A 56,328-nucleotide genomic window follows, 5' to 3' on the forward strand; every position below is an offset into this window, starting at 1 on the left:
CCGTCGCCGATCAGCTCGACCAGCGTGGTTTGCGTCCTGCGGCGGCGGGGGCCAAGGGTGATTTGAGTGTGCAGACCTATCTGATTGTCGAAGATCGTCAGCAACAAGTGACGACCAATTACGGCGGTGGTTGGGGTGGCCCGTGGAATGGTTACTGGGGCGCACCGATGTACAACGAAACGCGCAACATCACCTACAAGGTCGCGACCATCCAGATCGACCTGCTCGACGGCAAGGACGGCAAACTGGTGTGGCGCGGCAGCGATGAGCAGATGCTCGCCAGCCGGCCGAATCCGCAGGATCGCAGCAATGCCATCCGCGAGACGGTCGGGCGGATTCTGGCCAACTATCCACCGCGCTGAATCTGTTCAGGAAAAACGGGAGCCCTTGAGTTCCCATTTTTTTGGCCCTGCGACGACCCCCTGTAGGCGCTGCCGAAGGCTGCGATCATTTGATTTTGCTTTTTAGAGGCCAAGATCAAAAGATCGCAGCCTTCGGCAGCTCCTACGGGGGATTGCGCGTCTACACTCAGTTGCACCAATGGAGCTTGCGGCAAAGGAGTGCGCCATGTCGCCTCGTTCGCGATTCACCAGCCCGGCCCGGCAGCGCGGGGCGATTGGCTTGATGGCGGCAGCCACCCTCAGTCTGGCGGTGGTGATGCTGCTGTTGGTGGTCGACACCGGCCGCTTGTACATGGAACAACGCAAATTGCAGCGGGTGGTGGACAACGCCGCCCTCGAGGCCGTCAGTCGTGGCGGCGATTGCCTGCCGGGCCTGAGCGCCGCCAGTTACGCCGGGCAAAGCGCCGTGCGCAACGGCTACGTTGTCGACGCCAGCAACACCCTCGCCACCACGTGCGGCACCCTGGTGACTGCCGCCAGCGGTTTGCGCACGTTCGCCGTGGATGCTACGCAAATGGCTGCGGTCAAAGTCGTCGCCAGTCGCACAGTGACCACCAGTTTTGCCGGTGGTGTACAGGCCTTGTTCAGCGGCACACCGGTCAGTCTCAATACCACGCTGAACGCCTCGGCGGTTGCCGCCAAACCGCAGCCAACGGTCGCCCAACTGAATATTCGCAGCACGCTGACGAGCATCGATACAGCCCAGTCGAACATCCTCAATCCGCTGTTTTCCGGGCTGCTCGGTGGTAACGTCAATCTCACGGCACTGGGCTGGGACGGCCTGCTGAACACTGATATCAACTTACTGAAATACCTTGATCAGTTGGCGATCAATCTCAACGTCGCGGCCGGCAACTACACGCAGTTGCTCAATACCCAGGCCACGGTGACGCAACTGATTCAGGCCGCCGCGACGGTGGTGCAACTCAATGGTGCGACCGCCCAGGTGATCACTGCGCTGGGCCAATTGCAGGTGGCCGCGATCAACGCGGCGCCGGTCAAACTGGGTGACATCCTGCAATTGCAGACCGGGACCACGGCAGCAGGGCTGGACGCCAATCTGCAACTGCTGCAACTGATTCAGGGCGTGGTGCAACTGGCCAACAGCAAGAGTGCGGTGGCGGCGACGTTGCCGATCAGCGTGCTCGGGCTGGCGAATGTCACGGTGCGGGTGAAAGTGATCGAGCCGCCGCAGTTTTCCGCCATTGGCGATCCGGCGCGGGCCAAGGTCAATCCGACCGGGCCGGACCGGATTTATGTGCGTACGGCGCAGGTGCGCACGATGTTGTCGGTGAGCCTGCCGGTGCTGTCCGGGGTCACGGGGCTGACCAATGCGGTGTTGGGATTGGTCGCGGGACTGACGCCGACGCTCAATGCGGTCCTGAGTCTGAATCTGGTAGCAGTCCTGAGTTCGGTCGCCTGCGCCGGTTGCCAGCAACTCGACCCACTCCTATTGCCATCCCCCGAAATTGACATCAGCCTGGATGCTGGTGGCGCGAAAAGCTATGTCACCGATTACAGCTGCCCAACCGGGACAACAGGCACGAAAAGCCTGACTGCCCACACCATCACATCCATTGCCGACCTCAAACTCGGCAAGATCGACCCTGCCAACGCCTTTTCCTCGGCCGCCGAACCGACTGTCACGCCATTACCGTTGGTTGACCTGGGAATCGTCACGTGCCACAAGATTCTGGGCATCGGAACTTGCGACCCCTCCACCCATATTCAATACGGCGCTGGCGGCATTGCGATCATGCTCGACACCAGCGTCGCGCAAAACACCCAGGATCTGGTGTTCTCCAGCGGCACACCGTTCGCCACCCCGGCCAACCTCAAATTGCTACCGAGCGTGCTGCCCGCCGTACCGACCAACAACATCGTCGGCAGCCTGTCGAACACCCTCGCGGGGATCAACCTGATCGTCTACAAACCCCAGGGCAGCAATCCATTGGGGGCCGTTGTTACCGGCGTTGCCTCGTTGATCAGTGATGTCACCAGCAAACTGCTGCCGGTGGTGACCAACCTGGTCAGCCCGTTGCTCGACCCGCTGCTGAACAACCTGCTCAAAGGCCTGGGCATTAACCTGATGGATGTCGACGTCGGTGCCAACATGACCTGCGGCCAGACCGGCAAGGCCTATCTGGTGATCTAGGCGTCCACGGCAACCGGCAACTCGATGCAGAACCGCGCGCCCTCGACCGAGTTGCGCACGCTCAACTCGCCGCCCATGTTGTCGATGATGCCGTAGCTCACCGACAGCCCCAGCCCGGTGCCGACGCCGATGGGTTTGGTGGTGAAAAACGGCTCGAAAATCCGCTCCAGCAAACGCGGATCGATGCCGCCCCCGTTGTCCTCGACCCACAGGCGCACGCACTGTTCATCGCGTTCGGCATAGATCGAAATCCACGGTTTGAAAGATGAATCCTTCTCGCGTTTGCTCAGCAACGCGTCGCGCGCATTGACCATCAGGTTGATCAACACTTGTTCAAGCTGATCGACGTAGCCACGCACCTGAACCTCGAACGCGGTCTCGCTGATGCGCAAGTCCACGCCTTTGCCGCGCATGCCTTCGGCCAGCAGCGACAGCGTGCCTTCGATGGCCGAGGCCGGGTTGAACAGTTGCTGCTCGATCTCCGAACGTCGGCCGAATACGCGCATGTGATCGACGACTTTCGCTGCACGCTGTACCTGCGCATCGATGCGGTTGAGTTTGTCGGTCAGGTAATCGACCTGCACATCGCCGTTGCCCAGGCGCTTGAGCACGTTGACGATGGCCATGCGCATCACGTTCAGCGGCTGATTGATTTCATGGGCGAGGCCGGTGGCCATTTCGCCAAGGGTGGCCATTTTCGCGCTTTGTGTGAGTTGCTGTTGCGAGCGGCGCACCTCGGTGTTGTCTCGGCCCACCGCTTGCACTTCGATCAACTGGCCGTGCTCATCGAACACGCCGCGATCGGACCACACCCACCAGGCATGTTCTCTGCCGGGCAGTTGCAGGCTGATTTCCGCGGTGCTCACCGGTTGCTCCACGGTCAGTGCAGCGAGACGCTGGACGAACGCAGTACGTTGTTCCTCGGACATCCAGCTGCCCAGATCGACCCCTGGCAGTTCCTCCGGCGTGCATTCCAGATACTTCGCCAACGGCCGGTTGCCAAAGGTCAGAATCAGATCCGGGCGATAGCGACAGATCATTGCCGGCGAGTCTTCGACCAGAATCCGATAGCGCTCTTCACTCTTTTTCACCTGTTCGGCTGCCAGGGTCGCCTCGGTGACGTCTAGCCACAAACCGACCGCTTCGACCGGCAGGCCGAGGTCATTGCGTAGCAGACGGGCTTCATCGAGCAACCAGTGATACTCGCCGCGACGGTCGCGCAGTCGATAACGGCTGCGCACCGAACCTTCGCGCAGCAACTGGCGGCTGCGGGTGAAATACACATCGCGATCCTCGGGATGGATCATCTCGACCAGAGCGCCGTCGCTGCAGTCCTCAAGGTTCCACCCCAGCAAGGGTTGCAGGCTGGCACTGAAGAACGCCGGGATCAGTGCACCTTCGTGGTAGTGCTGGACGTAAATCACCGCGGGCGAACTGGCGATCAGGTTGTCCAGCCGTGCATGCGCGGCGGCAGCCCGTTGTTGCTGGTTCTGGATGTCGCTGATGTCGAGCATGAAACCGACCAACCGCCGTTGCGTGCCGTTGCCAATCACTTGGCCCTGCACGCGATACCACGTGGGCGCCTGCTCGTTATTACCACCGCGCAGGCGTACCGATAACGTCAGGGCTTCGCCGTGTTGTTGCAAGGCTTGCAGACGGCTGCGCAACTCGTCGCGGTCGGCGGGATGGATTTGCGTCAGCCAGTCTTCCAGCGGTAATCCGCCAGGGTTCACGTCCAAGACCGCCGCCAGCGCGGGTGCCAGTTGAATGTGCTTGTCGCCTGCCAAAATCTCCCACCAGCCTGCACCCAACAGGGTTTGCAACGCTTCGATGCGCTCCAGTTGCAAGTGATGCTGCTGTTCGCGCAGGCGGCCGAGCAACGGCCCGGCCAGCGCGCCGGCCAGCGTCATCCAGTCGCGCTCGCTCAGGTATGGCGCAACGCTGTCCACGGGATAAAAACCGCAGAGCAGCCAGGCCACCACACCGCGCTCATCGCTGTACGGCACCGCGAAACCTTCGGCACTGCCGAACAGGGCCTGCACCCGCGAATGTTCATCGAGGCCATGCTGCGCGCCGACGCGTTGCGGCGCGGCACCGTTAAGGCTGTCCAATGGCGTGCCCAGGCGCTGCCCGTCATGCCACAGATCCGGCGCATCGTGGGCGCGATACTGGCGATGGATTTGCCAGCCCTGTTGCTCATCATCGAGCAAGGCCAGCGCCAGACAGGGGATATGCCAGCGCTGGGCGATCATTTGCAATTGTTCGCTGACGATCACCGGCAAACGCACTTGGCTGCAGGCGCGTAACTGTTCGCTGACCTGCCCGGCGATCAATTGGCAGGCATCACGCTGACGCGATTGTTGGCGTTCAAGCAGCAAGTCAGCGATGTCGATCAACTGCATCAGCCAGCCGTCGCCCAGCGGCTGTACCCAGCCACGCAGGTGCACGGTTTGCTCGGCGAGACCGAAAAAATCGAGATCCAGCAAGAGCCCCAGCCACTCCCTCGGCCGACCTTCGATGGTCAGCGTGCTGTGGGGCAGCAGATAAGTGCTGAGTGGCAGGGGTTGATCTTGAGGTTTGAACTGCGCCAGCAGATGCCGCAGCGGCCCGGCCATTTGCAGCACGTCACCGTCGTCATTCAGGTACAGGTGCAAGCCTGTCGCGGGTGAGCCGAGTGGGTCGGGTAACTCGTGGGCGGCGGGTGGTGTGCGTTTGAGCAAGCGCCCGAAGAGCTTGTCCCCCGACGTCAAAATTGCAGACTCGATTTGGCGGTCAGATAGGTGGGCAGATTGGGCACTGTACCAACCACCGGAAGCACCAGAAACGGCATGACCTGATTCAACTTGCTGACCGGATAATCCACGCGCACCGTCAGCAGGCCTGACGCGCTGTATTGGGTGTTGGTATCAACGCCGATCACCAGGTTGAAGACCGGCGGAATCCAGGACAATTGCTGGGTCAGCGTGGCATTCGCGGTGTTGATCACCACGGTTGAATAGTTGGGTGTGTTGGGATCGACCGCGACACTGCGGCGCACGGCTTCGGACGTGGCCTGATTGAACGATTGCATCATCACCAAGGGCAGGCTGTAACTGACCAGGCCGTAAAACACGGCGAAAAAGATGATGAACACCAAGGCGAACTCAATCGCCACCGCACCTTTTTGCGACTTGCGAAAGCCGGTTTTCATGAGTGCGTCTACCCTGACTGTCACTGCGTAGTCTCAGCATAGAATCATTCCGCAAAAATGGACGGTTTTTACCGGATGTACAGTTTTCTCCTCCTGATCTGGCTGGGCCTGTGCGCGGCGCAAGATGCCCGCCAGCGACGCATTGCCAATGGGCTGACGCTCGGTGCGGCGGCGCTGGCGCTGATCTATCTGTTGTGGACCGGCAGCACTTGGTTGGGCGCTGAGGCGGAGCAGGGCGGTTGGGCCTGCCTGATCGCGCTGGCGCTGACCCTGCCGGGTTTTTTCATGGGCCGTATGGGCGCCGGCGATGTGAAATTAATGACAGCCCTCGGTCTTGCGACGGACGGTCTGTTTATTCTTGGCGTATTTATGGGTGCGGGCGTCGCCAGCCTGATCTGGATGCTGCTGGCGCCAAGAGTCTGGCTCCATATGAGTCAAGGGCTTAGAGAACGTCTGCGATATCTGGCCCCGGGCGTGTCAAAAAAGCTGCCATTTGCACCGTTCGTGCTGGTCGGTGCAGTGCTCGTTATGCTTTGGATCCACTAGTCGCCAAGCGCCACTAGTTCTATGTACATAGTCGGAAAGTACGTCTACTTTCAAATGAACTGGTTATACAGCCAAAGGCTGACAGTACAGGAATGGTCAGCTTTGGCCTGGGACATGGAGTAGCACGTGAACAAGCTTACGTCTGCGGTAAAAGTCCTCGTGGTCGACGATCAGCCGTTGATCGTGGAGGAGCTGTGCGAGTTTCTTGAAAGCAATGGTTATCGCTGTGTGCCGTGCGAATCCAGTCTGCAGGCGATCGAGCGTTTCAGTGAGGACGCGGAAATCGGTCTGGTGCTGAGTGATCTGCACATGCCGGACATGGATGGCATTCAACTGATTCAGGCGTTGCAGCGTTTGGCGGACAAGCGTCGGGTGTTTGAGGCGATCATGCTCACTGGGCGTGCCGACAAGCAGGATGTGATCAAGGCATTGCGTGCCGGGATTGCCGATTATTATCAGAAGCCGATTGATCTGGATGAGTTGCTCGACGGGGTGCGGCGTCAGGAGGCGGCGCTGCAGGAGCGGCAGAAGAATCTGCAATTGGGGCATTTGAATCAGAAGTTGCAGTATCTGTCTGAGTCGATTGATGACCTTTATCAGGATCTGGACAAGGTGCGGCGTAGTCCTTCGGCGGTGGTTCGTGATGTGTTGGGCGGTGAGCCTGTCGAGGCTGAGGCTCAGGAGATGCCGGAGATTTTCAATCAGTTGTCGCCGCGGCAATTGGATGTGGCGCGGTTGGTGGGCAAGGGGCAGACCAATTATCAGATTGCCTGTGAGTTGGGGATTACCGAGAACACGGTGAAGCTTTATGTTTCGCAGGTGTTGCGGTTGACGCATATGCATAATCGGACGCAGTTGGCTTTGGCTTTGTCGCCTAGTGCTTCTGCTTTGCGGCAGCGGGTTACGGCGCATTGACTTGGCGGCCTGTGGGCCGACCAGGTTCTTGGGTTTTTGGGTGAATATCCGTTGCTGCGGGGGTTGCCGCTGACGGTTCCGCTCTTACAGCGGGTCACTTTTGGCAAACGCCCCAAAAGTAACCAAAAGGTCTGCGCCCTGACGTTCGGCCCGCTCGCTGGGGCTCGGGGTTCCTTCGCTCCGGGATCGATCCGGGGGCATCGCTTCCGGTTTGCTTCGCTGCACCTCCTTTCGATGTGTTCGACTTCGTCGAACGGCGCTGCGCGCCTACCCCCGGATCAATCCCTCTACTCAGCCTGCCGACGGGCTCCAAGATCAAAAGCAGGCGAGCTGACACTCGGCCTATTGAGTGGTGAAGAGCGGGTGTTCGGCTTTAGTTTTGTGGTGGATTTGCCCCTCATCGGAACACCGCCCGCCCAGCCCTCTCCCGAGGGTGAGGGAGCTGATCTGGTGATTTTCAGTATCTGAATTCGACTCGGTCTTTCACGTCGACGTAGCTCTCCCAAACACCTCGGTCAGTCCCCTCTCCCTCTGGGAGAGGGTTAGGGTGAGGGTTGGCTTTTGGCTGTTTAAATTTGTGCCAGATAACCGGAACCTTCCCACACGGTTTTCAGGTTGTCCGTCGGACGTGCGCTCTCTAGTCTCTGGCTGTCGCTGAACACTCAGCGATCGGGTGTGAGAACCCGGCAATTTATGGTCATCCAGTTTCTGTGCACGCATAATCGCCGCCAGCTTGTCTGCTGTCTGCAATGTGTCATGGCGGCTGTGTGCGGGCAGACTTCGGTCTGGCCGGGTGTCCATAACCGGTATTCTCACCCCGCATACAGCTGCCACCTTTTGCCCCGTGAGAATGGCAGTGGGTGGCGGCAAAGACTTTGGAGTTGTTTCAATGGACAAACTGATCCCCGACCCACCCACCGAACCCACGACCCCACTCGAAGAAGCTATCCGCGCCGACGACCTCGTCAAGAACCGCGAGGCCATCAAACGCGCCCTCGATTTCTACCTCTGCCCCGAACCCGCGAAACCCCACCAACCCACCACGATGTTCCTCATCCATCCGAAAATCGATACCGAAAGCCTGCTCGCCCATGCCTGCGAATCCCTGGCTTCGGCCAACACACTGGCCGGTAACTTTGCCGATCAGTTGGGCCGCCCGGAACGCAATACCGCGCTGGCGATTCAGCAGATCATCATGCTGGCCGAGCTGGCGGTAAACCGGGCACTGGATCGGGTGGATCCGCAGACCTGACCCGCTAGGCACACCGCGTCATCGTTCTTCGCGAGCAGGCTCGCTCCTACATTTTGAAATGCATTTCAGCTGTGGTAGAGCACAGGGGAGGCGGCTTCTGATTTGCGTTGGATTCGCCCCTCACCCCAGCCCTCTCCCGAGGGAGAGGGGGCCGATTTGTGTGTTTTTCAAAGCCTGAGTTCGACTCGATATTTCACGTCGGCGTAGCTCTCCCAGACAACTCGGTCGGTCCCCTCTCCCTCTGGGAGAGGGTTAGGGTTAGGGTTAGGGTGAGGGTTGGCTTTTGGCTGTTTAAATTTGTGCCAGATAACCGGAACCTTCCCACACGGTTTTCAGGTTGTCCGTCGGACGTGCGCTCTCTAGTCTTTGGCTGTCGCTGCCAATTCAGCGACCGGGTGTGGAAACCTGAATTTCAAGTAGATGCGTTGCATCGCTACCGCAATCATTGTCGGCGTCTTCTTTCGTCTGCAAACTGTGTCGCGGCGGCTGTGCGCGGGCAGGCTTCGGTCTGGCCGGTTGCCTACTTATCGGTTTTCCACCCTGCGTACAGCTGCCACCTTTTGTCGTGTGGAAACGACAAAGGTTGGCTCCTCAGCCAAGTAGGAGTTGTTATGGACAAACTGATCCCCGACCCACCCAACGAACCCACGACCCCACTCGAAGAAGCTATCCGCGCCGACGACCTCGTCAAGAACCGCGAGGCCATCAAACGCGCCCTCGATTTCTACCTCTGCCCCGAACCCGCGAAACCCCACCAACCCACCACGATGTTCCTCATCCATCCGAAAATCGATACCGAAAGCCTGCTCGCCCATGCCTGCGAATCCCTGGCTTCGGCCAATACGCTGGCGGGTAACTTTGCCGATCAGTTGGGTCGGCCGGAGCGCAATACCGCGCTGGCGATTCAGCAGATCATCATGCTGGCCGAGCTGGCGGTAAACCGGGCACTGGATCGGGTGGATCCGCAGACCTGATCCGGCAGGCACACTGCGTCATCGTTCATCGCCAGCAGGCTGGCTCCCACATTTGGAAATGCAATCCACCTGTGGAAGCGAGCCTGCTCGCGAAAGCGCTCGCAAGGTCACCGCCTCACTAATTCTTGCTCTCGATCTTCCCACCCGCATCCGGATCATAAAAATCCGGAATCTCGTATTTGTACTTCTTCAACCAGCGCTGCATCGCCAGATCACGTTCGGTCGCGGTCGCCGTTTGGGGTTTTGGCGAGGCGGCTTTGTTACGGCTTTGCAGGACCAGCCAGCCTTCGGTTTCCTGTTGTTGCGCCGAGGCGGGGCCGGCGTCGATGGCGGTGGCGCTGAGGGGCAGGCTGAGCAGGGTCAGGTAGCACAGGCCTTTGAAGGGATGCATGGCTGTCTCCTTATTTGAGCGATGGCGGCAACGGGTCAGCGACGGCGGCCACTTGATTGCTGGTGGCGGGTTTGGCCTTGACCGGGGCTTTGAGTTTTTCTGCGCGTTGCTGGGCTTCGGTGAATTGTTGCGGGGTCAGTTTCGCGCGGCTGACGATTTCGGCGGCTTGTGGCCAGTCGTTCTGGTACAGCAGCAGGGTGACCATGTTCAGTGTCGCCAATTGATTGTTCTGCTTGAGTTCGATGGCGGTGAGGAACTCGAAGCGCGCATCGTTGAGGCGCAGTTGATTGAGATAGACCACGCCCAGGTCGTTGCGGATTTTTTCGTCGGTGGGGGCCAGGCGGGCGGCGCGTTGCAGGTGGGCCTGGGCCTGGCCGTTGTCGCCGCGAGCAGCGTAGAGCTGACCGAGGCCGTGTTCGGCTTCGGCGGTCAGGCAGCCGCCGAGCAGGCCGCGGTACAGCGGCTCGGCTTCGCTACGGCCGAGCAGACGATAGACCTTGGCTTTGCGCAGGCGCACTTCGCTGATGTTGTCCGGCAGGCTTTGCAGGTTGGCCAGGCTGGCGTGCAACTTGCCGTCGTTGGCCAGGTTGTCGGCGAGGTTCAGGGCCAGTTCCTGCTCCTGAGTCATTTTGCTGCAACTGCTCGGTGACAGCAGTGCTGTCCAGGGTGCCTGGCCGTCGGTGGCGCAACCGCCGAGCAGCAACAGACTTGCCATGACTATCAGTACTTTCATCAAACGCTCTCCATGAGCAAGGTCAGTTTGCGAACGCCCGGGCAATCGCAGTGAAGCCGGGGCCGGCGAGGACGATCAGCAGTGCCGGAAACAGAAACAGCATCATCACTACAGACATCTTCGCCGACATTTTCGAGATGTATTCCTGCAGGCGGGTCAGGCGTCGGTCATCGAGCAGTTGCTTGAGCGCCAGCAGCGATTTCATCGCGCCGCCGCCCTGTTGAATCAGTTGCTGCAGGATCACGCAGGTGTCGCTGAATTCGTCCACGGCGAGCATCACCGCGGCTTTGTTCAACTCCTGGCCAAGTTCCAGGCCGCTGTCGACACGGGCCAGAATCAGGCGCAGTTCGCTGGTCAGTTCCGGCAGCAGTTTTTGCGCTTCAATGCTGAGTACCCGCAGGGCTTGTTCGACGGCCATGCCGGATTCGAAAAGGATGCGCAGCAGCGGAATGAACGTCGACACCTCCACGGCGATGGTTTGCTGCCGGCGTGCCGCCGCGAAGGCCAGCAAGCGTTTGGGCAGCAGATAGCCGCCGCCGGTGGCGAGCATCGGCACGATCCAGCGGTTGTCAGCCTGGGGGAAAAACACCTCTTGCAGAAAAATTGCCAAACCCAACGTTAGCAGCGGCGTGCCGATCTGGCAGGCCGCAAAAAGCGCGCGTTCATTGGCCCGGCGCCAGCCGATGCGGTTGAGCAGGGTCTGGGTTTCGCTGTCGATGCTCACCGAGCGTTGCCCGAACTTACTGCTGCCCAATGCGCGCAACCAGTTGCCGAAGCGATTCTCGCGCACCAGTTGTCCTTGCAGGCGCTGATTGATCTGACGCACCCGGCGCCGCTCCATCAGCAGGTGATTGATCACCAGCATCAAGGCGCCGAGCAGCAACATCAGTGCCGCGAGCCAGACCATGTCAGACGCTCCTCAACATGCGCCACAGCGCCAGGCTGCCGAACACTTGCAACACGGCAGCGCTGATCAGCATTTGCTGCCCGCTCGCGTCGTTCCACATCCCGAGCATGTAGCCGGGATTGGTCAGCATGAAGTAACTCACCAGCAGCAACGGCAACGAGCCGAGCACCCACGCGGTCATGCGCGTTTCGCCGGTGAGGGCGCGCAGTTGCCGCGCACCCTGGTCGCGTTCGCGGATCAGTTTGATCAGGTTCTCCAGCAGTTCACTGGCATTGCCGCCGTAGCGATGATTGACCTTCAGGCCGAGGGCGAACATGCGCAGTTCATCCTGTTCATACAGTTCGGCAAAGTCGCTGACGGCATCCGGCAAATTCACGCCCAATTGCACGTTGCGCTGGACCCGACCCATGGCTGTTTTCAACGGATCTTCGCTGGCCTCAATGCCGCCCATGACCGCGTCACTCAGGGTGCGCCCGGACTTCAGGCTACGCACGGTGTGATCAAGCAACTGCGGCAGTTGCTCGATCATGCGTTTGATCCGGCGCTGGTAGAGCACGGCGATGTACAGCCGCAGCGCGAGCGGCGGTACGAAGATCATTAGCAGCAGGCCGACCCAGTCGGCGAGAAAATAACCCAGGGCCATCGCCAGCGCCCACAGACTCAGCCACAGGCCGAAACGCTCGGTCGGGCGGCCCAGTCCGGCACGCAGAAACATCCGTTCCAGTCCGACCCACACAGGTTTTTCGGCAGCCAGTTGCGGTTGCCCGGCGGCCAGTCGATTGAGGACTTTTTCCGTTGCAGTCTTGCGCAGACCTTGCAGGAACAGGCGGATCGACAGCCCCAGCAGCGTCAGGCAGATAACGATGAGAATGATCGGTCCCAGCATGCTCGATGCTCCTTGCCGTCAGCCCAGATGTGTCTCGTGGCGCAGCTTGTCGCCGGCCGGATTGACGGCTTCGCGCAAGAAACCGAAACCGCTGCGGCGGTCGAGGCGGAACAGCGTGTTGGTGACGTAGACGTCTTCGCGAATGCCGACCACTTCCACGACCTCGCTGACGCAACGGCGCCCGTCAGGCATGCGCGTCAACTGGATGATCACGTCGAGGGCCGCGCAGATCATCTGGCGCAGGGTGCGTTCGGCGATGGAACGGCCCGTCAGACCGACCAGCGTTTCCAGGCGCAGCAGCGCATCCTGGGCGTTGTTGGCGTGCACGGTGCTCATCGAGCCGTCGTGACCGGTGTTCATCGCCGTGAGTACATCGACCACTTCGACGCCACGAATCTCGCCGAGGATGATCCGGTCGGGGCGCATCCGCAGGGCATTGCGGATCAGGTCGCTGGCCTTCACTTCACCGTGGCCTTCGGCATTCGGCGGACGGGTTTCCAGGCGCACCACGTGGGGGTGGCCGAGCTGCAATTCGGCGACGTCTTCGATGGTCACCAGACGTTCGTGCGGGTTGATCAACTGGCTGAGAATGTTCAGCAGCGTGGTCTTGCCGGTGCCGGTGCCGCCGCTGATCAGGATGTTGCAGCGCTTGCCGACGGCATCCTGGAAAAACTCGAAGATCGACAGGTCGACGGTTTGCATGGCGATCAGGTCGCTGCTTTTAAGCATGTCCTTGCGGAATTTGCGAATCGACAGGCAGGGGCCGTCGAGGGCAATCGGCGGAATGATCGCATTGACCCGACTGCCATCGGGCAGGCGTGCGTCGACCATCGGTGAGGACTCGTCGAGGCGTCGTCCGAGTGGTGCAAGGATGCGTTGCATCACGCGTTCGACGTGATGGGCATCGATAAACCGCAGGTCACTCTGGTGCAGCACACCGTCGCGTTCGATGAATACCCGGTGCGGGCCGTTGACCAGAATCTCCGTCACCGAGTGATCGCGCAGCAACACCTCCAGCGGACCGAAACCGGTGAGTTCGTCGACGATCTCTTCGGCTAGCCGCTCCATCTCGTAGCGGGAAATCGCCAGGTGCAAACGGGCGATGTACTCGGCGACTTTGTCGGTGACGAACTGTGCGAGTTGTTGGCGTGAACCTTCCAGCAAGTTTTTGCCCGACTCTTCGAGGGCGTCGATGATGTAGCGATGCAGGACCAGTTTCAGGCCTTCGTGATCGCTGTTGCCGCCGCTGCTGCGGGGCGCAGCGCCGAAGAGTTTTTCTGCGCTCATGAGGTGCCTCGCAAGCGGTCGAACCATGTGACTTTGGGCTTGGCCAGACCCTCGGAACGTTTGGCCAGACGTTCACCGAGCGCACGCAGGCTCTGGGTGAGTTTTTCGCGCGGGGCCAGTTCGAACAGGCTGACGCCCTGGTTTTTTGCGTTCAGGCGCACTTCTGGAGTGAGGGCCAGCGTGGCGATCACTTCCAGATTGAAGGTCTTGCCGAGGGTTTCCGAATTGGGCGCAACGTTGCTCAAGTAACGGTCGATCAGCAGCCGCCCGTGGTCGAGCTTCATGCCTTTTTCTCGCCACAGATTGAGCACGGCGAGGTTGCGCCGGCAGTTGAGCACGTTCTGGTCGGTGTACCAGAGCAACTTGTCGCAATGGCTGACAAAGGTGCGCAACGCCTCGCTGTCGGTCTGCCCGGTGAGGTTCACGACGATGTGCTGGAAGTGCTGGCGCAGGGCGCTGAGCAACATGTACAGCTCGGCGGCGCTGGTGTTTTCCAACGGCTCATCGTTGCTGGCGTAGGCGAGAATGCGCAGGCCGGCTTCGGCGCTGGTGAAGGCGCTGTCGATCAGTGTGGCGTCGAGCCGGCGCAAGTGACGCAGGGCATCGCCAAAGTGAAACGAACTTTCCAGCCCGAGCAGGGCGAGGCTGTCACCGCGCGGCAGACCGAGATCGAGCAGCAAGGTTTGCTGACCGCTCTTTTGCACCACCAGGGCCATATGGTTGGCCAACAGTGCTCCATCGGAACTGCTCTGCACGCCATACATGACCGTAAGGCCGCCGAGTTGCGTATTCGGCGCTACGGGCGGCAGGCGTTTGCTCAAGCGCCGCACCAGCCCGGCGACTTCACTGGAGCGCGAACCGTAGGCGACAAAATCCCGGGCCCCGGCACGCATGGCATTGAGCACCAGCTGATTGTCCATGCCGTCGCCGAGGGCCACGATCGCCAGCATCGGTTTGGCCTCCAGCGCGCCTTCGATCAACGCGCTCTGGGCGACCACGTGCTCGCGATCCAGGCCGACGAACACCAGGCTGGCAAAGGTGACATCCACCAGCGCCAGCAGTTCGTCGAGGCTGCCGCCGCCGGCGCTGACTACCTGACCGAGCGGCGCGAGTGCGCCCTGCAGCCACTCCAGATCGGTGCTGTTGCGGGTGATGGCGAGAAAGGTCTGGCTCAGGTTCTGGCTCATTGCGATAACCCGCTGCGCTTGTCGAAATTGCCGTTCTCAAGAAAAAACATGCGGTAGAAATTCGGGTCGTAATTGCGCAGTTTTTCCCCGGGTAACGACGGCAACTGGGCATCGGCGGCCAATGGCTGCACCAGATGCGGCGTCACGATCATCAACAGTTCGCGCTCTTCGCGCTTGATCTGCGAGCCTTTGAAAAAAGCGCCGAGCACCGGGATGTCACCGAGGCCGGGAAACTTGTTCACTTGCGAGCTGTTGGTGGTGCTGATCAAGCCACTGATGACGAAACTCTCGCCGTCGCCAAGCGACACGCTGGTGTCGGTGCGGCGGATAGTCAGCGCCGGCACAGTGGTGCCGGCGATCTGTACGGCGTTACTGAAGTCCAGTTCGCTGACTTCCGGGGCGACCTTCAACGCGATGCGGTCGCGACCGATGATGGTGGGCGTGAGGGTCAGGCGGATGCCGAATTCCTTGTACTCGATCGACACGCTGTCGCTGCCGGAGCTGGGCACCGGAATCGGAATTTCACCGCCGGCCAGAAAGCTTGCGCTCTGCCCGTTCAACGCCACCAGACTTGGCCGCGCGAGGGTATAGGCGAAGCCGCTGGTTTCCAACGCATTGATGATCGCCATGGTCTTGCCGCCGACCCACGAGAAGTTGAACAGTGAGTTGTCCACTGGCAGGCGGGGCTGCGGCACCCCGTCAATCGGCGGCAAGGTGCCGGGCGAACCGAACAGAAAGTTGCCGCGCGTGCCGATCAGCGAGGCGGTTGCTTCCTTGAGTTTGGTGCGGCTGACTTCGACGAAACGAATGTCGGTCTGCACTTGCGACGGCAGGCTCGGGTCATCCGAGGGTAGGGAGCCGGTCATGGCGGCAGTGGCGGCGCCCTGAACAAAGACCATGCTTTGGCGCGGTTCGCTTGAACACGACGTCCAGACCATCAGGCTGGTGGCACCGGGCGCAACGCCGGTGAGCAGAAAGGACGAACTGCCATTGGCATGTACGTCGGCGATTTTCGGGTCGCCGATGGCCAGACGCGTGATCGCCACGGGGGACTGCACGTCCTGCTGAAACCCTTCGCCGATTTCGATCACTGGCGGCATGCGCCCCAGTGCCGAACAATTGCCGACTGCCGCGAACGCAGCGTCCATCGACAGTCCCATCAATAACAAGGCGCGCAGCATAGGTTTGAATGTCGGCCTGAAACGACTCTGCATGCCCTTGGATCCTTGCGCAGTCATGGGTTTTGTTGGGTGATCTGGTTGCCGCGAATAATTTCCACGGCAGGCCGTGCGGCACCACCGGCACCACCGCTGGACGGTGCTTTCGGTGCGGTGCCCATGGCCAGTTGGGTGAACTGGAAGAGTTGTCGGTTGGCGGTGTCGAGATGGGCCGTGGACTGTTTTTCGCCGGCCCAGTATTTGGCCAGGCGTTGTTCTTCACTGCTGCGTACGGCCAGGCGCAAGGTGCCGGCCTGGGTGGCGAGCATCAGGCGACTGAGCAGTTGTTCCGGCACCGCCAGCACCACGGTGCGCGCGGCAACGCGGCGTTGATCCTGTTTGAGTTTTTCGTCTGCACTCAGGGCCGGCGAGGCCGGTTGACCGTCGTTGGTCAGGCCGTACTGGTCACCCACGCCAAGCACGCGCATGGCCGGCAAAACGATCTGCGCCGACTGTTCGAGGTTGCTGGAATCCTGGCGCAAGTAGAGCAAGACATCGACGTAATCGCCGGGAATCAGTTGCCCGGCGGCACCGATCACTTCGTCAACAGCCACGGTGAGCGCGCGTTCGTCACTGTGAATCATGCGTGCCAGTGAACCGCCGGCGGTGAAGCTTTCATCGTTCAGCCAGGTGCCGGCGCTGAGGTGCCGCCAGGGTGTGCGACCGACGGCCTGATCGATACTGCTCAAGCTGCCTGCCGGTGCACTGCGCAGTTTTTCCACCGCTACATCGGCGGCGGTCAGCGCAGTGAAGGGTGGCACGTCGTGCAGCAGCACCACCACGGGTTGGCGGGTCTGGTCTTCGGCGATCGCGACAGTTTTTTCAACAGTGACAGTTGGGGCGACGGGGGCGACGGCGACGGGCGCTGGTTGACGACTGAGTACCAGTCCCCAGTAACCGACAAAAATGGCTCCCAATAACAGGATGGCTGCAAGGCCCATGGTGACGCGACTGTTCATGACGGCTCTCCCTTTCCTGCTGCACTACCCACTGCTATTGCTAACGAGAGAAGTTCCCAATCCGGCAGCTATGAACATGCAACTATTTCGCTATTTCCACGCTAGCTGATCCAAGCCAAAACGCCATTACTGACAGGAAAATAACTCACGAAAGTATGAGTCTTGGCCAATTAACAGCAGCCGATGGCAAAAACACGATTGGATTAATACTTTCCGGTTAATCCGTTCTTACAGTTGTTGGGTGGGGGTTTCTTGACAATGCTCAAATGGCACGGTGGGTCTTTGCCGTTGTAGTGACATCAGCGCCAGAGGCGCAAAGGAGCAGTCCTATGTTTCGCATGACTTTCGACTATCTAATGTCCAGAGCCCGGGTGTTCATCAAGAATGAAGAAGGGGCTTCGGCGATCGAGTACGCCATTGTGGTGGCGATGGTCGCTGTCGTGGTTGTGGCATTCGTAACCCCTCTTGGCGATAGGGTGCTGGCGATCTTCAATAATATTTTGACGTCTCTTGATGGTACGGCTGTGACACGGCCGACGCCTTGAGTCATGGGAACGCTGCACCTGGCTGATATCGCACTACAATGGATTTTCCATTCAGCTTTCAGGTATTGCCTATGAACGCGTCTTCGCCGCACCGCCAACAGTTGCTTTTGGTTGACGATGAAGAGGACGCGTTGCTGGAACTGGCGGAGTTGCTGGAGGGTGAGGGGTTTGTCTGTCATGCGGCGACGTCGGTGAAGCTGGCGTTGCATCATCTGACTCGCCATCCCGATATCGCGCTGGTGATTACTGATTTGCGTATGCCGGAGGAGTCCGGGATGTCGTTGATCAAGCGGTTGCGTGAGCATACTTCTCGGCAGCATTTGCCGGTGATTGTGATGTCGGGGCATGCGGATATGGAAGACGTCAGTGATTTGTTGCGGTTGCAGGTGGTGGATCTGTTTCGCAAGCCGATTTATTACGTCAGGTTGTTGGAGACTTTGGATAATTTGTTTCCCAAGCCTAAGGTTCAGGTTGGCTGAGGTTGAGCTCGGCGGCCTCTGGGCCGACCGTGCTTTGGGTGTTTTGGGTGAATATCCGTTTTTTTGGGTGTTGCAGCTGGCGGTTTCGCCCTTACGGCGAGGCACTTTTTCCAGACGCCGAAAAAGTACCCAAAAAGGCTTGCCGCAACGTTCGGCCCACTCGCTGAGGCTCGGGGTTCCTTCGCTCCGGGATCGATCCGGGGGCAGCGCCTACGGTTTGCTTCGCTGCACCTCCTCTCGCTGTGTTTGGCTTCGCCAAACGGTCGCTGCGCTCCCACCCCCCGGATCAATCCCTCCACTCAGCCTGCCGACGCGGCCGGTGAATCAAGATCAAGAGCTGCAGCCGAGCTAACGCTCATCCTGTTGAGTGGTGAGGAGCGGTAGCGATGCGCGGTGCGCGGTGCGCGGTGTGCGGTGTGCGGTGTGCGCGGTGTGCGCTGTTTTGCTTTGGCTTTTCTGTGGGGGCGAGTTTGCTGCGGACGGCGTTCCTGCGAAAGCGGCCTGACAGCCGGCCAATTTCTAACTGAATGCACTCAATCCAACTGTAGGAATGAGCCTGCTCGCGATGGCGGCCTGCAATCCGACCCAGTTCTGCCGTTTGTACACTCCACCCGCCGCTGCAGAAGCCTCTTGGGTGTTTCGGCTTACAACTGATAACTGAAACTGATGCTGTACCGCGTCCGGCGATTGAACGTGTCCAGCGCTTCATCCGACATCGCCTTCGCCGCTTCCAGCGCAATGTTGTAGTACTTGGCATCGCCAAACCGTAGCCCGATCGCCGCCGATGACAGGTTGTTGGCCTTTACCGGCAATTCGTTGAACCAGCTGCGTGAGCGATCAAGGACGAAGTACGGTTGCAGGATGCGCACCCAGTTGCCGTCGCGGTTGAAGCTGTAGTTGACCTCGTACGCCACGCCCCAGCCCTTGTCGCCGGAGGCTTGATCGTCGGGATAACCACGACCGAAGTTCTGCCCGCCGAACACCGCGCGCTCGCTGTCGGGCAGGGTGTCGTCGCTCCAGTACAGTGCGGCAGACAGCACGCCTTGCCAGTTGTCGAGGAACTTGTCGCTCTGCACGCCAGACAGGCGCAGGCGAAAGAAGTCGAGGTCGATGGCGTTGTTGTTGGTTTTCGCGCCCATGCTGTCGACGCCTTGGTACACACCGCCACTGAGGATTCGCAGTTGGCGGGCATCGGCCTTGCGCCAGTCGCTCTCGAAGGCGAGGGCGCGGATGTCGGTGCGTTCTTCGACACTCAGCGGGAAGCCGATCACCTTGTAGCGGGTCTTGTCGTTGACCGCGTAAAGCCTTGAACCGGCCGTTAGCAGTTCGTTGGAGGCGGCAATCAGTGGCAAGGTGAAACCGATCGAGTAGCGGTCGTTTTCGCGGTGCGGTTTGAGTTGCAGGCCATTGTCGAGCAGGACATTGGTGCCGGGGTCAGCACGGTAGCGTGAAGCCGACAGCGCCAGTTGTGCGCCCTCGTCATTGATGAACTGGTTGTAGTCGAGCCGGTAGTAATGTTCGTGATCGTCACCCGGTGGGAACAGGCCGCTGAGGGTCAGTTGCTCGCCCATCGCGGTCTGCGAATTGCTGCTGACACCGAGCAGGGCCTGGGTGCCGTTGCGGTTGTCTTCGGTGGTGCTCAGCGTACTGGTGAAGGGTTTGCGACTGGCCTGGGCCACCAGTGTTGTGGCGCCGTCGGTGGTGCCGGGCGGTGGCACCTGGGCCTGGATCGTCACCCCGGGAATGCGCGTCATCAGCGTGGTGTAGCGCTCGAACGTCTTGCGGGTCAGCGGCCGCTCGGTCTGAATCTTCGCCGCCAGTTTGTCGAGCAGGACTTTGACCCGGCCGACATCGCCCTGGATCTGGATATCGCGGACGTAGCCTTCCACCAGCACCACGCGCGCTACGCCGTCATTGAAATTTTGCTGCGGCAAGAACGCGTAGGACAGCAGGTAGCCGTCCTGCTGATAGCGTCGAGTGATGTTGCGCGTGGCCTCGATCAGCTCGGCGAGCGTGGCTTGCCGGCCGATCAGGGGCTTATAGATTTCGGCGAGCTCGTTGAGCGGGTAGAGGGTGCCGCCTTCGATCTGCACGGTTTGCAGTTTGATCTTGGTGTCCATCAACAGCGGTTGCGCAGCGGCGGCACCGGCGTCCGGCACCTGCACGGGCGTGGCGCTTGGGCGATAGGCATCGGCCGGCAGGTTCGGCACCGGCAGATTGCGGATGGTTTCGTTGCTGTTGAGAAAGCTGGGCAGGGTGTCGGCGAGGGCGGCGGAACTGAGACTGAGGAATAGCAGGGATGCCATTACGCGCATAGGACACTCCATGGTCAGATCACGGCACTGGGCTGAATTTTCCTAAGAAAAAAGGCGGAAGACTCGTGGGAATCTTCCGCCCTCAACCAAGCGTAGGCGCTGTAGGTGAGGCCGTCGAATCGGCCAGGTGCAATTTAGCGTGTGTTGCCTCCCAGGGTGCCAGTCAGACCACCGAGTACACCGCCCAGACCGCCACTGGTGGTACCCCCGCTGGTACCGCCGTTGACCAGGCCACCGACGGCGGCGACGGTGCCGCCAACGTTGCTGACCAGACCACCGACTGCGGTGGTGACCGGGTTGTTGGTCGCGGCAATGCTGCCGCCGATACTGCTGACCGCGCCGCCCACCTGGCCGGTGAGACCTGCAACAGGTGAGCCGATACCGGTAGCGGCGCCGACTTGTTGGGTCACGTTGGTAACCGCACTGGTAACCGGGTTCAGGCCTGCCCCCAAGGTTCCGCCAACCGTGGCCAGAGGTGAGGTGGTTGCGGTGATCGGGGTGCCCGAACCGCCGAGTACGGTGTTGAGCGAAGCCACTGTGTTGCCGGCCGCAGCGAGGACGTTGCCAGGCGCTGCGAGAGTGCCGTTGCCTGCCGCCAGACCTGAGCCGACATTGACCACCGCGCCGCCAACGGTTTGCAGCAGGCCAGTACCACCGAGGCCACCGCCCACTCCACCAGTACCCGAACCAGTGCCGTTGGACACCAGACCACCGGCCTTGGCGACTGCGGTGCCGGTATCGCTCAACGCGCCGCCGAGTGTGTTGGTCAAGGCGTTGCCGTTACCCGCATCGGTAACATTGCCGCCCAGTGTGTTCACCGCGCCACCGACTTGCGCAACCACGCCTTTGAGCGGATCGCCCAGACCGGTCGCATCGCCGACTTTGTCAGTGGTGCTTTCAACCATCGCGATCACTGGCACCAGGCTACTGCCGAGTTTGTTTGTCAGTTGACTGGTCGGGCCGCTGGTCAGCGTGGTGTCGAGGGTATTACCGAGCATGGTGACTTTCTCGCCGACCCCATCAACCAACGGCGCGACTCTGGTGACTACACCGCCCACCACTGGCACGCTGGTGGTGGCAGTGGACAGCTTGGCGCTGAGGTCGGAGACGCCGTTGCCAACATCCGTCACTACACCGCCAACCGAAGCAACGGTGGTGGTCAGGCCATTAGGGTCGGTGGCCAGTTTGCCTACGCCATCGGCGACGCCATCACCCAAGGTGCTGACAACATTGCCTGCGGTGTTGGCCGCACTCTGCACCACACCACCGACCACCGGTACGGTGCTCAGCGAGTCGCCGATCTGGCCAACGCCATCGCCGACGCCAGCGACGGTATTACCGACATCCTGCACCAACGTGGTGGTCACCAACGGTGTGGTGGTTGGGTTGGTCGGGTTAGTGGGGTCAGTCGGGTCTGTCGGGTCTGTCGGGTTGGTTGGATTAGTCGGATCAGTGCCACCAGTGCCGCCTGTACCACCCGTGCCACCGGTTCCGCCAGTGCCTGCGGTATCACCGCTGCCACCCGTGCCACCTGTGCTGCCAGTACCCGATGTGCCACCAGTACCCGCCGTACCATCCGCCGAAGAACTGCCGGAACTGCTTTTATGACCGCCACCACCGCTGCTGCACCCGGTGACGCCAAGGGAGAGAATCAATGCCAGAGCGATTGCCGATTTGCACCACACGTTTTGAGTTTTCATGATTGAGATTCCTTGCACCTGTCACAACGTTCGTTGTCTTCGATGGCTCGCCGATCTGTTGTCGGTGATGCCTTCGCCCGTTGTGCTCAATCTCAGTCCAGGGGCAGGTTTCAGGCCATTCTCAAGTTGGTATTAACGCCTTTATATATAAGGTGAAGTTCAGCGCCTAAGGACTAATACCCAGGATATAGCCGGACAAAAAAAGGCCTTGATAATCAAGGCCCTGGTTTTTTCAGTGGAAGGGGGAAGGACGGCGAAAACTTAAGTTATATACACACAATTAATGGTGTGCCGCGAGCTCAGGCAATGGGTTGCCACTGCCCGACCATGTGTTCGAGGTCTTGTGCACCGATCAGCCGCAACTCACCACTGGACCCCGCCGCACTCGCCAGCAAGGTCACCTCACTGGGCAGGCGCACCGGTTTACGAAAGTGCACGGCGATCTCAAGGTTGGCCTTGGGCAAATGATCGCCCAGCGCCGCGAGCGTTCGCGCCTTGTTCCACAAACCATGGGCGATCGCTGTTGGAAAGCCAAACAGCCTGGCACTGGCCGCACTCAGGTGAATCGGGTTGTAGTCGCCGGACACTTTGGCGTATTGCCGACCGATATCGACCGGGGCTTTCCAGCGCGCCACCTCCACCAGCGATTGCGACGGCTCCCAGGTCTGCTCGGCCGGCTCGCCCTCAAGTTTCACACCGCGACAGAGCATCTGGCTTTCGGCTTCCCACAACGGCCCGAGCTGATCATCCAGGGTGGTCAGCAGATCGAACGTCGCACCTTTGGGATGCGCTTGCAGATTCGTCACGCGCACGCTGACCTGCGCCCGACCGATCCCACCCATCGGGCGCAACACGCGAATGCGGTTGCTCAGATGAATCAGCCCCAACAGCGGGAACGGAAATGCTTTGGCGGTGAGCAATTGCATCTGCAATGCAAAGGCGAGGATGTGCGGATACGTCGGCGGCAATAGACCGTCATCGACGAATCCGCAGACCTTGCGATAGCCTGCCAGGCGTTGGCCATCGACATCGACCCAACAGCGCAAGCCGCTGTCGGGTAATTGGGTGCCGGTGATTTTGCGTCGCGTCGCCGCCCGTGCGTAGAGCCCGGGCAGACTCGGTTCGCGATCCAGCGTATGCCATTCCATGCTCATGCCTAAGCCCCCAGAACGCTTTGTCCACAGACGCGCAGTGCCTGCCCGGTGAATGCGCCGGTGCCCGGTTGCGCCAGCCACGCGACGGCTTCGGCGACGTCTTGCGGTAAACCGCCCTGACCGAGCGAACTCATGCGCCGGCCCGCCTCACGCAGGCCAAACGGAATGTGTGCAGTCATTTGCGTTTCGATAAAACCGGGCGCAACGGCGTTGATGCTGATGCCGCGTTCCAGCAGTGTCGGTGCCCAGGCCTGCGCAAGACCAATCAGCCCGGCCTTGCTCGCGGCGTAGTTGGTTTGCCCGCGATTGCCGGCAATGCCGCTGATCGAGGCCAGCAGAATCACCCGCGCGTTGTCGTGCAGCGTGCCGCTGTCGAGCAGTGCCTGGGTCAGCACTTGCGGCGCGTTGAGGTTGACCGCCAGCACTGCATCCCAAAATTCCGGGGTCATATTGGCCAAGGTTTTGTCGCGGGTGATGCCGGCGTTGTGCACCAGAATATCGAGGCCGTCAGGCAGTTGTCCGATCAGTTGCGTGGCGGCGTCGGTGGCGCAGATATCCAGGGTAATCGCGCGGCCGCCGAGGCGGGCGGCGAGGGCTTCCAGATCGGTCTTCGCCGGCGGCACGTCGAGCAGGATCACCTCGGCGCCGTCGCGCGCCAGGGTCTCGGCAATCGATGCGCCGATACCGCGAGCCGCACCAGTGACCAGCGCCTTGCGTCCGGCCAGCGGCCGTGTCCAGTCAGTCACTGGCGTCGCACAAGCCGTCAGGCGGATCACCTGGCCGGACACGAACGCACTTTTCGGCGAGAGGAAAAACCGCAGCGGGCCTTCCAGTTGATCTTCGGCGCCCTCACCGACGTAGATCAATTGCAGCGTGCCGCCGCTGCGCAGTTCCTTGGCCAGCGAACGGAAAAACCCTTCCAGCGCTCGTTGCGCACTGGCAGCAAACGGATCACTGAGGGTTTCCGGCGCACGGCCAAGAATCACCAGATGGGCGCTATGCTCTAGATTCTTCATCAACGGCTGGAAGAATTCGCGCAGTTGCTTGAGCTGGTTGGTGTGCAGCAGTTCGCTGGCGTCGAACACCACGGCTTTGAGTTTCGGGCCGTGGCCGGGAATCCATTCGGTGGCGGTTGCCGGTTGTTCGCCGTAACGGTAGATGCCGTCGGTCAAACGGTTGGCGAAGGCACTGACGCGCTCCGCCAGCGGCCCGCCGCCGATCAGCAGCGCCCCTTCCACCGGCCGCAGGCGCCCGGCCTGCCAGCGTTCCAGCCGCACCGGCGACGGCAGGCCCAGCGCCCCGACCAGGCGATGGCCGATGGACGAGTTGGCGAAGTCGATATAGCGGTCAGACATGGAACGCTCTCCAGAAGTTGGGGTTCAAAGTGTGGACTACCGATGGCAATCAATCGTTCGATCCACGCAATAAGGCCTACGCTAGAACAGCAGAGTAGTTTGCCCCCGGCGTTTGTGTTGCCGAACCCACATTCAGAAACACAGCTGACCCCTGTAGGAGTGAGCCTGCTCGCGATAGCGGTGTATCAGTCAAGAAATGTTTATCTGACCCACCGCTATCGCGAGCAGGCTCACTCCTACAGGGGATTGGCGTGAATTCAAACCTTCGGAAAAGGAGTTATTCATGAGTCAGCTGCGCCGCGTCGCGATCATTGGCGGTAACCGTATCCCTTTCGCCCGTTCCAACGGGCCGTACGCTACGGCCAGCAATCAGGCGATGCTCACCGCCGCCCTTGAGGGCCTGATCGAACGCTACAACCTGCATGGCCAGCGCATCGGTGAAGTGGTGGCGGGCGCGGTGCTGAAATTGTCACGAGATATGAGTCTGACCCGTGAATGCGTGCTCGGCTCACGTCTGTCACCCGCCACGCCCGCCTATGACATTCAGCAAGCCTGCGGCACCGGTCTGGAAGCGGCGATTCTGGTGGCGAACAAGATCGCCCTCGGCCAGATCGAGAGCGGCATCGCCGGCGGCGTCGACACCACCTCGGACGCGCCGATCGGTGTCAGCGAAGGCCTGCGCAGAATCCTCCTGCAAGCCAACCGCGCCAAGACCACCGGCGACAAACTGAAAACCTTTCTGCAACTGCGCCCCAAACATCTGATTCCCGACTTTCCACGCATCGGCGAACCACGCACTGGGCTGTCGATGGGCGAGCACTGTGAATTGATGGCGCAGACCTGGCAGATCCCGCGTGAAGAGCAGGATCAACTGACCCTCGGAAGTCATCACAAACTCGCCGCGTCCTACAGCGAAGGCTGGCACAACGACCTGATGACGCCGTTCCTTGGTCTAACCCGCGACAACAACCTGCGCCCGGACCTGACCCTGGAAAAACTCGCGACGCTGAAACCGGCCTTTGAAAAAAGCGCCAAAGGCACGTTGACGGCAGGCAACTCCACGCCGCTGACCGATGGCGCGTCGGTGGTATTGCTCGGCAGTGAGGAATGGGCGAAGGAACGGGGTTTGCCAATTCTCGCGTATCTGCGCGATGGCGAAGCGGCGGCAGTGGATTTCGTCAACGGCGCCGAAGGGCTGCTGATGGCGCCGGTGTATGCCGTGCCACGGGTGCTGGCACGCAACGGGCTGACCTTGCAGGATTTTGACTACTACGAAATTCATGAAGCGTTCGCGGCGCAAGTGCTGTGCACGCTGAAGGCCTGGGAAGATCCCGAATACTGCAAAACCCGTTTGGGACTCGACGCGCCGTTGGGTTCGATTGATCGTAGCCGGCTGAACGTGAAGGGCAGTTCGCTGGCGGCCGGGCATCCGTTTGCGGCGACCGGTGGGCGCATCGTGGCGAACCTGGCGAAGTTGCTGGACGCAGCGGGGAAGGGCCGGGGCCTGATCTCGATTTGCGCGGCGGGCGGGCAGGGTGTCACCGCCATCATCGAACGCTGACGCTGAAAGAGCCCCTAACCCTCCCGAAACGTCGGACCGCCCAAAGGGAGAGGGGACTGATTGGGGGATGCTTCGGAGTTACACCGACCTGAGAGAGTCGTGCTGAATCCGGAATCGAACTGATTTGGAGAATTCTGCCAAGCCATATTCGACGCGGTATTTCAGGTCGATGCATAACGCCAGACACCTCGGTCAGCCCCCTCTCCCTCAGGGAGAGGGCTGGGCGGGCGGCGTTCCGATGAGGGTGGCTTTTGAGGTTCAGGTACGAAACCGTCTGACCAACCCATCCAACTCATTCGACAACCCCGCCAGACTCTGCGAATCCAGGCGCGCCGAGTTGGCCAGTTCCGCCACCAACTGCGCATCCCCGTGAATCTGGCTGATGTGCCTGTTGATGTCCTCAGCTACCTGATGTTGTTCTTCGGCGGCGGTGGCGATCTGCGTGTTCATGTCACGGATCACGTCCACCGACTCGCGGATCTGCCCGAAACTCTCGCGCGCCTCGCCGATACGCGTCACCGATTGCTGCGAAACCTGCAGGCTGGCGTGCATCTGCTGCGTGACCTGGCTGGTGCGCTTGGCCAGATTGCCGAGCAAAGCGTCGATTTCTGCCGTCGAATCCGCCGTGCGTTTGGCCAGTGCGCGCACCTCATCGGCGACCACGGCAAAACCACGGCCCTGCTCACCGGCGCGCGCTGCTTCGATGGCGGCGTTGAGCGCCAGCAGGTTGGTCTGCTCGGCGATGGAGCGGATGGTGCCGAGGATCGACTGGATATCGTTGCTGTCACGCTCCAGTTGCTGCATAGACTGCGCCGATTGCTCCAGCTCCTGGCTTAGTTGGTCGACGCTGTTTACCGCCGCATCAATCTGCTGCTGACCTTGGCGGGCCTGCCGCTGGCCGCTGTCGGCCGAATCCGCTGCCTGACTGCACGAGCGTGCGACTTCGTTGGCGGTGGCGACCATTTCGTGGAACGCGGTCGAGACCATGTCCACGGCTTCACGCTGACGCCCGGCGGCTTCGGCCATGTCGCTTGAGACGCGGGTCGAACTCTGCGAGGTCGCGAGGATTTTCCCGGCGGCGCCGCCGATATGCTGAATCAGGCTGCGGATCGCGGTGAGGAACTGATTGAACCAGTTGGCCAGTTGCGCGGTTTCGTCGTTGCCTCGGATATCGAGGTTTTTGGTCAGGTCGCCTTCGCCCTGCGCGATGCCTTCCAGGCCACTGGCGACGCTGCGGATCGGCCGCACGATCAGGCTGGCAAAACTGGCGCCGACCACGGCGAATAGCACGGCCAGCACGGCGGCGATGATCGCGATCAGCCAGGTCAGTTGCGTGGCGGAGCTCATCACATCGCTCTGCTTGATCAGGCCGACGAAGGTCCAGCCCAATTGCTCCGATGGCCAGACGTTGGCCATGTAGCGCTCGCCGTTAAGCTCGACTTCGACCAGGCCTTTGCCCGCCTTGGCCAGTTGCGCATAGCCTTCGCCTAGGCTGTCCAGCGGCTTGAAATTGTGTTCCGGCTGTTTCGGATCGACCAGCACCGTGCCGCTGTTTTCCAGAAGCATCAGGTAGCCGGTTTCGCCCAGCTTGATCTGTTTGACGATCTCGGTGAGCTGCTTGAGCGTCACGTCGATGCTGACCACGCCGCCGTTGCTGCCGAGTTTGTTGTCGATGGTGCGCACGGTGCTGACGTAGGTCGCATCGTCCTGCGCCCAGTAGTAAGCGGCGGTCCGCAACGGTTTGCCCGGTTTGGCCTGGGCAGCCTTGTACCACGGCCGCTGACGCGGGTCGTAGTTGTTGAGCTTCGGATCGTCCGGCCACGACACATAACCGCCGGCGGCGGTGCCAACGATGGCGTAGGCGTAAGCCGGGTGGGCGTTGCCCAGGTCCTGGAGGAACGCGAAGACCTTTTTGTCCATCTCGCCTTGCGGGATGGATTCGGCGTTGGCGCTCATGTAGGTCTTGAGGCTGTCGTCGGTGTTTTTGATCAGCGGCTGCGACGCCAGGTAATCGACGTTCTGGCTGATGCCATCAAAAAACAGCTGCATGGCATTGCTGACCTGACGAATTTCGCGACCGCTGCTGTCGACAAAACTGTCCCGGGCATCGCTGCGCAGGTTCATCACCACCAGCGTTGCGACTAGCACCACCGGCAAGCAGGCGATGATTGCAAACGCCCACGTCAATTTCTGTTTGATGTTCATCCGCGCTCCAGATTTTCTTGTAGGCCCACGCAGTGCAGATGACTTGTGGTTTATTGGCAGCCGAAAACGTTGTGGATCACCCGTATCCCCGAGCACGGCATCGTTGATTGTTGTGGAACGATTGTCGGACAAATCCCTCTGTCATTGAGGGCTTCGGCTGCAAAACAGGGAAATTGAGGCGACTTTGCAAAAAACTGCCGAGGGGACAACAGCCGGATGTCAGATTCTGTCGCAAATGCCCTTGAAGACATGTACCAACAAGTACAACAGCCTCGGCTATGATTCCCCACGGTCGATGCGCGAGCGCAGAGTTGGCCCTGTTTAATCCGGCACAGTGTGTGCATTCTCAACGTTCACAGGTCGGCAACCCCTCCCCGTGATGCGAGGATTGCCGTATAACGAGTGACATTCGCGTGTTTGGTAATAAAGGACCCACAATAAAAGCTGATGAAGACTCCAAAACGCATTGAACCCCTGATCGAGGACGGTCTGGTCGACGAAGTGCTGCGCCCACTGATGAGTGGTAAAGAAGCAGCTGTTTATGTGGTGCGCTGCGGCAATCAGTTACGTTGCGCAAAGGTCTACAAGGAGGCGAACAAACGCAGTTTCCGCCAGGCGGCCGAGTATCAGGAAGGCCGCAAGGTGCGCAACAGCCGACAGGCTCGCGCAATGGCGAAAGGCTCCAAGTTCGGTCGCAAAGAGACCGAAGATGCCTGGCAGAACGCCGAAGTGGCGGCGCTGTTCCGTCTGGCCGGCGCCGGCGTGCGGGTGCCCAAACCGTACGATTTCCTCGACGGCGTGCTGTTGATGGAACTGGTGGCCGACGAGTTCGGCGACGCCGCGCCGCGTCTCAATGACGTGGTGCTGGAGCCGGATCAGGCGCGCGAGTATCACGCGTTCCTGATTTCGCAGATCGTGCTGATGTTGTGTACCGGTCTGGTGCACGGCGACCTGTCGGAGTTCAACGTGCTGTTGACGCCGACCGGCCCGGTCATCATCGACCTGCCGCAAGCTGTCGACGCTGCCGGCAACAACCACGCGTTCAGCATGTTGGAACGCGACGTTGGCAACATGGCTTCCTACTTCGGACGCTTTGCCCCGGAGTTGAAGCTGACCAAATACGCCAAGGAAATGTGGGCGTTGTACGAAGCTGGCACCTTGCACCCGAACAGTGTGCTGACCGGTGAGTTCGATGATCCGGAAGACCTGGCCGATGTTGGCGGAGTTCTGCGCGAGATCGAAGCGGCGCGCCTCGACGAGGAACGCAAGCAGGCCATCCGTGCATCGGACGACGAGCCGAAAGGCAAGTCTGACGAGCCACCGCCACCACCGTGGATGCAGTGATTGCTTGATGAGAAACCCGGCTTCGGCCGGGTTTTTTGTTTGATTCAGAAGCCTTACAAGCCCAGAAGCCCCTCATCGGAACGCCGCCCGCCCAGCCCTCTCCCAGAGGGAGAGGGAGCCGGCCGAGGTGTCTTGCGTCATATATCGACCTGAAAAAACGAGTCGATTATGGATTCAACGAAAAACGTTCAGGTCGGTGTACCTCCCAAATATCCCCCAATCGGTCCCCTCTCCCCCTGGGAGAGGGTTAGGGTGAGGGGCCTCTTTCGGATCCCCGCAAATTCAAGTCTACTGTCCACCGCCCCAACCACACTCAAGGACTGAATGTGACCACCCCGCGCAACACCCACCTGATCGTCACTGCCCGACTGATCTCCGATTTCGGCGCCTTCCTCAACATGGTCGCGCTGGCCACCTACGTCTACCTGCTGAGCAACAGCGCCATGAGCGTCGGGGTTTTCCTCGCCAGCCGCGTGGGCGGGGGGATTTTTGCCAGTCTGATCGGCACCGCGTTTTACCGTCGTTGCAGCGGACGCGCACCGCTGATCGCCTTCGACCTGCTGCGCGCCAGCGTGCTCGGTCTGTTGTTGATCGTGCCCGTCAGCCAACAGGCCTTGCTGTTGCCGGTGATCGCCTTCGGTCTGGGCCTGGGAAACTCGATGTTCGCCATCGGCCTCAACAGCCAGTTGCCGCGTTTGATCCACGCCGATCAGTTGCTCAAGGCCAATGCCTGGATCACCTCGGCTTCATCCGCCGCGATGGTTGGTGGCAGCCTGGTTTCAGGTTTGCTGGTAGCGGGGTTTGGTTTTGAAACGGTGTTCGCCCTGAATGCGCTGACCTATTTGCTGGCCGCGTTCTTGATTGTGCCGCTGCGGTTCGCACCCGCAACCGTCAACGACGCACCGGAACGCGGCGAATGGACAGCGCTCAAGCAAGGCCTGCATTCTGCGCCGGTGATTGCCGCGATGCTCGCGGTCACCATGGCCGACACCTTGGGCAGCGCCGCGCACAACGTCGGCTTTCCGATCATCTCCAAACTGCTCACCCCGGAGTCGGCGAGTACCACGCTGGGCCTGATGCTCGCAGTGTGGGCCAGCGGCAAGCTCCTCGGTGCGCGCATCGCCAGCCGTCTCAAAGGCTCGGACAACATCCACCTCGAACGACGGTTTTTCTTCGGTGTGGCGCTGATGTCCTGTGGCTTTATCCTGATGTTCCAGCAACACAACCTCTATGCGCTGTTGCTGTTTTCCTTGCCGGCAGGGCTGGGTGACGGCTTTTCCGAGGTCGGGCTGATGTCGCGTCTGCAGCGTGAACCCGAGCAATTGCGCCTGCCGATTTTCAGCGTGCTGACTTTGCTGCAAATGACCGGGTTCGGTATCGGCATGCTGATCGCCGCGCCGTTCTACGCGTGGTGGACGCCGGGTGCCGTGGTCATGCTGTTCCACGGCATTCCGCTCAGTACGTTGCTGCTGGTGAAAGTTCTGGCGCTCAAGCGCTGGGGGGTTGTGCGCAGCAGCCCGACGCCAGTTCCTTGAGGATCGGGCAATCGGGGCGGTGGTCGCCGTTGCAGTGCTCGACTAGGTCTTGCAGGGTGTCGCGTAATTCGCCGAGCTCGCGAATCTTCTGGTTCAACTCGTCGATGTGCTGGCGGGCCAAGGCTTTGACATCGGCGCTGGCGCGTTGGCGATCCTGCCAGAGGGTCAGCAGTTTGCCGACCTCTTCCAGGGAAAAGCCCAGATCCCGCGAGCGCTTGATGAACGCCAGCGTATGCAGGTCATCGTCACCATAGACCCGGTAACCGCTGTCGGTGCGATGCGCCGCTTTGAGCAGGCCGATCGACTCGTAATAGCGGATCATTTTCGCGCTCAGGCCACTGTGTCTGGCCGCTTGACCGATGTTCATCGGTGTTCCTCCAGGTCCTTGGGTTTCCAGGTTTTCAACAGTAACGCATTGCTCACCACGCTGACGCTCGACAGCGCCATCGCCGCGCCGGCCAGCACCGGGTTAAGGAAGCCGAACGCCGCCAGCGGAATGCCGATCAGGTTGTAGACAAAGGCCCAGAACAGGTTCTGGCGGATCTTTGCATAGGTTTTGCGACTGATCTCCAGCGCCGCCGGCACCAACCGTGGATCGCCGCGCATCAGGGTAATGCCCGCTGCGTGCATGGCCACATCTGTGCCGCCGCCCATGGCGATACCGATGTCGGCAGCGGCGAGGGCCGGGGCGTCGTTGATGCCGTCACCGACCATGGCGACCACGCCGTTTTTTTTAAGCTCGGTGACGGTCGCGGCTTTGTCCGCCGGCAGCACTTCGGCGTGGACATTGCTGATACCGAGGGCCTCGGCGACCACGCGAGCGCTGCCACGGTTGTCGCCGGTCAGCAGATGGCTGTGGATATCCTGGGCGGCGAGTTGCTGCACGGCTTCCAGTGCACCGGGTTTCAGGGTGTCACCAAAGGCGAACAAACCGAGCACTTTCGGTTCCGGGCTTTGTTCGATTAACCACGACAGGGTGCGGCCCTCGGCTTCCCAAGTCTGGGCAGATTCGCTCAGGTTGCCCGCGTTCAAAGCACTTTCTTCGAGCATCCGCCGATTGCCCAGCGCCAGACGCCGGCCTTCAAGATTGCCGGCAATGCCGCGACCGGTCAGCGATTGACTGTCGCTGACATCCGGCACGTTCAGGCCTCGTTCCGCTGCGGCATCGAGTACCGCTTTGGCCAACGGATGTTCACTGCCGCGTTGCAGCGCACCGGCCAGTTTCAGCAGCGTGTCTTCATCACCATCCACTGCACTGAAATGGGCAATGCGCGGCGTGCCGGAGGTCAGCGTGCCGGTTTTGTCGAATACCACACTGCTGACTTCATGGGCGCGTTCCAGCGCTTCGGCGTCCTTGATCAGAATGCCGTGACGCGCCGCTACGCCGGTGCCGGCCATGATCGCCGTCGGCGTGGCAAGCCCCAGCGCACACGGGCAGGCGATGACCAGCACCGCGACGGCGTTGATCAACGCGGTCTCCATGGGGGCGCCGTAGAGCCACCAGCCGATCAGTGTCACCAACGCGATCAGCAACACCGTTGGCACGAAGATCTGGCTGACTTTATCCACCAGTTTCTGGATCGGTGCTTTCGCGGCTTGAGCGTCCTCAACCAGACGAATGATCCGCGCCAGCACGGTTTCTGCGCCGAGCGCCAGGGTGCGCACCAGCAAACGGCCTTCACCGTTGATCGCGCCGCCGGTGACTTTGTCTCCGGGTTGTTTCGGTACCGGCAGGCTTTCGCCGCTGATCAGTGCTTCATCGGCGTGGCTCTGGCCTTCGATGACTTCGCCGTCGACCGGGAAACGCTCGCCGGGTTTGACCAGCACCAGATCGTTCAGGCGCAAAGCGTTGATGGCGACATCCTGCTCGCGACCGTCGATGACTTGAATCGCCCGTTCCGGACGCAATGCTTCCAGCGCGCGGATGGCGCTGGCGGTCTGGCGTTTGGCGCGGCTCTCCAGGTATTTGCCGAGCAGCACCAAGGCAATGACCACCGCCGACGCTTCGAAATACAGATGCGGCATGCGCCCGGCGGCGGTGGCCCACTCGTAAAGACTCAAACCGTAGCCGGCGCTGGTGCCGAGGGCGACCAGCAAGTCCATGTTGCCCGCTCCGGCACGCACGGCTTTCCACGCCGCTACATAAAAGCGTGCACCGAATATGAACTGCACGGGCGTGGCGAGGGCGAATTGCGCCCAGGCCGGGAGCATCCAGTGGATGCCGAACGGTTGCAGCAACATCGGCGCCACCAACGGCAAGGCCAGGGCGATGGCGCAGATCAGCGCCCAGCGCTCATGCTTGAGGCGCTGTTGCTGGTTATCGGTTTGCGGGTGTTCGGCTTGCCAGACGCTGGCCGAATAACCGGCCTTGCTCACGGCCTCAAGCAGCGTTTGCGGGTCGACCTGGCCGAGCAAATCCAGATGCGCACGTTCGTTGGCCAGGTTCACGCTGACGCTTTTCACGCCCGGCACTTTGTTCAGCGCACGTTCGACGCGACCGACGCAGGAGGCGCAGGTCATGCCTTCGATATTCAATTCGATAGCCTGCTGCGGCACGCTGTAACCGGCGCGCTCAACTGCTGCCATCAAGGCCGGCAGACTGTCGCCGGGCGCCTGCACCCGGGCCTGCTCGGTGGCGAGGTTGACGCTGACGGCACTGGCACCGCTGACTTTGCTCAACGCCCGCTCGACACGGCCGGCGCAGCTGGCGCAGGTCATGCCGGCAATCGGCAGGTCGAAAGTGATGGAATCGGACATTGGTCGTACTCCCTGTAGTAGATGCCTACAAGGATCAACCTTGCCATGCGGGCAAGGTCAAGCGCCATTCTTTGACGCGCCGCAAAACCAACTGTGGGAGCGAGCCTGCTCGCGAAAGCGGTGGGTCAGTCAACATCATCGCTGAATGACACACCGTATTCGCGAGCAGGCTCGCTCCCACAGGTTTGTAGTTGCTTAATAGCCGAGATCGGCGCGCTTCAGGTACATGCCTTCCTGTGTCATCGCGATCCGGTACTTCTGCACATCGCCCGCCTGCAGTTTTATTTCCTGCGAACCCGGTGCGAGCAAGCCCGGATTGCAACCCGGTACCTGCCCCGGCAGTAGTTTCAGACGCAGCGATACAGTGCCCGGTGGCAGGTTGAAAGACGTGCTCTGTTCCTGAAACAGTCGCGCCGACAGCTGATCCTGGATATACACACCGATTTCGCAGGAGGTTGCCACTTCCAGGCGCTCGCGGGAGATGATCAGAACGCCGTAATCCTCACCAGCGGCTTGCACTGTAGGAATTGCGGCAAAGAGACTGAGAAAGCCAAACAGGCTGAAAGCTGACCAGCGCATGGCTGAATCTCCTGAATCGAGTCATTGATGTACGCAGCTTGGCCGAGCGCGGCGCCGATTGCCAGCCCGGCAGTTTATTGAAGAACTTGACCTTGCCATCGTGGCAAGCTCGAAACTGCCGGCAACCTCACTCAAAGGAGTCATTTCCATGCAAGTGTTCAACGTTCAAGGCATGTCCTGCGGTCACTGCGTCAAAGCAATCACCAACGCTGTGCAGGCCAAGGACCCGGCGGCCAGTGTGCGGGTTGATCTGGCTGCGAAAGAGGTCGGCGTGGAAAGCGCGCTGAGCGCCGAGCAGGTGATTGAGGTCATCAGCGAAGAAGGCTACGCAGTGAAACTCGTCTGAAATTGATCGTTAGCGAGCTATCGGAATGTTCAAGGCGTTCGGGCGCGGCTAGACTGTCGGGCTGCCGACTTGCCAACCTGGATGCCTGATGAACTTCCGTACCATTCTGATTCTCGGTGCCTTGACCGCCTTCGGGCCCTTGGCGATCGACTTCTATTTACCTGCCTTTCCCTCGATGGCGCTGGCGTTCGGCACCGACGAGAAACACGTGCAGATGACGCTGGCGGCGTATTTCGCCGGTCTGTCCATTGGCCAACTGGCTTATGGCCCGGTGGCGGACCGCTTCGGTCGACGCATCCCGTTGCTGGTGGGCCTTACGCTGTTCACCTTGGCATCCCTGGCCTGCGCTTATGCGCCAAACCTGGAATGGCTGATCGGTGCGCGTTTTGTCCAGGCCTTGGGCGGCTGTGCGGGGATGGTGATTTCCCGGGCGGTGGTCAGCGACAAATGCGACGCGGTCGGCTCGGCGAAAGTCTTTTCGCAATTGATGCTGGTGATGGGCCTGGCGCCGATTCTGGCGCCAATGCTCGGCGGTCTGTTGGTCAACACCACGGGTTGGCAGTCGATTTTCCTGGTGTTGACCGGCTTCAGTGCACTGGCCGGGTTGGCCGTGGCGCTGGGGCTGCCGGAAAGTATGCCGGCGCACATGCCGCGTCAGCCGTTGTCCGGCGCGCTGCGTCAATACGGGCGCTTGCTCAAGGACCGGGTTTACCTCGGCCATGCCCTGACCGGCGGCATCGCCATCGCCGGGATGTTCGCTTACATCGCGGGTTCACCGTTCATCTTCATCAAACTGTATGGCGTGCCGGCCGAGCATTTCGGCTGGTTGTTCGGCACCAACGCGGCGGGTTTCATTCTGGTGGCGCAGGTCAACGCGCGGATGTTGGCCAAGCGCGGCCCGGCGTTCCTGCTGTCGCGGGCGGTGTGGGTTTACTTCGCCGCCGGGCTGGCGTTGCTCGCGGTCAGCGCAATGCACACCGAATCGTTGTGGCCGCTGCTGATTCCACTGTTCATCTGCGTGTCGAGCCTGGGTTGCATCAGCCCGAACGCCGCCGCTTGTGCGATGAACGGGCAGGGCGCACGCGCCGGCAGTGCGTCGGCACTGCTCGGCTGCATGCAATTCAGTGTCGCCGCCGGCGCTTCGGCGCTGGTAGGGGTGTTGCACGACGGCACCGCCGTGCCGATGGCAATAGTCATCAGCCTGTGCGGTTTGCTGGTGGTATGCGTGGCGCTGCTCACCCGCCGTCTGCAGAATGCCCGGGCACTGGCGCAAGCTCAGGCCGAGGCATAAATAACCTCAGCCGGCGGCGCGCTGCTGGCTGCGGTCGGGAATCTGATGGGGTGCGCACAGTCGCGCTTCGAGGGTGCGGGTGAAGGCCAGTGCTTCGGCTTCACTGCGGAATGTCACGGCGTGTTGGTCCAGACGAACCTGCCATTGAGACTTTGCCACTTCTTTTATCAGGATCTTCATTGCTGACCTCCCTTGCGTAAAAGATGTATCGCAGAGGCTTCGATTGTAGACCTGAATACGATCGCAATTGTGACAAGGGTCAAGCATCGGACTGACGGCAAAAAACAGCGCAGCCCCGCCGACCGCTCTAGGTTCGGCGAAGGCTGCGCTGTGCGGTTTTTTAGAAACCTTCTAAAACAATTTTCCCCTTGGCTTTGCCACTTTCAAGCAGCTCATGGGCGCGACGCAGGTTCGCCGCATTGATGGTGCCGAAATGCTCGCCCACCGTGGTCTTCAACGTCCCGGCATCAATCAGATCCGCCGCGCGGTTAAGCAGTTTGTGCTGCTCGATCATGTCTGGCGTCTCGAACAGCGAGCGGGTGTACATGAACTCCCAGTGCAGCGACAGGCTCTTGCGCTTGAGCTTGCTCACGTCCAGTGACTTCGGATCGTCGATCAACGCCAGTTTGCCTTGCGGCGCCAGCGCTTCGACCAGTTGATCCAGGTGCTGGTCGGTCTGGGTCAGGCTGGCGACGTGGGTCACGCTGTCGACCCCGGCGCGCTTGAGTTCTTCGCTCAGCGGCTGGCTGTGATCGATGACCAGGTCGGCGCCCAGTTCTTTGACCCAATCGCGGGTTTGCTCGCGGGATGCGGTGCCGATCACCTTCAGGCCGGTCAGTTGCCTGGCCAATTGCGTCAGGATTGAGCCAACCCCGCCGGCGGCACCGACGATCAGCAGGCTCTGGCCTTCATCGGTATTGCCTTCGCGGATTTGCAGGCGCTCGAACAACAACTCCCATGCGGTGATCGCGGTCAGCGGCAGTGCGGCGGCTTCGGCAAAACCGAGGGATTTCGGCATATGGCCGACGATGCGCTCATCCACCACGTGCAGCTCACTGTTGCCGCCGGCACGGGCGATGGAGCCGGCGTAAAAGACTTTGTCGCCGGCCTTGAACAACGTCACTTCGCTGCCAACAGCCTTGACCACACCGGCAACGTCCCAGCCCAGCACTTTCGCCGCGCCGTTTTCCGGTGCCACGTTCTGCCGCACTTTGGTGTCGACCGGGTTGACCGAAATGGCTTTGACTTCCACCAGCACGTCGCGCGGGCCGGCGACCGGTTCTGGCAGTTCGATGTCTTGCAGGGACTTGGCGTCGCTGATCGGCAGGGAAGCGTAATAGGCGATGGCTTTCATGAGTGGCTCCGTACAGGTAATAGAAGAAGGAATCAGACAATCGCGCCGAGGCGCTTGAGTTGGAAGTGTTCGATGGCGTGGCCAGCCGTTGCCTGGAAATGCTGGAAGTGCGCGCTGGCGTTGTGCGCCTCAAGAATCGCTTCGCTGGCCCAGTGTTCAATCACATAAAACACCTGCGGGTCGGCGAGGTCACGGTGCAGGTCGTACTGGCTGCAACCGGCTTCGGCGCGGCTCGGTTCAACCAGGGCGCGCAGGCCTTGTTCGAGAAGATCCTGTTGGCCGGGTTTGGCGGTCAGGGTGGCAATAGCGGTGAATGGCTGGGTCATGCTCGGCTCCAGAGAAGCGGGATGAATGCGATAGAGCGATGATTGGCTATTTCTCTGCGAGATAAAACCGGCTAAAAGAGCAGTCTCTTTCAATATTTTTTTGATAATCGAGGCTGAGCATGCTGCGTTTTGACGACTTGCAGTTGTTTGTCCGGGCGGCGGATCTGGGCAGTCTGTCGGCAGCCGCGCGGGTGATGGACATGTCCGCTGCCGTGGCGAGTGCGGCGTTGAAACGGATTGAACAGCAGCTCGGTGCGCGCTTGCTCGCGCGCTCGACCCGCAGTCTGCGCCTGACAGCCGAGGGCGACGGCTTTCTCGAATACGCGCGGGCGGCGCTGAGCAACCTTGATGAAGGCCGGCGCTTACTGGCCAGCGGACAGGATCAGGTCAGTGGGGTCTTGCAGTTGTCGGCGCCTTCGGACTTCGGCCGCAACCTGTTACTGCCGTGGCTCGACGAGTTCCAGCGCGAGCACCCGAAGCTGACCGTGCGCTTGCTGCTCGGCGATCGCATCGCGGACTTGTTCCGCCAACCCGTGGACATCGCTTTGCGCTACGGCGAGCCGGAAGACTCGAGCCTGATCGCCTTGCCCATCGCCCCGCACAACCGCCGTGTGCTGTGCGCCTCCCCGGCGTATCTGGCCCGACACGGCGAACCGCGCCAGCTCGAACAACTGGCCCAGCACAACTGCCTGTTGTACATGCTCGGCAGCCGGGTGCATGACCATTGGAGTTTTCATGACGGTAAACGTGAAGTTGGTCTGACCGTCAGTGGTGACCGTTTCAGCGATGACGCCGACGTTGTGCGTCTGTGGGCGGTGGCCGGCGCCGGAATTGCCTACAAGTCGTGGCTGGACGTGGGCGCCGATGTGCTCGCCGGGCGGCTCAAAGTGCTGTTGCCAGAGCTGCTTTGTGAGCGCGCACCGCTGAATTTGTTGTGCGCCCATCGCGCCCAATTGAGTAAGCCGGTGAACCTTCTGAGGGAAATGCTCGCCAGCCGATGCGCTGAAGTGAGTAGTCAATTTCCCGCTTTTCCGAAAGTTGATCATTAGTCGCAGGTAAATAGAGAAATTTCTGTCAGGAACAATCACCACCTGCGCAGGCTCCGGCGCAGGACGCGCGGGCGAACCCGCTTATACTAGCGCCCGCCTCATGCCAGCACCGACACCCCGGCCCGGAGATCCTCGCACCGCGTCGCCAGTCTTCGAGTGACGGTCGCGCAACTGCTGCGGGTTCTGTGCCGGAGCAGGCTGCGTCAGTGGCTTGCCTCGCCCCGGTTCATGGCGATTTTCGCGTCTTGGCCGATGACTGATTACCGGCCAAGATGTCTCCGAGCAGTAGACGATACGATTCAACAGGGAGTGAACACATGGAACATGCACCTTGCATCAGCCAGATCGCCACGTTGCTGGCCGACCCCAAGCGCAGCGCGATGATGTGGGCGTTGATGGATGGCTCGGCCCGGCAAACCGAGGAGCTTGCGCTACTGGCAGGGCTGTCGCCATCGTCGGCCAGCGCACATCTGGCGCGGCTATCCACGGGTGGTCTGTTGAAGGTCGAAGTCCGTGGTCGCAAACGCTTTTTCCGTCTCTCGGCACCGGAGGTCGGTGCTGCGATAGAAGCATTGGCCAGCGCCACCATCGCCAGTGCTCCACGGGAAATTCCCGAGGTCTTCAAACGCACCACCCCCATGGCCAAACCGCAAACCGCGCCGTCCTCATTGTTGCGCGCGCGTTTTTGCGATGACCACCTCGGCGGTACGCTGGCGGCGGACCTGTATCAGCGCTTGCTCGATGCTGGCTGGATCGAACAGCTTGAACAACGCGTCGTGGTGACCCACAAGGGTTCGAAACTGTTGGCTGGACGTGGCGTGTTCATTCAGGCGTTGGCCCATCGCAACGTGCAAGTGGCGTGTGCTTGTCCAGACTGGAGCGAACGTCGTCCGCACATGGGGGGATCACTCGGCGCCGCGTTATTGCAGTTGTTCATGCAGTCCGGCTGGCTGACCCTGCCCAACGACTCGAGAGCTTTGCAATTGACCGCCACCGGCCAACGGGAGCTGCACCGTTTCGCCAAGGAAACCGAGCTGGAAATGGCGTTGTAGAGCACTCGCAATCGACGTCCGGAACTGCGTAAGCGCTTCTGGCGTCGCCCGCGACTGCGAACAGGTCGTATCCAGCACTAACGCCGTTTCGCTATCAAGCACACTCGATCCGGGGATATTTTTCGGATGGGGGAGGTGGCATGGAGACTCACGGCTACAGCGCGGCAGAACGTCTGGAACGACTGCCGATCAGCGGTTATCACCGGATTATTTTCATCATCATCGCCTTGGCGTTTTTCTTCGACTCCATGGATCTGGCGATGATGACCTTCCTGCTCGGCTCGATCAAAGCCGAGTTCGGCCTGAGCAGTGCGCAAGCGGGATTGCTCGCCAGTTCGAGTTTTTTCGGCATGGTGCTGGGGGCGTCGCTGTCCGGCATGCTCGCCGATCGCTTCGGGCGTAAACCGGTGTTTCAGTGGAGCATCGTGCTGTGGGGGGTGGCCAGTTATCTGTGCTCGACAGCGCAAACGGTCGAAACGCTGACGCTGTTTCGCATCCTGTTGGGGATCGGTATGGGCATGGAATTTCCGATCGCCCAGTCGATGTTGTCCGAGCTGATTCCAGCGCAGCGCCGCGGACGTTACATCGCGTTGATGGACGGCTTCTGGCCGCTCGGCTTCGTTGCTGCCGGCGTGCTGTCCTACTTTCTGCTGCCGCTGATTGGCTGGCGCGACATCTTTCTGGTGTTGGCGGTGCCGGCGGTGTTCGTACTGGCGATCAGGTTTTTCATTCCTGAGTCACCGCGCTGGCTGGAACAGGCCGGAAAACATGAGGCGGCAGACAAGGTATTGAACGGCATAGAGGCGCGGGTGCGCTCGTCGCTCGGTGGTGCCGCGCTGCCGGAACCGATTCGATTGCCGCGTACCGTGACGCCGCCGGGCAACTTCTTTGCGGCGCTGAAACAGATCTGGTCGCCGCAGTATCGCCAGCGCACGACGATGCTCTGGAGTCTGTGGTTCTTTGCGCTGCTCGGCTTTTACGGGCTGACGTCGTGGCTCAGTGCGCTGTTGCAACAGTCGGGTTTCGCGGTGACGCAGTCGGTGTATTACACGGTGCTGATTTCCCTGGGCGGGATTCCCGGGTTTCTCATGGCCGCATGGCTGGTTGAGCGCTGGGGGCGCAAACCGGTATGCATCGTGACGTTGCTCGGCGGAGGTGTAATGGCGTTTTTGTATGGGCAGAGCGCGGTGTTTGGCGGCAACGTGGCGCTGCTGATCGGCACCGGGTTGCTGATGCAGTTTTTCCTGTTCGGCATGTGGGCGGTGCTCTATACCTATACGCCGGAGCTTTATCCGACGTCGGCGCGGGCGACCGGCTCGGGCTTTGCCTCGGCGATTGGCCGCGTGGGTTCGCTGCTCGGGCCGTTGGTGACCGGACTGGTGTTCCCGATTACCGGGCAGGGCGGGGTGTTTGCGCTGGGCGCGGCGTGCTTTGCGATTGCGGCGGGCGTGGTGTGGCTGTTCGGGATGGAGACGCGAGGGAAAACCCTGGAAGAGCTGACCGAAACCCAAATCCCAGGCTGAACAAAGAACCCACTGTGGGAGCGAGCCTGCTCGCGAAAGCGGAGTGTCATTCAACGAAAATGTTAACTGACACTCCCTCTTCGCGAGCAGGCTCGCTCCCACATGGGTACTTCGGTGTTGCTTAGGGTTTTACCAGTCGCGCATCCAGGCTGTTCTGCGCCAAACGCTTGGCCTGATCCTCCCACATGGGTACTTCGGTGTTGCTTAGGGTTTTACCAGTCGCGCATCCAGGCTGTTCTGCGCCAAACGCTTGGCCTGATCCTGGGTCATGCCCAAATGTTCATGCAGCGCGTAGAAGTTCTCGGTCACATAACCACCGAAGTACGCCGGGTCATCGGAGTTCACCGTGACCTTCACGCCACGCTCGAGCATGTCGAGGATGTTGTGCTGCGACATGTGATCGAACACGCAGAGTTTGGTGTTCGACAGCGGGCACACGGTCAGCGGGATTTGCTCGTCGATGATCCGCTGCATCAGACGCTCGTCTTCGATGGCGCGCACGCCATGGTCGATGCGCTGGATTTTCAGCAGATCGATAGCTTCCCAGATGTACTCCGGCGGGCCTTCTTCGCCAGCGTGGGCAACGGTCAGGAAACCTTCGTGGCGGGCGCGATCAAACACGCGCTGAAACTTGCTCGGCGGGTGGCCCATCTCGGAGCTGTCGAGGCCGACTGCGACAAACGCGTCACGGAATGGCAGTGCCTGGTCCAGAGTTTTCTCGGCTTCTTCTTCGCTGAGGTGGCGCAGGAAGCTGAGGATCAAACCGCTGGTGATGCCCAGTTGCTGCTCGCCATCCTTCAGTGCTGCGGCGATGCCGTTGAGCACCACTTCGAATGGGATGCCTCGATCGGTGTGGGTCTGCGGGTCGAAGAATGGTTCGGTGTGAATCACGTTCTGCGCTTTGCAACGCAACAGGTAGGCCCAGGTCAGGTCGTAGAAATCCTGCGAGGTGCGCAATACGTCGGCGCCCTGGTAATACAGGTCGAGGAATTCCTGCAGGTTGTTGAAGGCGTATGCCTTGCGCAGGGTCTCCACGTCGCTCCACGGCAGGGCGATCTTGTTGCGCTCGGCCAGGGCGAACAGCAGCTCAGGCTCCAGCGAGCCTTCCAGATGCAGGTGCAGTTCAGCCTTGGGCAAGGCGTTGAGCCAGTCGTACATATTCTTTTCTCATCAGGTGCAATGACGGCATTCTACAGATGCTCGCCGAAACAATTGGCAAAACCTGACCAAGCGATCCATCACACGGCTTCTTGCTCGCGGCGATAGGCGTAGGTATCGGCGAAGCGCGAGAGCAGGAATTCGGCGCAGGTGGTCGTCGGATATTTCGCCGGATGCTGTGCGTCCTGACAACCCGGCAGGCATTCGATGCGGGTGTCCGGATGCGGCTCGGCGAAGAACGGCATCGAGTAGCGATCCACGCCGAGCGGGCTGATCACCCGGTGCGGGGTCGAGCGATAACGGTCGTTGCTCCAGCGCGCCATCATGTCGCCGAGGTTGACCACGAAGGTGCCGTCGATGGGCGGCGCGTCGATCCATTCGCCTCGCACGTTCCTGACCTGCAAGCCACCGGCGCTGTCCTGATAGAGCAGGGTGATGCAGCCATAATCGGTGTGCGCGCCGGCGCCTTGCTGCTCGGCGGAGCTGGCAGTGTGACGCGGTGGGTAATGGATCATGCGCAGGACGCTGACGGGATCATTGAAACGGCTGTCGAAGAAGTCGCGTTCGATGCCTAGCGCGAGGGTCATCGCCCGCAGCAGGGTTTGCGCGAGGGCCTGCATGTCGAGGTAATGCTGCTCCATCAACTCAGGCCATCCGGTCTGCGCGGGATGACGGTTCGGCCCGCGTAACGGTTTTTCGGCGAGCACGTCGGGATGATTGGCCGGCATGTGCAGACCCATGTCGAAGGTTTCTTTGAGGTCGCTGGGTTTGCTCGGGTCGAGTTGCTCGGTGGCGATGGCGCCGTAGCCACGATGGTGGCGGGTCTGGGTGATGTCGATCTTGAGTTTTTCCGCTGCGGGCAGGGCAAAAAAACGCTGAGTCTGATCGAGCACGGCGTCGATGCGCTGCGCTGAAATCGGATGACCCTTGATGTAGAAAAAGCCCCATTCGCGGCAGGCCAGGTCGATTTGCGCGGCGACGGCGGGCCAGGCGTTTTCATCGGCGGAGTAGAGCGGGCTGATATCGATGATCGGAAGCTGATCCATTTCGCATTCTCTATTGTGATCGTTCCCACGCTCCGCGTTGGAATGCCTCAATGGACGCTCTGCGTCCGCTTTTGGCAGGGACGCGGAGCGTCCCGGGCGGCATTCCCACGCAGAGCGTGGGAACGATCGGGGTCAGGTGGCTTACTTCGGCATCTCGGCCTTCATGCCTTCAACGTAATAGTTCATCGACGCCAGTTCCGCAGTGTTCGCACTCACACCCGCCGGGATTTTCTCGACCCCGGCCTGATCCTTGATCGGCCCGGTAAACGGCTGCAATGCACCGCTCTTGATGTCGGCGATGATCTGCTCGGCCTCGGCTTTCACCGGCGCTGGCACCAGATCGCTGATCGGCAGTTCAACCGTGCCTTCCTTCAACCCGCCCCAGTAATCCTGAGGTTTCCAGCTGTGATCGATCACACTCTGCGTTGCCTGAATGTAGTGCGGCGCCCAGTCGTTGACGATCGACGTCAGCACGGCTTTCGGCCCGAAATGCGCCATGTCCGAGGCGTAACCCACCGCGTACACGCCACGACGTTCGGCGGCTTGAATCGGCGCGGGGCTGTCGGTGTGCTGGAACACCACGTCGACACCCTGATCGATCAGCGCGTTGGCCGCGTCGGCTTCCTTGCCTGGGTCGAACCACGAGTTGACCCACACCACTTTGATCTCGGTTCCGGGGTTGTACTTGTTCAACGCCAGTTGAATCGCGTTGATATCGCGGATCACCTCGGGGATCGGGAACGAAGCGACGTAACCGATTTTCTTGGTCTTGGTCATCTTCGCCGCAAGGAAACCGCCGACGTAGCGACCCTCGTAAGTGCGCGCCAGATAGGTACCAAGGTTCTTGTCCTGTTTGTAGCCGGTGGCGTGTTCGAAGGTCACCTTGGGAAATTGCTTGGCGACTTTGACGGTGGGGTTCATGTAGCCGAAGGAGGTGGTGAAGATCAGGTCGTATTTGTCCTTGGCCATGTTGCGGATCACCCGCTCGGCGTCGGCGCCTTCGGCGACGTTCTCGACGTAGTTGGTGGTGATCTGATTGCCGAATTTTTCCGCGAGGGCCTTGCGCCCCTGCTCATGCTGATACGTCCAGCCGTGGTCACCGATCGGTCCGATGTAGACGAAGCCGACCTTGAGCGGATCGGCAGCGCTGGCGCTCAGACTGATCCCCAGACCGAGGGCGGCGCACAGCAGTTTGTGCAGCGGACGTATTTGCATGAATTCGAACTCCATTTTGTTGTGTGTGGTCAGGGCCAATGCAAATTGCTGACCAACAGGACAACAAACCTTCCGAAACCGCGGTGCGGCCTTCGCGAGCAGGCTCGCTCCCACCTTCGAGCGCATTCCCCTGTGGGAGCGAGCCTGCTCGCGAAGAGGCCGGTGAGGCCAATAAAAGGGCACCTGCCAAACTCGCTGCTATTCGCTGGTGCGCTAAGGTGTAACGAAACGTTAGCGCCGCCCTGCAGTCAGTAGCTCATTCGCACTCTTCGGCAAAAGGCCCGCCATGCTCACAATTCTCAAGCAAGAAAGCTTTCTGCTGCTGGCAGTCATCGCCGCGTGCGTTGCCTATCCGCTGGAACACTGGCTGCTGCACAGCGGCCAGATCGTCGCGCTGCTCGGCGGTCTGGTGCTGATCGCTTTCATCGTCGCCGCCTCGATGCGCGTCGCCCATCACGCCGAATTGCTCGCGGAAAAGGTTGGCGACCCTTACGGCACGATGATCCTCACGCTTGCGGCCGTGCTGGTCGAAGTGGTGATTCTCGCGATCATGATGAGCAACGAAGCGTCGCCCACGTTGGTGCGCGACACGATCTATTCTGCCGTGATGCTCGACATCAACGGCATCCTCGGCCTCGCCGCACTGATGGGCGGGATCAAACATGGCGAGCAGTCCTATAACGACGATTCCGCGCGCAGCTACAGCGTGATGATCCTCACCGCCATGGCGGTGTCGATGGTGGTGCCGGAGTTTATTCCCGAGGCCAACTGGAAGATTTATTCGGCGTTCACCATCGGCGCGATGGTGGTGCTTTACGCGCTGTTTCTGCGCATGCAGGTCGGCCCGCACAGTTACTTTTTCAGCTACAGCTATCCGGACAAGCGCCGCAAGAAAGAACCGCAGGACGCGCAGGCGAATGCACCGAGCATCGGCCTGTCGATCGGCATTCTGGTGTTTGGCATTGTGGTGATCGGCGCACTGGCCGAAGTGATGTCGAAGACCCTCGATCTGGGCCTGGAAGGCACGGGCGCGCCGCCGGTGATCACGGCGATTCTGGTGGCGGCGATTTCCGCCGCGCCGGAGATTCTCACCGCGTTGCGTGCGGCACTGGCCAACCGTATGCAGTCGGTGGTGAACATTGCGATGGGCGCGTCATTGTCGACGGTGATTCTGACGGTGCCGGTGATGGAAGCAATGGCCCTGTATACCGGTCAGCCGTTTCAGATGGCGATGACACCGGTACAGACGGTGATGATCTTCATCACGCTGATCGTCAGCGCGATCAACTTGAATGACGGTGAGACCAATGCCATCGAAGGCATGACCCACTTCGTGCTGTTCGCGACCTTCATCATGCTGTCTCTGCTGGGCCTCTAGCTACGGGTGATCGTTCCCACGCTCCGCGTGGGAATGCCGCCATGGACGCTCTGCGTCCGCCGCTGGGACGCGGAGCGTCCCGAGATGCATTTCCACGCAGAGCGTGGGAACGATCATATGGGGAGGGGATCAGGTACCGGCGATCAACTGGCGTGCCGCTTGGCTGTGATCGGCGATCAGGCCTTTCAGATCAAGACCCTCAACCTGGCCATCGACCACGCGCCACTTGCCGCCAATCATCACCCGATCCGCACGATCGGCACCGCACAACAGCAACGCCGAAATCGGGTCATGGCTACCGGAGAAGCGCAGCTCATCGAGCTTGAACAACGCCAGATCCGCCTGCTTGCCCACCGCCAGCTCACCAATGTCGGTGCGCCCCAACAGACTCGCCGAACCTTTGGTCGCCCAGCCCAGCACGCGTTCCGGGGTGATCTTCTCGGCGCCGTAACGCAGACGCTGGATGTACAACGCCTGACGCGCTTCGAGAATCATGTTCGACGCATCGTTGGACGCTGAACCGTCGACGCCCAGACCAAACAGCGCACCCGCGTCAGTCAGATCGATACTTGGGCAAATGCCGGAGGCCAGACGCATGTTCGAACTCGGGCAATGGCAAATACCGGTGCCGGCCTGGCCGAGACGCGCGATTTCGTCCGGGTTGAAGTGGATGCCGTGGGCCAGCCAGGTGCGCGAGCCGAGCCAGCCGACGCTGTCGAGATAGTCGACGGTGCGCAGGCCGAAACGCTGCAGGCAGAAATCTTCTTCATCGAGGGTTTCGGCCAAGTGCGTGTGTAGACGCACGTCCAGATTGTTCGCCAGTTCGGCGCTGGCCGACATGATTTCCGGGGTCACCGAGAACGGCGAGCACGGCGCCAGCGCGATCTGGATTTGCGCGCCATCGCCACGTTCGTGGTACTCGTGAATCAGGCGCTGACTGTCGTCGAGAATCACCTGACCCTCCTGCACGGTCTGCTGCGGCGGCAGACCGCCGTCCTTCTCGCCGAGGCTCATCGAACCGCGAGTGAGCATGGCGCGCATGCCCAGTTCACGCACGCTTTCGACTTGCACATCGATGGCGTTTTCCAGACCGTCCGGGAACAGGTAGTGGTGGTCGGCCGCAGTGGTGCAGCCCGACAGCAGCAGTTCGGCCAAAGCGACTTTGGTGGCGAGCGCGAGTTTTTCTGGCGTCAGGCGCGCCCAGACCGGGTACAGGGTTTTCAGCCACGGGAACAACGGCTGATTGACCACCGGCGCCCATGCGCGAGTCAGGGTTTGATAGAAGTGATGGTGGGTGTTGATCAGGCCCGGCAGGATCACATGTTCACGGGCATCGAACACTGCATTGCACGGCGCCGACGGCTGTTGGCCAGCGGCGAGGACTTCGACAATGACACCGTCTTGCACGACAAGACCGCCACGGGCATCAAGCTCGTTGGAGGTGAAAATGGCGAGGGGATTTTTTAACCAGGTACGGGTCGCGGGCATGCTGCCGGCTCCTCTGAAAATGGGGTTCAGGGTTGCCAGCTCAGTGATGCCCTGTCTGCTGATCCAGGGTCGCCGCGAGGGACGAGGTGCGCAGTTTCAAACAAATTGCCACGCCGGGCAAGCCCAACCCGACAGGACAACATCACCAAAATACACAACCCCTGTAGGAGCTGCCGAAGGCTGCGATCTTTTGATCTTAATAAAAATCAAAAGATCGCAGCCTTCGGCAGCTCCTACAGGGGATCATCAATTACCAGGGAATCGTTTCGCCCTTGTAATTGATGAAGTGATGTCCGCCCTTGCCGGTGTACGCATTCACCTGATCAATCAATCCACGGGTGCTGGTTTCCACATCAAGGTCAGCCCCTTCGCCGCCCATATCGGTCTTCACCCAACCCGGATGCAGCGACAACACGGTCATTTTCTGCTCGCCCAATTGCGTGACAAAACTGTTGGTCATCGAGTTCAGCGCAGCCTTGCTGGCCTTGTACAACGCCAGCTCCGGTGCGTCGGGTACGGTGACGCTGCCCAGTCCGGAACTCATGAACGCCAGCACGCCGCTGCCATCGCGGATTTGCCCGACAAACCGCTGGGCCAGATTGATCGGCGCCACCGCGTTGGTGAAAAACAGCTGACCGACTTCAGCCAGTGTCGCGCCGCCCGGGGTCTGATCTGCCGGGCCTTTGACCCCGGCGTTGACGAACAGCAGGTCAAATGTTTCGCCCTTGAGCTGCTGACTCAGGGCGATCACCGCTTGCTGGTCATCCATGTCGAGCTTCTCGATCCGCACCTTGCCCAGCGCTTGCAGCGCCTCGGCGTTTTGCGGATTGCGCACGGTGGCGGTGACTTGCCAGCCGTCGGCCAGCAGGGTTTTCACCAGACCGAGGCCAAGGCCCCGGGAGGCGCCGATGATCAGTGCGTTTTTTGCAGACATGATGGGCTTCCTTGATGAATGAGGATCATGGATTCAATGGACAGGCCTGACCGAGGCGAAGTTGCAACTCTTGCCGCAGCGTGTCGAGCTCGCGCATTCGGGTTTCGATCAGTTGCAGTTTGTCGCGCAGCAACTGCGCCACGGCGTTGTCCGGGTTGGGGGCGTTCCACAGCGCGGCAACGCTGTCACTGATCTCGCCGAGGGTAAATCCCAGGCGTTGCGCGGTTTTGATATAGAGCACCAGTTGCACCATGTCTGGCGGATAGTCGCGGTAACCGTTGGCACGGCGTTGCGCGGCAATCAGCCCGCGCTGCTCGTAGAAGCGCAGCGTGTCACGGCTGACGGCGCAGGCTTGGGCTAGTTCACCGATGCGCATGCGGGCTCTCAAAAAGGCTATTGACCCTGGAGCATACTCCAGGCTTTACCGTGCTTGCTCCCTGGATTTTGCGGAGCATGGATGATGTGGACTTCAACGCAGTATCGCAATGTGGTGCTTGGCAGTGCCTGGTATGACCTGATCGTCACGGTGGCATTTGCCACGCCGTGGAGTTTTGCCGCTTTGCATGGATTTTTGACCGCGCTGAATTTGCCCGGTGAACTGCCGGCGTTTGCGCCTGTGCACCTGTTGATGGCGAATCTGCTGGGCTCGGTGGTGTGCGTGTGGGCGGTGCTGCGGATTCGTGATCCGCAGGCGCTTTATGGACGCTATGACGCGGTGGGGCGGTTTCTGTTTGCGGCTTGGCAGGCGTATGCCTTGCTCCACGGTGCCAGTTCGATTCTGATTGTTTTTCTGGTCTTCGAACTGGCGTGGGGCGTTGCTCAGGTGTTGCCTGTGAGGGCCTCATCGCTGGCAAGCCAGCTCCCACAGTGTCCGAGTAGTGCGCAAAATTTGTGATCAGCACTAAACCTGTGGGAGCTGGCTTGCCAGCGATGGGGCCATTGACATCACTACATTAATGCCCCGCCTGCCAAGGCTGCCCAAGCGAAACCGGCGCATACAATCTTGTGCGCAGCGCATCGCGCGACAACAACACCAACACCACAATCGTCGCCACATACGGCAGCATCGCCAGCAGACTCGACGGAATCGCCAGCCCCAACCCCTGCGCCACCAAGTGCAGGATGCTGGCGAGGCCGAACAAATAAGCCCCGAGCAACAACCGCCACACCCGCCAACTGGCAAATACCACCAGCGCCAGGGCGATCCAGCCACGCCCGGCGGTCATGTTTTCCGCCCACATCGGCGTATACGCCAGCGACAAATAAGCCCCGGCCAACCCGGCCATCGCCCCGCCAAACAGCACCGCCAGCGTACGTACCGTCAACACCGGCAAGCCCATCGCACTGGCCGCATCCGGATTCTCGCCGACCGCTTGAATGATCAACCCGACACGACTTTTGATGATCACCCACGCCACCAGCGCAAACAGCGCGAACGACAGATACACCAGCAAATCCTGAGCAAACAGCATCCGCCCGATCAGCGGAATCTCACTCAGATAAGGAATCGCCAACGGCTCAAAACCGGCCAGTGGTTTACCGACCCAAGCTGCGCCGACAAAGGTCGACAGCCCGACACCAAAAATTGTCAGCGCCAATCCGGTTGCTACCTGATTGGCGTTGAACACCAACGCCACTAGCGCAAACAGCGACGACAACAACATCCCGGCCAGCATCGCCAGCAACACGCCAAGCCACAGGTTGCCGCTGTTGAGTGCGACGATAAAACCGATCACCGCGCCAAACAGCATCATCCCTTCCTGCCCGAGGTTGAGCACGCCGCTCTTCTCGCAGATCAATTCCCCCAGCGCCACCAGCAACAACGGCGTGCCGCAACGCACCATGGCGTAGAAAATATTGCTCAACAGATCGATATCCATCACAGCGCTCCGGCGGTTACGGCGGTGGTCGACGTGCGCTTCACCCAGCGCAGGTTCAGGCGTGGCCGATAGAGAATCAACACGTCACAGGCGAGCAGGAAAAACAGCATCATTCCCTGAAACAACTGGGTGATCGCCTGCGGCATATTCAGGCTCATTTGCGCGCTCTCGCCACCGATGTACAACAGCGCCATCAACAGGCTGGAAAACAGAATTCCGATCGGATTGAGGCGTCCGAGAAACGCCACGGTGATTGCCGCATAGCCGTAACCTGGCGACACCTGCGGCACCAATTGGCCAATCGGCCCGGTGACTTCGCAGACACCTGCGAGCCCGGCCAAGCCGCCGCTGATCAACAGCGCCAGCCAGATCAAACGCTTCTCGCGAAAGCCGACGAACCCCGCCGCGCGCTTGTCCAGCCCAAGCACTTTGATCTGGAACCCGACAAAACTTTTCTGCAACAACACCCACACCGCAACCAGCGCGAGCATGGCGAAATACACCCCGGCGTGCACGCGGCCATCCTCCATCAACAGCGGCAAACGGCTGGCGTCACCGAACATCGCCGACTCGGGAAAGTTGAACCCGGCGGGATCCTTCAGCGGCCCGTGCACGCAGAACAGCAGCAGATTCAGCGCGATGTAATTGAGCATGATGCTGGTGAGAATTTCGTTGGCGTTGAAGCGCGTGCGCAACCACGCCGTCAGCCCGGCCCACGCCGCGCCGGCGAGGGTGCCGGTGAGCAGAATCAACACCAGCGCCCAACGGCTTTGCATATCGATGATGTTCACCGCCAAAGCGCTGCCGGCGAGAGCGCCGAGGAGCAATTGACCTTCGGCGCCGATGTTCCAGATCCGCGCCTGATACGCCACCGCCAGGCCCAGTGCGCAGAGCAGAATCGGCAGCGCCTTGACCAATAATTCGGAGACGCCATACAAATCGCTGACCGGCGCGATCAGTAGCGTGTGCAAGGTTTGCAGCGGGTCGTGGCCGAGAGCGATAAACAGCAGCGAGCCGCAACCGAGCGTCAGCGCCGCCGCCAATAACGGCGAGCACCACAGCATCACGCGCGATTGCTGGCCACGGGGTTCGAGGGAAAGCAGCATGTGGAAAACTCCGTTAAACCGTGGCGGCTGAAGGGGCGTGGTCGAACTGGCCGGCCATCCAGCCGCCAACTTCGCTGAGTTGTGTCTTGCTGGTGTCTTGCAGTGCCGACAAACGTCCACCGCACAGCGCGCCGAGGCGGTCGCTGATCTGGAACAATTCGTCGAGGTCTTCGGAGATCACCAGAATCGCCGCGCCGGCATCGCGCAGCGCGATCAGCGCACGGTGAATGGTCGCGGCCGCGCCGACGTCGACGCCCCAGGTTGGGTGCGCAGCGATCAGCAGTTTCGGTTGCTGAAGAATTTCCCGACCGAGGATGAATTTCTGCAGGTTGCCGCCGGACAAGCTGCGCGCGGCGGTTTGCGTGTCCGGAGTTTTTACGCCGAAGCGTTGAATGATCTGTTGGGCGAGGGCTTCGACTTTACCGCGCTGGATTAGCCCGTTGCTGACCAAGCCTTGCTGGAAAGCCGTCAGCAGGGCGTTGTCCGCCAGACTCAATTCCGGCACCGCGCCGTGCCCGAGGCGTTCGGCGGGGACGAAAGCCAGACCCAGTTTGCGACGGGCATCCGGGCGCAAATCGGCGACGTTCTGCTCAGCGAATCGAATGGTTGCCGCTTCTACCCGAGGCAAGGTGTGTTCGCCACTGAGCAGGGCGAGCAATTCATCCTGACCGTTGCCCGCGACCCCGGCGATGCCGACGATTTCACCGCTGCGCACTTGCACATCAATGTCAGTCAGCGAGCAGCCGAACGGATCCGGGTTGTGCCAACTCAAGCCCTTCACCTGCAAAAACGTCGCGCCGCCGCTGACCTTCGGATAGTCGCCAATCAACGCCGCCGCTTCGCCGACCATCATCTGCGCCAATTGCTGATCCGAGCACTCCGCTGGCAGACAATGCCCGGCCACGCGCCCACCGCGCAGAACAGTCGCGCTGTGGCACAACGCGCGCACTTCAGCGAGTTTGTGGCTGATAAACAGAATGCTACAGCCTTCGGCGGCGAGGCGGCGCAGGGTGATGAACAATTCGCCGGCCTCTTGCGGCGTCAGCACTGAGGTTGGCTCATCGAGAATCAGCAGGCGAATGTCCTGCATCAGGCAACGAATGATCTCCACCCGTTGCCGCTCGCCGATCGACAGGCTGTGGACAAGTCGCTCCGGCTCCAGCGCCATGCCATAACGGCGCGACACTTCACGAATCTTCGGTTCCAGTTGTTTCGGCGTGCCGGCTGCTGCGCCCATCGCCAAAGCAATGTTTTGCGCCACGCTGAGGGTTTCGAATAGTGAGAAATGCTGGAACACCATGCCGATACCCAACTGCCGCGCCTGGGCCGGGTTGCGGATATTCACCGGCTGACCTTGCCAAAGCATCTCGCCGGCATCGGCTTGGGTGACGCCGTAGATAATCTTCATCAACGTACTTTTGCCCGCACCGTTTTCACCGAGCAGGGCGTGAATTTCACCGGGCGTGATGCTCAGGTCGATGGCATCGTTGGCCAGACAACCGGGGTAGCGTTTGCTGATGTGGCGCAGTTGCAGGCGCGGGGTGTTGGAAGCAATTGGCATGACAGGCTCGACTTGCTTGGAGTTGTGCCTGTGGATAAAGCAATTTCCTGGCCATTGAGTCAGGAACGCGAGCGGGCCGCGTGTGGCAGCACTCGGTATAGAGCATTGAAGGCCGAATCACGTACGACGATGGCACCAATTCAGAGCAAAGCCGTTGCTCGGGCGCCAGTTTTGCCCGTCGCGATATGATCAAAAAACGAGCAATCCCTTGGGGGCTAGATGGATCCAGCGACTGCGCCAGCCATGAACGGGTTATCCACAGCTTGTTCCACAGTTATTGTGCGCAAGCTGCAAACCCGGGCATAAGCACTGCGGTGCTTTCTTCTAATGGTGATAAACCGCGCTAACTGACTGTTTCTGTTTGAAAATTTCGTTTCGTCGGGAGAATTGAACGAAAAGTGAACAAACCGCGCAAAGCCACGTGACAGAAGGGTTACAGCGGAATGTACTCAGGTTATCCACAGTCGGGTGCACAGCCGATGTGGGCAACTCTGTGGAATAAGGAAATTCGGGATCGCCCCAAAAGATCGCAGCTTTCGGCAGCTCCTACATTTGAAATGCGTTCCCCTGTAGGAGCTGCGGAACGCTCGGGCCGCGATCGGACGATCTTTTGATCTTTTATCGTTGAAGCAAAATCCGCCCACGACTCAAATCGGCTAGTTGAGTTTGCAAGACATCGATTTGCGCTTCGCCCACCGCCAGCTGCAATTCGACGCCGTTAGCGGTGAAGTTTTCCTCCATAACCAATCCACCCAGCTCGGCCACCCGCAACTTCACCAACGCCAACTCGGCAAACCCGCAAGCGCAACTCAACGGCACCCGGCTGATCAATTCAACCTTGGCCGCCGTCTGCAAACACTTGTTCGCGCCCCCGCCATAGGCCCGGGCCAAACCGCCGGTGCCCAATTGAATGCCGCCGTACCAACGAATCACCAGCACCGCGACCTGATCGCAATCCTGCGCCTCAATTGCCGCGAGAATCGGCCGACCCGCCGTGCCGCCCGGCTCGCCGTCGTCATTGCTGCGATATTGATCGCCGAGCTTCCACGCCCAGCAATTGTGCGAGGCATTCAAGTCGCTGTGTTGCTCGAAGAACGCCTGCGCCTCGGCAGGGCTGCCGATCGGCGTGGCGAAGGTGATAAAGCGGCTTTTGCGAATCTCTTCGCGGTACTCGCAAAAACCGCTGAGGGTGAAAGGCATAAACGTCTTATAGAGGAGGAGTGAGGCCGCAGCCTTTGAGAATGATGCGGATCAGGTTGTTGCCGGCGTCTTCCATGTCTTGCTTGGTCAGCTTGCTGCGACCGCTGACGCGGCAGATCTGCGTCGCAAAGTCGGCATAGTGCTGGGTGCTGCCCCACAACAGGAAGATCAGGTGCACCGGATCGACCGCGTCCATTTTGCCCGCATCGATCCACGCCTGAAACACCGCCGCACGGCCAGTGAACCAGGCGCGGTAATCCTGATTGAAATATTCGGTCAGGCATTCACCACCGCTGATCACTTCCATCGCAAAGATTCGCGAGGCCTGCGGCTGACGGCGGGAGAACTCCATCTTGGCGCGAATGTACCGGGTCAGCGCTTCGGCTGGATCGTCCTCGGCGGTGAGGGTGTTGAAGGTGCTGTCCCACAACTCGATGATGTTGCTCAGCACCGCCACGTACAAGCCAAGCTTGTTGGTGAAGTAGTAATGCAGGTTCGCCTTGGGCAGCCCGGCATTCTGCGCGATGGTGTTCATGCTGGTGCCTTTGTACCCGTGACGGGCGAACTCGTCTTCGGCGGCTTTGAGGATGGTCTCTTCGTTCTTCTGACGAATGCGGCTGGCGGGTTTGCCGCCATGGGCAGGGACTTCAAAGGTCATAGGCACTTCCGGGTTTGTCTGTGGGTGCAACCAGTTGCGTTGATAGCGCACCCACAGGCATCCGACAAGTCCTTGCGCGATAAAACCGTTACGCCTGTTCGATCTTGTTCAGCGGCGCGTGCGCTTCAGCGGCCTCGGTTTTCGACTCCGGCAGCAGCAGGCACAGGATGATTGCGGTCAGGCCGCCGCTGGTGATCGCCGAATCAAACAGGTTCTGCACCAGTTTCGGCAGCAGGTGTAGCAGGGTCGGTTGTGCGGCGATGCCCAGGCCGACGCCGAACGATGTGGCGATGATCAACATGCTGCGTCGATCCAGCGGCGACTGCGCGAGGATGCGCACGCCGGCAGCCGCCACCGCGCCGAACATCACCAGGGTCGCGCCGCCGAGCACCGGTTTCGGAATCTGTTGCAGCACCGTGCCGATCATCGGGAACAAGCCGAGGCAAAACAGAATCGCGCCGATGTACAGCCCGACGTAGCGGCTGGCGACGCCGGTCAACTGAATCACGCCGTTGTTCTGCGCGAACGTAGTATTGGGAAAAGCGCTGAAGGTCGCGGCGATCATGCAACTGACGCCATCGCCGAGTACGCCACCGCGCAGGCGGCTTATATAAGAAGGGCCGCTGATCGGCTGACGGGCGAGCATGCAGTTGGCAGTGAGGTCGCCGACGGTTTCGATGGTGCTGATCAGATAAATCAGCGCGACCGGCAGGAACGCTGTCCAGTCAAAGCTGAATCCAAACCTGAACGGCGTAGGAAAACTCACCAGCGGCAAATCAGGCAACGGTTGCGGCAGCAGTTTCCCACTGAACCACGCGGCCAGGCTGCCGAGCAGCAGTCCGATGATGATCGCCGACAGCCGCACCCATGGCGTATTCGAGCGGTTAAGCAGAATGATCGTCAGCAACACAAACACGCCCAGCGCCAGATTGCCCGGCGCACCGAAGTCCGGCGCGTTGAAGCCACCGCCCAGATCGGTAATGCCGACCTTGATCAGGCTGATGCCAATGAGGGTGATGACGATCCCGGTCACCAGCGGCGTAACCACGCGACGCAATTGACCGATGAAGCGGCTGAGCACGATCTGCACGATTGCGCCGAAAAAGCACACACCGAAAATCATCGCCAGAATGTCTTCCGGGCTGCCGCCGCGCTGCTTGACCAGAAAACCAGCGGAGAGCACCGCACCGAGAAAGGCGAAACTGGTGCCTTGCAGACAGATCATTCCCGCGCC

Annotated in this window: 51 protein-coding genes and 2 pseudogenes (2 of these 53 only partly in view); 19 read left to right on the plus strand and 34 right to left on the minus strand. The window is 60.6% G+C overall.

Annotated elements, in window-relative coordinates:
- Both LOY43_RS03195 and LOY43_RS03200 read left to right on the plus strand, forming a co-directional pair.
- Positions 1–362 carry the 3' portion of a DUF4136 domain-containing protein gene (locus LOY43_RS03195; protein WP_095047367.1) on the plus strand. It extends 196 nt beyond the left edge of the window, so the window shows 362 of its 558 coding nt (coding positions 197–558); its start codon lies beyond the left edge, outside the window; the stop codon is at positions 360–362.
- A gap of 205 nt (positions 363–567) precedes the next feature.
- Complete coding sequence (locus LOY43_RS03200) at positions 568–2,556, plus strand: pilus assembly protein TadG-related protein (protein WP_258709187.1); 1,989 nt, start codon at positions 568–570, stop codon at positions 2,554–2,556.
- Here LOY43_RS03200 and LOY43_RS03205 read toward each other — a convergent pair.
- Together LOY43_RS03205 and LOY43_RS03210 are read right to left on the minus strand one after the other, a co-directional pair.
- On the minus strand, positions 2,553–5,306 hold the full coding sequence (locus LOY43_RS03205) for a PAS domain-containing sensor histidine kinase (RefSeq protein WP_258709188.1): 2,754 nt from the start codon (positions 5,304–5,306) through the stop codon (positions 2,553–2,555). The two genes, LOY43_RS03200 and LOY43_RS03205, sit on opposite strands and share 4 nt — an antisense overlap.
- Positions 5,303–5,746, minus strand: coding sequence for a TadE/TadG family type IV pilus assembly protein (locus LOY43_RS03210; RefSeq protein WP_095047370.1), 444 nt, complete (start codon positions 5,744–5,746; stop codon positions 5,303–5,305). Before LOY43_RS03210 ends, LOY43_RS03205 begins: the two co-directional genes overlap by 4 nt.
- Positions 5,747–5,821: 75 nt before the next feature.
- Between LOY43_RS03210 and LOY43_RS03215 the strand changes: the two genes are divergently transcribed.
- The 4 genes from LOY43_RS03215 (at position 5,822) to LOY43_RS03230 (ending at position 9,433) form a co-directional block, all read left to right on the plus strand.
- Positions 5,822–6,292: a prepilin peptidase gene (locus LOY43_RS03215; RefSeq protein WP_258709912.1), complete on the plus strand. Its 471-nt coding sequence runs from the start codon at positions 5,822–5,824 to the stop codon at positions 6,290–6,292.
- A gap of 126 nt (positions 6,293–6,418) precedes the next feature.
- Positions 6,419–7,207 (plus strand): response regulator transcription factor, encoded by a 789-nt coding sequence (locus LOY43_RS03220; protein WP_095126101.1) that lies wholly within the window; start codon positions 6,419–6,421, stop codon positions 7,205–7,207.
- Positions 7,208–8,096: 889 nt separating this feature from the next.
- On the plus strand, positions 8,097–8,459 hold the full coding sequence (locus LOY43_RS03225; RefSeq protein WP_095126100.1) for a DUF6124 family protein: 363 nt from the start codon (positions 8,097–8,099) through the stop codon (positions 8,457–8,459).
- A gap of 611 nt (positions 8,460–9,070) precedes the next feature.
- Positions 9,071–9,433, plus strand: coding sequence for a DUF6124 family protein (locus LOY43_RS03230; RefSeq protein WP_258709189.1), 363 nt, complete (start codon positions 9,071–9,073; stop codon positions 9,431–9,433).
- A gap of 118 nt (positions 9,434–9,551) precedes the next feature.
- Here the strand turns inward: LOY43_RS03230 and LOY43_RS03235 are convergent, their stop codons facing one another.
- Genes LOY43_RS03235 through cpaB form a run of 8 tightly spaced genes read right to left on the minus strand, consistent with a single transcriptional unit; the run spans position 9,552 to position 17,000 of the window.
- Positions 9,552–9,824: a DUF3613 domain-containing protein gene (locus LOY43_RS03235; protein ID WP_095047374.1), complete on the minus strand. Its 273-nt coding sequence runs from the start codon at positions 9,822–9,824 to the stop codon at positions 9,552–9,554.
- Between the two features lie 10 nt (positions 9,825–9,834).
- Positions 9,835–10,557: a tetratricopeptide repeat protein gene (locus LOY43_RS03240; protein WP_095047375.1), complete on the minus strand. Its 723-nt coding sequence runs from the start codon at positions 10,555–10,557 to the stop codon at positions 9,835–9,837.
- Positions 10,558–10,579: 22 nt separating this feature from the next.
- A complete protein-coding gene (locus tag LOY43_RS03245; RefSeq protein WP_258709190.1) occupies positions 10,580–11,464 on the minus strand; it encodes a type II secretion system F family protein in 885 nt (294 codons plus the stop codon).
- 1 nt (position 11,465) lies between these two features.
- Entirely contained in the window at positions 11,466–12,350 is an 885-nt protein-coding gene (locus LOY43_RS03250; protein WP_095047377.1) for a type II secretion system F family protein, read from the minus strand.
- Positions 12,351–12,368: 18 nt separating this feature from the next.
- Positions 12,369–13,637, minus strand: coding sequence for a CpaF family protein (locus LOY43_RS03255; protein WP_093430272.1), 1,269 nt, complete (start codon positions 13,635–13,637; stop codon positions 12,369–12,371).
- Positions 13,634–14,824, minus strand: coding sequence for a Flp pilus assembly protein, ATPase CpaE (locus LOY43_RS03260; protein ID WP_007914643.1), 1,191 nt, complete (start codon positions 14,822–14,824; stop codon positions 13,634–13,636). Before LOY43_RS03260 ends, LOY43_RS03255 begins: the two co-directional genes overlap by 4 nt.
- The gene (locus LOY43_RS03265; RefSeq protein WP_095047379.1) at positions 14,821–16,038 is read right to left on the minus strand and encodes a type II and III secretion system protein family protein; all 1,218 of its coding nucleotides are present in this window, start codon (positions 16,036–16,038) and stop codon (positions 14,821–14,823) included. The genes LOY43_RS03260 and LOY43_RS03265 overlap by 4 nt, the downstream gene beginning before the upstream one ends.
- Before the next feature lie 20 nt (positions 16,039–16,058).
- Positions 16,059–17,000, minus strand: a complete 942-nt coding sequence (cpaB, locus tag LOY43_RS03270) for a Flp pilus assembly protein CpaB (RefSeq protein WP_095047380.1) — start codon at positions 16,998–17,000, stop codon at positions 16,059–16,061.
- Between the two features lie 338 nt (positions 17,001–17,338).
- On the opposite strand from cpaB, the gene LOY43_RS03275 reads away from it, so the two are divergent.
- Both LOY43_RS03275 and LOY43_RS03280 read left to right on the plus strand, forming a co-directional pair.
- Positions 17,339–17,545: a Flp family type IVb pilin gene (locus LOY43_RS03275; RefSeq protein ID WP_095047415.1), complete on the plus strand. Its 207-nt coding sequence runs from the start codon at positions 17,339–17,341 to the stop codon at positions 17,543–17,545.
- Positions 17,546–17,616: 71 nt separating this feature from the next.
- Positions 17,617–18,024 (plus strand): response regulator, encoded by a 408-nt coding sequence (locus tag LOY43_RS03280; protein ID WP_095047381.1) that lies wholly within the window; start codon positions 17,617–17,619, stop codon positions 18,022–18,024.
- Positions 18,025–18,668: 644 nt separating this feature from the next.
- On the opposite strand, the gene LOY43_RS03285 is transcribed toward LOY43_RS03280, so the two are convergent.
- The 4 genes from LOY43_RS03285 to LOY43_RS03300 all read right to left on the minus strand — a co-directional run bounded on the left by LOY43_RS03285 (position 18,669) and on the right by LOY43_RS03300 (position 24,548).
- Entirely contained in the window at positions 18,669–20,339 is a 1,671-nt protein-coding gene (locus LOY43_RS03285) for a ShlB/FhaC/HecB family hemolysin secretion/activation protein (RefSeq protein WP_095126097.1), read from the minus strand.
- Between the two features lie 134 nt (positions 20,340–20,473).
- Positions 20,474–22,039 carry a collagen-like triple helix repeat-containing protein gene (locus LOY43_RS03290; protein WP_258709191.1) on the minus strand — a complete coding sequence of 522 codons (1,566 nt, stop codon included), beginning with the start codon at positions 22,037–22,039 and terminating at the stop codon, positions 20,474–20,476.
- A gap of 299 nt (positions 22,040–22,338) precedes the next feature.
- Positions 22,339–23,193 carry a MaoC family dehydratase gene (locus LOY43_RS03295; RefSeq protein ID WP_095047384.1) on the minus strand — a complete coding sequence of 285 codons (855 nt, stop codon included), beginning with the start codon at positions 23,191–23,193 and terminating at the stop codon, positions 22,339–22,341.
- 2 nt (positions 23,194–23,195) lie between these two features.
- Positions 23,196–24,548, minus strand: coding sequence for a 3-oxoacyl-ACP reductase (locus LOY43_RS03300; protein WP_258709192.1), 1,353 nt, complete (start codon positions 24,546–24,548; stop codon positions 23,196–23,198).
- 283 nt (positions 24,549–24,831) lie between these two features.
- On the opposite strand from LOY43_RS03300, the gene LOY43_RS03305 reads away from it, so the two are divergent.
- On the plus strand, positions 24,832–26,109 hold the full coding sequence (locus LOY43_RS03305; protein ID WP_095047386.1) for an acetyl-CoA C-acetyltransferase: 1,278 nt from the start codon (positions 24,832–24,834) through the stop codon (positions 26,107–26,109).
- Between the two features lie 258 nt (positions 26,110–26,367).
- Here LOY43_RS03305 and LOY43_RS28785 read toward each other — a convergent pair whose 3' ends face one another.
- Both LOY43_RS28785 and LOY43_RS28790 read right to left on the minus strand, forming a co-directional pair.
- Positions 26,368–27,135, minus strand: a complete 768-nt coding sequence (locus LOY43_RS28785) for a methyl-accepting chemotaxis protein (RefSeq protein ID WP_407082809.1) — start codon at positions 27,133–27,135, stop codon at positions 26,368–26,370.
- A 90-nt stretch (positions 27,136–27,225) separates the two neighbouring features.
- Positions 27,226–28,314: pseudogene (locus tag LOY43_RS28790) on the minus strand (cache domain-containing protein); the annotation flags it as partial.
- 447 nt (positions 28,315–28,761) lie between these two features.
- On the opposite strand from LOY43_RS28790, the gene LOY43_RS03315 reads away from it, so the two are divergent.
- Together LOY43_RS03315 and LOY43_RS03320 are read left to right on the plus strand one after the other, a co-directional pair.
- Positions 28,762–29,658, plus strand: a complete 897-nt coding sequence (locus tag LOY43_RS03315) for a PA4780 family RIO1-like protein kinase (protein WP_095047388.1) — start codon at positions 28,762–28,764, stop codon at positions 29,656–29,658.
- A 326-nt stretch (positions 29,659–29,984) separates the two neighbouring features.
- Complete coding sequence (locus tag LOY43_RS03320; protein ID WP_095047389.1) at positions 29,985–31,193, plus strand: MFS transporter; 1,209 nt, start codon at positions 29,985–29,987, stop codon at positions 31,191–31,193.
- On the opposite strand, the gene cueR is transcribed toward LOY43_RS03320, so the two are convergent.
- Both cueR and LOY43_RS03330 read right to left on the minus strand, forming a co-directional pair.
- On the minus strand, positions 31,147–31,560 hold the full coding sequence (gene cueR / locus LOY43_RS03325) for a Cu(I)-responsive transcriptional regulator (protein ID WP_095047390.1): 414 nt from the start codon (positions 31,558–31,560) through the stop codon (positions 31,147–31,149). The genes LOY43_RS03320 and cueR overlap by 47 nt on opposite strands.
- Positions 31,557–33,950 (minus strand): heavy metal translocating P-type ATPase, encoded by a 2,394-nt coding sequence (locus LOY43_RS03330; RefSeq protein WP_258709194.1) that lies wholly within the window; start codon positions 33,948–33,950, stop codon positions 31,557–31,559. The genes cueR and LOY43_RS03330 overlap by 4 nt, the downstream gene beginning before the upstream one ends.
- Positions 33,951–34,043: 93 nt before the next feature.
- On the opposite strand from LOY43_RS03330, the pseudogene LOY43_RS03335 reads away from it, so the two are divergent.
- Positions 34,044–34,136 (plus strand): annotated as a pseudogene (locus tag LOY43_RS03335) (metal ABC transporter ATP-binding protein); the annotation flags it as partial.
- Positions 34,137–34,145: 9 nt separating this feature from the next.
- On the opposite strand, the gene LOY43_RS03340 reads toward LOY43_RS03335, so the two are convergent.
- Entirely contained in the window at positions 34,146–34,529 is a 384-nt protein-coding gene (locus LOY43_RS03340; RefSeq protein WP_077570848.1) for a hypothetical protein, read from the minus strand.
- A gap of 148 nt (positions 34,530–34,677) precedes the next feature.
- On the opposite strand from LOY43_RS03340, the gene LOY43_RS03345 reads away from it, so the two are divergent.
- Together LOY43_RS03345 and LOY43_RS03350 are read left to right on the plus strand one after the other, a co-directional pair.
- Positions 34,678–34,875, plus strand: coding sequence for a cation transporter (locus LOY43_RS03345; RefSeq protein WP_034154772.1), 198 nt, complete (start codon positions 34,678–34,680; stop codon positions 34,873–34,875).
- An 88-nt stretch (positions 34,876–34,963) separates the two neighbouring features.
- Positions 34,964–36,166: a multidrug effflux MFS transporter gene (locus LOY43_RS03350; RefSeq protein WP_007914685.1), complete on the plus strand. Its 1,203-nt coding sequence runs from the start codon at positions 34,964–34,966 to the stop codon at positions 36,164–36,166.
- Between the two features lie 6 nt (positions 36,167–36,172).
- Here LOY43_RS03350 and LOY43_RS03355 read toward each other — a convergent pair whose 3' ends face one another.
- The 3 genes from LOY43_RS03355 to LOY43_RS03365 form a co-directional block, all read right to left on the minus strand.
- Complete coding sequence (locus tag LOY43_RS03355; RefSeq protein WP_007914687.1) at positions 36,173–36,346, minus strand: hypothetical protein; 174 nt, start codon at positions 36,344–36,346, stop codon at positions 36,173–36,175.
- A 160-nt stretch (positions 36,347–36,506) separates the two neighbouring features.
- A complete protein-coding gene (locus LOY43_RS03360) occupies positions 36,507–37,520 on the minus strand; it encodes a zinc-binding alcohol dehydrogenase family protein (RefSeq protein WP_258709195.1) in 1,014 nt (337 codons plus the stop codon).
- A gap of 32 nt (positions 37,521–37,552) precedes the next feature.
- Entirely contained in the window at positions 37,553–37,846 is a 294-nt protein-coding gene (locus tag LOY43_RS03365; RefSeq protein ID WP_258709196.1) for a putative quinol monooxygenase, read from the minus strand.
- Between the two features lie 119 nt (positions 37,847–37,965).
- On the opposite strand from LOY43_RS03365, the gene LOY43_RS03370 reads away from it, so the two are divergent.
- The 3 genes from LOY43_RS03370 (at position 37,966) to LOY43_RS03380 (ending at position 41,470) form a co-directional block, all read left to right on the plus strand.
- Positions 37,966–38,895, plus strand: a complete 930-nt coding sequence (locus LOY43_RS03370) for a LysR family transcriptional regulator (RefSeq protein ID WP_095047394.1) — start codon at positions 37,966–37,968, stop codon at positions 38,893–38,895.
- A 317-nt stretch (positions 38,896–39,212) separates the two neighbouring features.
- Entirely contained in the window at positions 39,213–39,947 is a 735-nt protein-coding gene (locus LOY43_RS03375; RefSeq protein WP_093430305.1) for a helix-turn-helix transcriptional regulator, read from the plus strand.
- Positions 39,948–40,087: 140 nt separating this feature from the next.
- Positions 40,088–41,470, plus strand: coding sequence for an MFS transporter (locus tag LOY43_RS03380; RefSeq protein WP_220557576.1), 1,383 nt, complete (start codon positions 40,088–40,090; stop codon positions 41,468–41,470).
- A gap of 204 nt (positions 41,471–41,674) precedes the next feature.
- Here the strand turns inward: LOY43_RS03380 and LOY43_RS03385 are convergent, their stop codons facing one another.
- The 3 genes from LOY43_RS03385 to LOY43_RS03395 form a co-directional block, all read right to left on the minus strand.
- Positions 41,675–42,628, minus strand: a complete 954-nt coding sequence (locus LOY43_RS03385; RefSeq protein WP_095047396.1) for an adenosine deaminase — start codon at positions 42,626–42,628, stop codon at positions 41,675–41,677.
- 80 nt (positions 42,629–42,708) lie between these two features.
- Entirely contained in the window at positions 42,709–43,674 is a 966-nt protein-coding gene (locus LOY43_RS03390; RefSeq protein WP_258709197.1) for a 2-oxoglutarate and iron-dependent oxygenase domain-containing protein, read from the minus strand.
- Positions 43,675–43,815: 141 nt separating this feature from the next.
- The gene (locus tag LOY43_RS03395; RefSeq protein ID WP_093430367.1) at positions 43,816–44,889 is read right to left on the minus strand and encodes a BMP family ABC transporter substrate-binding protein; all 1,074 of its coding nucleotides are present in this window, start codon (positions 44,887–44,889) and stop codon (positions 43,816–43,818) included.
- Positions 44,890–45,175: 286 nt separating this feature from the next.
- Here LOY43_RS03395 and LOY43_RS03400 point away from each other — a divergent pair, with 286 nt between their 5' ends.
- Entirely contained in the window at positions 45,176–46,267 is a 1,092-nt protein-coding gene (locus tag LOY43_RS03400; RefSeq protein WP_095047398.1) for a calcium:proton antiporter, read from the plus strand.
- A 129-nt stretch (positions 46,268–46,396) separates the two neighbouring features.
- On the opposite strand, the gene LOY43_RS03405 is transcribed toward LOY43_RS03400, so the two are convergent.
- The 3 genes from LOY43_RS03405 to LOY43_RS03415 all read right to left on the minus strand — a co-directional run bounded on the left by LOY43_RS03405 (position 46,397) and on the right by LOY43_RS03415 (position 49,065).
- A complete protein-coding gene (locus tag LOY43_RS03405; RefSeq protein WP_095047399.1) occupies positions 46,397–47,755 on the minus strand; it encodes an 8-oxoguanine deaminase in 1,359 nt (452 codons plus the stop codon).
- 250 nt (positions 47,756–48,005) lie between these two features.
- Entirely contained in the window at positions 48,006–48,692 is a 687-nt protein-coding gene (locus LOY43_RS03410; protein ID WP_086935984.1) for an SDR family oxidoreductase, read from the minus strand.
- Positions 48,693–48,714: 22 nt separating this feature from the next.
- The gene (locus LOY43_RS03415; protein WP_093430322.1) at positions 48,715–49,065 is read right to left on the minus strand and encodes a MerR family transcriptional regulator; all 351 of its coding nucleotides are present in this window, start codon (positions 49,063–49,065) and stop codon (positions 48,715–48,717) included.
- A gap of 84 nt (positions 49,066–49,149) precedes the next feature.
- Here LOY43_RS03415 and LOY43_RS03420 point away from each other — a divergent pair, with 84 nt between their 5' ends.
- A complete protein-coding gene (locus LOY43_RS03420) occupies positions 49,150–49,584 on the plus strand; it encodes a hypothetical protein (protein WP_095126151.1) in 435 nt (144 codons plus the stop codon).
- Between the two features lie 58 nt (positions 49,585–49,642).
- Here the strand turns inward: LOY43_RS03420 and LOY43_RS03425 are convergent, their stop codons facing one another.
- The 6 genes from LOY43_RS03425 to LOY43_RS03450 form a co-directional block, all read right to left on the minus strand.
- Complete coding sequence (locus tag LOY43_RS03425) at positions 49,643–50,569, minus strand: ABC transporter permease (protein ID WP_064118442.1); 927 nt, start codon at positions 50,567–50,569, stop codon at positions 49,643–49,645.
- The gene (locus tag LOY43_RS03430) at positions 50,569–51,675 is read right to left on the minus strand and encodes an ABC transporter permease (protein ID WP_258709198.1); all 1,107 of its coding nucleotides are present in this window, start codon (positions 51,673–51,675) and stop codon (positions 50,569–50,571) included. Before LOY43_RS03430 ends, LOY43_RS03425 begins: the two co-directional genes overlap by 1 nt.
- A gap of 13 nt (positions 51,676–51,688) precedes the next feature.
- Complete coding sequence (locus LOY43_RS03435; RefSeq protein WP_095126085.1) at positions 51,689–53,236, minus strand: ABC transporter ATP-binding protein; 1,548 nt, start codon at positions 53,234–53,236, stop codon at positions 51,689–51,691.
- 618 nt (positions 53,237–53,854) lie between these two features.
- The gene (locus tag LOY43_RS03440; RefSeq protein ID WP_258709199.1) at positions 53,855–54,436 is read right to left on the minus strand and encodes a YigZ family protein; all 582 of its coding nucleotides are present in this window, start codon (positions 54,434–54,436) and stop codon (positions 53,855–53,857) included.
- A gap of 7 nt (positions 54,437–54,443) precedes the next feature.
- The gene (locus LOY43_RS03445) at positions 54,444–55,094 is read right to left on the minus strand and encodes a TetR/AcrR family transcriptional regulator (RefSeq protein WP_064387743.1); all 651 of its coding nucleotides are present in this window, start codon (positions 55,092–55,094) and stop codon (positions 54,444–54,446) included.
- 88 nt (positions 55,095–55,182) lie between these two features.
- Positions 55,183–56,328: the 3' portion of a uracil-xanthine permease family protein gene (locus LOY43_RS03450; RefSeq protein WP_258709200.1), read on the minus strand. Its footprint extends 243 nt past the window's final position; the window shows 1,146 of its 1,389 coding nt (coding positions 244–1,389); its start codon lies off the right edge, out of view; the stop codon is at positions 55,183–55,185.

The organism is Pseudomonas sp. B21-041 (assembly GCF_024748675.1).
Lineage (GTDB): Bacteria > Pseudomonadota > Gammaproteobacteria > Pseudomonadales > Pseudomonadaceae > Aquipseudomonas > Aquipseudomonas neuropathica.

Excerpts from the sequence above, each read along its gene's own strand:
- LOY43_RS03370 (WP_095047394.1), top strand. The coding sequence starts at position 37,966 with ATGCTGCGTTTTGACGACTTGCAGTTGTTTGTCCGGGCGGCGGATCTG.
- LOY43_RS03305 (WP_095047386.1), top strand. The coding sequence starts at position 24,832 with ATGAGTCAGCTGCGCCGCGTCGCGATCATTGGCGGTAACCGTATCCCT.
- LOY43_RS03435 (WP_095126085.1), bottom strand. The coding sequence starts at position 53,236 with ATGCCAATTGCTTCCAACACCCCGCGCCTGCAACTGCGCCACATCAGC.
- LOY43_RS03440 (WP_258709199.1), bottom strand. The coding sequence starts at position 54,436 with ATGCCTTTCACCCTCAGCGGTTTTTGCGAGTACCGCGAAGAGATTCGC.
- LOY43_RS03430 (WP_258709198.1), bottom strand. The coding sequence starts at position 51,675 with ATGCTGCTTTCCCTCGAACCCCGTGGCCAGCAATCGCGCGTGATGCTG.
- LOY43_RS03390 (WP_258709197.1), bottom strand. The coding sequence starts at position 43,674 with ATGGATCAGCTTCCGATCATCGATATCAGCCCGCTCTACTCCGCCGAT.
- LOY43_RS28785 (WP_407082809.1), bottom strand. The coding sequence starts at position 27,135 with ATGGCCGAAGCCGCCGGGCGTCAGCGTGAAGCCGTGGACATGGTCTCG.
- LOY43_RS03290 (WP_258709191.1), bottom strand. The coding sequence starts at position 22,039 with ATGAAAACTCAAAACGTGTGGTGCAAATCGGCAATCGCTCTGGCATTG.
- LOY43_RS03445 (WP_064387743.1), bottom strand. The coding sequence starts at position 55,094 with ATGACCTTTGAAGTCCCTGCCCATGGCGGCAAACCCGCCAGCCGCATT.
- LOY43_RS03235 (WP_095047374.1), bottom strand. The coding sequence starts at position 9,824 with ATGCATCCCTTCAAAGGCCTGTGCTACCTGACCCTGCTCAGCCTGCCC.
- LOY43_RS03285 (WP_095126097.1), bottom strand. The coding sequence starts at position 20,339 with ATGCGCGTAATGGCATCCCTGCTATTCCTCAGTCTCAGTTCCGCCGCC.
- cueR (WP_095047390.1), bottom strand. The coding sequence starts at position 31,560 with ATGAACATCGGTCAAGCGGCCAGACACAGTGGCCTGAGCGCGAAAATG.
- LOY43_RS03330 (WP_258709194.1), bottom strand. The coding sequence starts at position 33,950 with ATGTCCGATTCCATCACTTTCGACCTGCCGATTGCCGGCATGACCTGC.
- LOY43_RS03200 (WP_258709187.1), top strand. The coding sequence starts at position 568 with ATGTCGCCTCGTTCGCGATTCACCAGCCCGGCCCGGCAGCGCGGGGCG.
- LOY43_RS03230 (WP_258709189.1), top strand. The coding sequence starts at position 9,071 with ATGGACAAACTGATCCCCGACCCACCCAACGAACCCACGACCCCACTC.
- LOY43_RS03300 (WP_258709192.1), bottom strand. The coding sequence starts at position 24,548 with ATGTCTGACCGCTATATCGACTTCGCCAACTCGTCCATCGGCCATCGC.
- LOY43_RS03365 (WP_258709196.1), bottom strand. The coding sequence starts at position 37,846 with ATGACCCAGCCATTCACCGCTATTGCCACCCTGACCGCCAAACCCGGC.
- LOY43_RS03225 (WP_095126100.1), top strand. The coding sequence starts at position 8,097 with ATGGACAAACTGATCCCCGACCCACCCACCGAACCCACGACCCCACTC.
- LOY43_RS03315 (WP_095047388.1), top strand. The coding sequence starts at position 28,762 with ATGAAGACTCCAAAACGCATTGAACCCCTGATCGAGGACGGTCTGGTC.
- LOY43_RS03375 (WP_093430305.1), top strand. The coding sequence starts at position 39,213 with ATGGAACATGCACCTTGCATCAGCCAGATCGCCACGTTGCTGGCCGAC.
- LOY43_RS03345 (WP_034154772.1), top strand. The coding sequence starts at position 34,678 with ATGCAAGTGTTCAACGTTCAAGGCATGTCCTGCGGTCACTGCGTCAAA.
- LOY43_RS03210 (WP_095047370.1), bottom strand. The coding sequence starts at position 5,746 with ATGAAAACCGGCTTTCGCAAGTCGCAAAAAGGTGCGGTGGCGATTGAG.
- LOY43_RS03360 (WP_258709195.1), bottom strand. The coding sequence starts at position 37,520 with ATGAAAGCCATCGCCTATTACGCTTCCCTGCCGATCAGCGACGCCAAG.
- LOY43_RS03295 (WP_095047384.1), bottom strand. The coding sequence starts at position 23,193 with ATGAGCATGGAATGGCATACGCTGGATCGCGAACCGAGTCTGCCCGGG.
- LOY43_RS03260 (WP_007914643.1), bottom strand. The coding sequence starts at position 14,824 with ATGAGCCAGAACCTGAGCCAGACCTTTCTCGCCATCACCCGCAACAGC.
- LOY43_RS03250 (WP_095047377.1), bottom strand. The coding sequence starts at position 12,350 with ATGCTGGGACCGATCATTCTCATCGTTATCTGCCTGACGCTGCTGGGG.
- LOY43_RS03380 (WP_220557576.1), top strand. The coding sequence starts at position 40,088 with ATGGAGACTCACGGCTACAGCGCGGCAGAACGTCTGGAACGACTGCCG.
- LOY43_RS03420 (WP_095126151.1), top strand. The coding sequence starts at position 49,150 with ATGTGGACTTCAACGCAGTATCGCAATGTGGTGCTTGGCAGTGCCTGG.
- LOY43_RS03215 (WP_258709912.1), top strand. The coding sequence starts at position 5,822 with ATGTACAGTTTTCTCCTCCTGATCTGGCTGGGCCTGTGCGCGGCGCAA.
- LOY43_RS03425 (WP_064118442.1), bottom strand. The coding sequence starts at position 50,569 with ATGGATATCGATCTGTTGAGCAATATTTTCTACGCCATGGTGCGTTGC.
- LOY43_RS03265 (WP_095047379.1), bottom strand. The coding sequence starts at position 16,038 with ATGCAGAGTCGTTTCAGGCCGACATTCAAACCTATGCTGCGCGCCTTG.
- LOY43_RS03280 (WP_095047381.1), top strand. The coding sequence starts at position 17,617 with ATGAACGCGTCTTCGCCGCACCGCCAACAGTTGCTTTTGGTTGACGAT.
- cpaB (WP_095047380.1), bottom strand. The coding sequence starts at position 17,000 with ATGAACAGTCGCGTCACCATGGGCCTTGCAGCCATCCTGTTATTGGGA.
- LOY43_RS03405 (WP_095047399.1), bottom strand. The coding sequence starts at position 47,755 with ATGCCCGCGACCCGTACCTGGTTAAAAAATCCCCTCGCCATTTTCACC.
- LOY43_RS03350 (WP_007914685.1), top strand. The coding sequence starts at position 34,964 with ATGAACTTCCGTACCATTCTGATTCTCGGTGCCTTGACCGCCTTCGGG.
- LOY43_RS03255 (WP_093430272.1), bottom strand. The coding sequence starts at position 13,637 with ATGAGCGCAGAAAAACTCTTCGGCGCTGCGCCCCGCAGCAGCGGCGGC.
- LOY43_RS03385 (WP_095047396.1), bottom strand. The coding sequence starts at position 42,628 with ATGTACGACTGGCTCAACGCCTTGCCCAAGGCTGAACTGCACCTGCAT.
- LOY43_RS03400 (WP_095047398.1), top strand. The coding sequence starts at position 45,176 with ATGCTCACAATTCTCAAGCAAGAAAGCTTTCTGCTGCTGGCAGTCATC.
- LOY43_RS03395 (WP_093430367.1), bottom strand. The coding sequence starts at position 44,889 with ATGCAAATACGTCCGCTGCACAAACTGCTGTGCGCCGCCCTCGGTCTG.
- LOY43_RS03240 (WP_095047375.1), bottom strand. The coding sequence starts at position 10,557 with ATGAAAGTACTGATAGTCATGGCAAGTCTGTTGCTGCTCGGCGGTTGC.
- LOY43_RS03340 (WP_077570848.1), bottom strand. The coding sequence starts at position 34,529 with ATGCGCTGGTCAGCTTTCAGCCTGTTTGGCTTTCTCAGTCTCTTTGCC.
- LOY43_RS03415 (WP_093430322.1), bottom strand. The coding sequence starts at position 49,065 with ATGCGCATCGGTGAACTAGCCCAAGCCTGCGCCGTCAGCCGTGACACG.
- LOY43_RS03245 (WP_258709190.1), bottom strand. The coding sequence starts at position 11,464 with ATGGTCTGGCTCGCGGCACTGATGTTGCTGCTCGGCGCCTTGATGCTG.
- LOY43_RS03275 (WP_095047415.1), top strand. The coding sequence starts at position 17,339 with ATGACTTTCGACTATCTAATGTCCAGAGCCCGGGTGTTCATCAAGAAT.
- LOY43_RS03355 (WP_007914687.1), bottom strand. The coding sequence starts at position 36,346 with ATGAAGATCCTGATAAAAGAAGTGGCAAAGTCTCAATGGCAGGTTCGT.